General features: G+C 41.8%; 42 protein-coding genes. 20 read left to right on the forward strand and 22 right to left on the reverse strand.

The features are described from left to right. Positions 1-336: 336 nt before the first annotated feature. The 7 genes from KDU71_RS19350 to KDU71_RS19380 all read right to left on the reverse strand — a co-directional run bounded on the left by KDU71_RS19350 (position 337) and on the right by KDU71_RS19380 (position 10,441). The gene (locus KDU71_RS19350) at positions 337-1,041 is read right to left on the reverse strand and encodes a DNA-binding domain-containing protein (RefSeq protein WP_212192762.1); all 705 of its coding nucleotides are present in this window, start codon (positions 1,039-1,041) and stop codon (positions 337-339) included. 329 nt (positions 1,042-1,370) lie between these two features. Beyond that, complete coding sequence (locus KDU71_RS19355; protein ID WP_212192763.1) at positions 1,371-1,688, reverse strand: rhodanese-like domain-containing protein; 318 nt, start codon at positions 1,686-1,688, stop codon at positions 1,371-1,373. A gap of 437 nt (positions 1,689-2,125) precedes the next feature. Beyond that, positions 2,126-4,129, reverse strand: a complete 2,004-nt coding sequence (locus KDU71_RS19360) for an FAD-dependent oxidoreductase (protein WP_212192764.1) — start codon at positions 4,127-4,129, stop codon at positions 2,126-2,128. 282 nt (positions 4,130-4,411) lie between these two features. After that, positions 4,412-5,053 carry a Crp/Fnr family transcriptional regulator gene (locus tag KDU71_RS19365; protein WP_212192765.1) on the reverse strand — a complete coding sequence of 214 codons (642 nt, stop codon included), beginning with the start codon at positions 5,051-5,053 and terminating at the stop codon, positions 4,412-4,414. 59 nt (positions 5,054-5,112) lie between these two features. Then, positions 5,113-8,823: a metallophosphoesterase gene (locus tag KDU71_RS19370; RefSeq protein ID WP_212192766.1), complete on the reverse strand. Its 3,711-nt coding sequence runs from the start codon at positions 8,821-8,823 to the stop codon at positions 5,113-5,115. Further along, positions 8,823-9,692, reverse strand: a complete 870-nt coding sequence (locus KDU71_RS19375; RefSeq protein WP_212192767.1) for an SdiA-regulated domain-containing protein — start codon at positions 9,690-9,692, stop codon at positions 8,823-8,825. The genes KDU71_RS19370 and KDU71_RS19375 overlap by 1 nt, the downstream gene beginning before the upstream one ends. Positions 9,693-9,763: 71 nt before the next feature. Beyond that, complete coding sequence (locus KDU71_RS19380; RefSeq protein WP_212192768.1) at positions 9,764-10,441, reverse strand: hypothetical protein; 678 nt, start codon at positions 10,439-10,441, stop codon at positions 9,764-9,766. 145 nt (positions 10,442-10,586) lie between these two features. On the opposite strand from KDU71_RS19380, the gene KDU71_RS19385 reads away from it, so the two are divergent. The 9 genes from KDU71_RS19385 to KDU71_RS19425 all read left to right on the forward strand — a co-directional run bounded on the left by KDU71_RS19385 (position 10,587) and on the right by KDU71_RS19425 (position 22,232). Beyond that, on the forward strand, positions 10,587-11,825 hold the full coding sequence (locus KDU71_RS19385; protein WP_212192769.1) for a threonine/serine exporter family protein: 1,239 nt from the start codon (positions 10,587-10,589) through the stop codon (positions 11,823-11,825). A gap of 171 nt (positions 11,826-11,996) precedes the next feature. After that, on the forward strand, positions 11,997-13,172 hold the full coding sequence (locus KDU71_RS19390) for a THUMP domain-containing class I SAM-dependent RNA methyltransferase (RefSeq protein ID WP_212192770.1): 1,176 nt from the start codon (positions 11,997-11,999) through the stop codon (positions 13,170-13,172). A 35-nt stretch (positions 13,173-13,207) separates the two neighbouring features. After that, complete coding sequence (locus KDU71_RS19395; RefSeq protein ID WP_212192771.1) at positions 13,208-14,164, forward strand: NAD(P)H-dependent flavin oxidoreductase; 957 nt, start codon at positions 13,208-13,210, stop codon at positions 14,162-14,164. Further along, positions 14,164-15,402, forward strand: coding sequence for a M16 family metallopeptidase (locus KDU71_RS19400; protein WP_212192772.1), 1,239 nt, complete (start codon positions 14,164-14,166; stop codon positions 15,400-15,402). Before KDU71_RS19395 ends, KDU71_RS19400 begins: the two co-directional genes overlap by 1 nt. A 1-nt stretch (position 15,403) precedes the next feature. After that, positions 15,404-16,681 carry a M16 family metallopeptidase gene (locus tag KDU71_RS19405; RefSeq protein WP_212192773.1) on the forward strand — a complete coding sequence of 426 codons (1,278 nt, stop codon included), beginning with the start codon at positions 15,404-15,406 and terminating at the stop codon, positions 16,679-16,681. 134 nt (positions 16,682-16,815) lie between these two features. Continuing rightward, on the forward strand, positions 16,816-19,044 hold the full coding sequence (locus KDU71_RS19410; protein WP_212192774.1) for a RelA/SpoT family protein: 2,229 nt from the start codon (positions 16,816-16,818) through the stop codon (positions 19,042-19,044). Between the two features lie 72 nt (positions 19,045-19,116). Further along, positions 19,117-19,578, forward strand: coding sequence for a Fur family transcriptional regulator (locus tag KDU71_RS19415; RefSeq protein ID WP_212192775.1), 462 nt, complete (start codon positions 19,117-19,119; stop codon positions 19,576-19,578). A 211-nt stretch (positions 19,579-19,789) separates the two neighbouring features. After that, positions 19,790-21,052: an adenylosuccinate synthase gene (locus tag KDU71_RS19420; protein WP_212192776.1), complete on the forward strand. Its 1,263-nt coding sequence runs from the start codon at positions 19,790-19,792 to the stop codon at positions 21,050-21,052. Positions 21,053-21,146: 94 nt separating this feature from the next. Beyond that, entirely contained in the window at positions 21,147-22,232 is a 1,086-nt protein-coding gene (locus KDU71_RS19425) for an alanine racemase (RefSeq protein ID WP_212192777.1), read from the forward strand. Here KDU71_RS19425 and KDU71_RS19430 read toward each other — a convergent pair. Further along, a complete protein-coding gene (locus tag KDU71_RS19430) occupies positions 22,229-22,900 on the reverse strand; it encodes a two pore domain potassium channel family protein (RefSeq protein WP_212192778.1) in 672 nt (223 codons plus the stop codon). The genes KDU71_RS19425 and KDU71_RS19430 overlap by 4 nt on opposite strands. 106 nt (positions 22,901-23,006) lie before the next feature. Here KDU71_RS19430 and KDU71_RS19435 point away from each other — a divergent pair, with 106 nt between their 5' ends. Together KDU71_RS19435 and KDU71_RS19440 are read left to right on the forward strand one after the other, a co-directional pair. Then, positions 23,007-24,392 carry a hypothetical protein gene (locus tag KDU71_RS19435; RefSeq protein ID WP_212192779.1) on the forward strand — a complete coding sequence of 462 codons (1,386 nt, stop codon included), beginning with the start codon at positions 23,007-23,009 and terminating at the stop codon, positions 24,390-24,392. Positions 24,393-24,405: 13 nt separating this feature from the next. Beyond that, positions 24,406-25,398, forward strand: coding sequence for an LPP20 family lipoprotein (locus KDU71_RS19440; RefSeq protein ID WP_212192780.1), 993 nt, complete (start codon positions 24,406-24,408; stop codon positions 25,396-25,398). 41 nt (positions 25,399-25,439) lie between these two features. On the opposite strand, the gene KDU71_RS19445 is transcribed toward KDU71_RS19440, so the two are convergent. The 7 genes from KDU71_RS19445 to KDU71_RS19475 all read right to left on the reverse strand — a co-directional run bounded on the left by KDU71_RS19445 (position 25,440) and on the right by KDU71_RS19475 (position 34,614). Then, positions 25,440-26,975, reverse strand: coding sequence for an AbgT family transporter (locus KDU71_RS19445; protein ID WP_212192781.1), 1,536 nt, complete (start codon positions 26,973-26,975; stop codon positions 25,440-25,442). 135 nt (positions 26,976-27,110) lie between these two features. After that, on the reverse strand, positions 27,111-27,890 hold the full coding sequence (locus KDU71_RS19450) for a LytR/AlgR family response regulator transcription factor (RefSeq protein WP_212192782.1): 780 nt from the start codon (positions 27,888-27,890) through the stop codon (positions 27,111-27,113). Between the two features lie 10 nt (positions 27,891-27,900). After that, positions 27,901-28,995: a histidine kinase gene (locus tag KDU71_RS19455; protein ID WP_212192783.1), complete on the reverse strand. Its 1,095-nt coding sequence runs from the start codon at positions 28,993-28,995 to the stop codon at positions 27,901-27,903. Beyond that, positions 28,995-30,074: a sensor histidine kinase gene (locus KDU71_RS19460; protein WP_212192784.1), complete on the reverse strand. Its 1,080-nt coding sequence runs from the start codon at positions 30,072-30,074 to the stop codon at positions 28,995-28,997. The genes KDU71_RS19455 and KDU71_RS19460 overlap by 1 nt, the downstream gene beginning before the upstream one ends. A 142-nt stretch (positions 30,075-30,216) precedes the next feature. Beyond that, the gene (locus tag KDU71_RS19465; RefSeq protein ID WP_212192785.1) at positions 30,217-32,082 is read right to left on the reverse strand and encodes a hypothetical protein; all 1,866 of its coding nucleotides are present in this window, start codon (positions 32,080-32,082) and stop codon (positions 30,217-30,219) included. A gap of 244 nt (positions 32,083-32,326) precedes the next feature. After that, positions 32,327-33,322: an L-glyceraldehyde 3-phosphate reductase gene (mgrA, locus tag KDU71_RS19470; protein ID WP_212192786.1), complete on the reverse strand. Its 996-nt coding sequence runs from the start codon at positions 33,320-33,322 to the stop codon at positions 32,327-32,329. Between the two features lie 11 nt (positions 33,323-33,333). Beyond that, complete coding sequence (locus KDU71_RS19475; protein ID WP_212192787.1) at positions 33,334-34,614, reverse strand: M64 family metallopeptidase; 1,281 nt, start codon at positions 34,612-34,614, stop codon at positions 33,334-33,336. Positions 34,615-34,786: 172 nt separating this feature from the next. Here KDU71_RS19475 and KDU71_RS19480 point away from each other — a divergent pair, with 172 nt between their 5' ends. Together KDU71_RS19480 and KDU71_RS19485 are read left to right on the forward strand one after the other, a co-directional pair. Further along, positions 34,787-36,082, forward strand: coding sequence for a mechanosensitive ion channel family protein (locus tag KDU71_RS19480; RefSeq protein WP_212192788.1), 1,296 nt, complete (start codon positions 34,787-34,789; stop codon positions 36,080-36,082). Between the two features lie 236 nt (positions 36,083-36,318). Then, entirely contained in the window at positions 36,319-36,783 is a 465-nt protein-coding gene (locus KDU71_RS19485; RefSeq protein ID WP_212192789.1) for an Lrp/AsnC ligand binding domain-containing protein, read from the forward strand. A gap of 48 nt (positions 36,784-36,831) precedes the next feature. On the opposite strand, the gene KDU71_RS19490 is transcribed toward KDU71_RS19485, so the two are convergent. The 6 genes from KDU71_RS19490 to agaR all read right to left on the reverse strand — a co-directional run bounded on the left by KDU71_RS19490 (position 36,832) and on the right by agaR (position 41,674). Beyond that, the gene (locus tag KDU71_RS19490) at positions 36,832-37,389 is read right to left on the reverse strand and encodes a hypothetical protein (protein ID WP_212192790.1); all 558 of its coding nucleotides are present in this window, start codon (positions 37,387-37,389) and stop codon (positions 36,832-36,834) included. After that, positions 37,382-38,296 (reverse strand): bifunctional metallophosphatase/5'-nucleotidase, encoded by a 915-nt coding sequence (locus KDU71_RS19495; RefSeq protein ID WP_212192791.1) that lies wholly within the window; start codon positions 38,294-38,296, stop codon positions 37,382-37,384. The genes KDU71_RS19490 and KDU71_RS19495 overlap by 8 nt, the downstream gene beginning before the upstream one ends. Continuing rightward, the gene (locus KDU71_RS19500) at positions 38,286-39,044 is read right to left on the reverse strand and encodes a 5'-nucleotidase C-terminal domain-containing protein (protein ID WP_212192792.1); all 759 of its coding nucleotides are present in this window, start codon (positions 39,042-39,044) and stop codon (positions 38,286-38,288) included. The genes KDU71_RS19495 and KDU71_RS19500 overlap by 11 nt, the downstream gene beginning before the upstream one ends. A 156-nt stretch (positions 39,045-39,200) precedes the next feature. After that, on the reverse strand, positions 39,201-39,914 hold the full coding sequence (locus KDU71_RS19505) for a hypothetical protein (RefSeq protein WP_212192793.1): 714 nt from the start codon (positions 39,912-39,914) through the stop codon (positions 39,201-39,203). Between the two features lie 97 nt (positions 39,915-40,011). Continuing rightward, entirely contained in the window at positions 40,012-40,788 is a 777-nt protein-coding gene (gene yaaA, locus KDU71_RS19510; RefSeq protein ID WP_212192794.1) for a peroxide stress protein YaaA, read from the reverse strand. Between the two features lie 103 nt (positions 40,789-40,891). Then, positions 40,892-41,674 carry a transcriptional repressor AgaR gene (gene agaR / locus KDU71_RS19515; RefSeq protein WP_212192795.1) on the reverse strand — a complete coding sequence of 261 codons (783 nt, stop codon included), beginning with the start codon at positions 41,672-41,674 and terminating at the stop codon, positions 40,892-40,894. A gap of 299 nt (positions 41,675-41,973) precedes the next feature. On the opposite strand from agaR, the gene KDU71_RS19520 reads away from it, so the two are divergent. The 6 genes from KDU71_RS19520 to KDU71_RS19545 all read left to right on the forward strand — a co-directional run bounded on the left by KDU71_RS19520 (position 41,974) and on the right by KDU71_RS19545 (position 47,749). Continuing rightward, on the forward strand, positions 41,974-43,008 hold the full coding sequence (locus tag KDU71_RS19520) for an amidohydrolase family protein (protein ID WP_212192796.1): 1,035 nt from the start codon (positions 41,974-41,976) through the stop codon (positions 43,006-43,008). Continuing rightward, the gene (locus KDU71_RS19525; RefSeq protein ID WP_212192797.1) at positions 42,968-43,945 is read left to right on the forward strand and encodes a tRNA-dihydrouridine synthase family protein; all 978 of its coding nucleotides are present in this window, start codon (positions 42,968-42,970) and stop codon (positions 43,943-43,945) included. Before KDU71_RS19520 ends, KDU71_RS19525 begins: the two co-directional genes overlap by 41 nt. A gap of 90 nt (positions 43,946-44,035) precedes the next feature. Next, positions 44,036-44,650, forward strand: coding sequence for an SIS domain-containing protein (locus KDU71_RS19530; RefSeq protein ID WP_212192798.1), 615 nt, complete (start codon positions 44,036-44,038; stop codon positions 44,648-44,650). A gap of 2 nt (positions 44,651-44,652) precedes the next feature. After that, a complete protein-coding gene (locus tag KDU71_RS19535) occupies positions 44,653-46,176 on the forward strand; it encodes a phosphohexomutase domain-containing protein (RefSeq protein ID WP_212192799.1) in 1,524 nt (507 codons plus the stop codon). A 1-nt stretch (position 46,177) separates the two neighbouring features. Then, entirely contained in the window at positions 46,178-46,720 is a 543-nt protein-coding gene (locus KDU71_RS19540) for a hydrolase (protein WP_212192800.1), read from the forward strand. Between the two features lie 78 nt (positions 46,721-46,798). After that, positions 46,799-47,749, forward strand: a complete 951-nt coding sequence (locus tag KDU71_RS19545) for a carbohydrate kinase family protein (RefSeq protein WP_212192801.1) — start codon at positions 46,799-46,801, stop codon at positions 47,747-47,749. Between the two features lie 28 nt (positions 47,750-47,777). Here KDU71_RS19545 and KDU71_RS19550 read toward each other — a convergent pair whose 3' ends face one another. Further along, positions 47,778-48,782 (reverse strand): substrate-binding domain-containing protein, encoded by a 1,005-nt coding sequence (locus KDU71_RS19550; RefSeq protein ID WP_212192802.1) that lies wholly within the window; start codon positions 48,780-48,782, stop codon positions 47,778-47,780. Between the two features lie 125 nt (positions 48,783-48,907). On the opposite strand from KDU71_RS19550, the gene KDU71_RS19555 reads away from it, so the two are divergent. Continuing rightward, on the forward strand, positions 48,908-50,668 hold the full coding sequence (locus tag KDU71_RS19555) for a methyl-accepting chemotaxis protein (RefSeq protein WP_212192803.1): 1,761 nt from the start codon (positions 48,908-48,910) through the stop codon (positions 50,666-50,668). Positions 50,669-50,863 lie beyond the last annotated feature (195 nt).

Below are 50,863 nucleotides of genomic sequence, written 5' to 3' on the forward strand. Positions count from 1 at the left end.
CAAAATAGCCCGCTATTCTTTCGTCAATATACACTTGAAACTCACTATTTGTAAGCGTTCTGAGTTCAAAATTTTACGTCGAACTCAGGTTAATAGAGTTACTAAGTAAAAACAATTGCAACAGCAAGAACTGTCTCGCTCAATGCATTACCACTCTGCGATGCTAAACTACGGGCACCACCATTCCCTAATGAAGAGAAGAGTATCATTGCTACTACATAGCTCGTGACCCAATTGGGTCAGATATCGCGACCCAGTTAGGTCAAGCACTATTACCCACTTAGGTCAAACAGTATGACCCACTTGGGTCAAGCACCTGGACCTAGGTGGGTCGTGCTACATCTCCTTAGCCACTAATGGTCTTTGTAAGCTACCAGTCCTGATGGTTTTAGCACGGTGCACTATGGCTCTCACCTCTAGCTTATAGTTGCCCTTTCTCAACTCATCAGGCATAATAAACATCAGTTCCGAAGGTTTATTAAGTATCAGAATCTCCACTTTTGTTTCGCTGCGATCCTCAGCTATCAGGTAGATGCCCTGTGCAGGATCCTGGGCATCGAATTTGAGCAAAGTACCCTTAATCCTTGCCGGCTGACCGGGTGTAAATGATGCATCGGTTGCATTGGTTGACAAATCGGTGAACTGCTTCAGAAAAGGTGCACGATGATTCAATATCTTTTTCTTTAGACGAATGCGCTGCCGGGCTTTTATAAGGCGTTCGCCTGCTTTAAAGTGCAATTTAACCTGATGCTTTTGCGAATCAAAACTATCCGTGATATTATCAAAATTACCTGCTATACCCGATGAGACGGTAAACAAATCGGTATGCACAATGGCTCCTTCACTCACCAGTTGCTCAACAGCCGAGTGGTACTCTTCAATAACAGCCAGTGCTTCGGCCTTGGTAACTGTTGATCCTTTTTGAATCATCATTTCAACAATACGCTCGGTGGTATAGGTTTCGTTTCCGCCGACCACAGCTATGTAGTTACCTCCCTTAGTAGATAGTGTGTTGGGCCTAAGGCCATACTTTAAAGGCATAGTGTTCAGGTATAATGGTTATCTCCTAAAACTAAGCATTTCTTATGTAAATATATGTGCTACCAACACAAAAAAGGTGATAGCCCAACAGACCACCACCTTTCAAACCCAACCCATTATCTAAATTTCCTTAAGCCATAAACTTGCTTTGCCTCTATGAGGACACAAAGAGCGAAAAGGATTTCTATACGCCCCGGAAAGTGATAAATAGGATAATCTCTTGATACCCCCATCGCCTTCGGCACTTCCCCAAGGGGAAGATGGCTTGCGCTAATACTTGCCCCTCGGAGAGAGAACCGCAGTAAGAGGCAGTACTTATCTCCAGTCTCCTAGCTATTTAACCAGCGATCGAGCTTATGCCAGCCACCGGCGTTATACACCTCTGCAATTCCATTTTGGATTAACATGCCTTTGGCCGAAGCACTACGCATACCCGAGGCACAACACACCACCAAGGGTGCATTGAGCTTCTTTAACTTTTTAATGGCTGAATCATTCAAGCGCTCCAGTGGAATATTCACCGAGCCATCGATATAGCCATATTTAAACTCCTGAGGCGTGCGCACATCAATAATACGTGCTCCTCGCTCAATGGCTTCCAGCACTTCCTGTTTTCTTTTTCCAAATAAAAAATCAAATAGACCCATGTTCTTATCGGTAATTTTATTGTTAATCGATATTTGATAAACCAGCTTTTACATTCAACCCTCTCCGGGGTTGTTTATTCCTCTATCTAAAGTCCCCGCGCTACGCACGAGGTTATTATTGTTAATGTCCTTCAGACATTTTTTAATCCCGAGGGGATTAAACTATAAGAACCATGGGGGCAATCCATGGAATATATAGCGATTAAACGAACCCCAGCGCAGATTCAACTATTCACATTATGCACTCACACTTTATAATAAATTGGCATAATGCACTCCATTAACCGCCCAAACTTCATAACTGAGACACCAGCATTGAATAAACACTGGTGGCCAGTTTTGGTTTTTGGTTAAAGGATTCAGATTACCTATCCCCCTCTCCCTTCGGGTTTCTCCCCAAGGGGGGAATTATCCATTACTAATCCTGTACCAATAGTTTAAGCATGTGACATCATGGCTGCGATACCACCACCGTTTTTTACGTTGGTATAACCACGTTGCTGCAATACCTGCATAGCATAAGCCGAGCGGGCTCCTGAAGCACAGTATACGATAATCTCGCGGTCAGTGCTACCCAGTTCACCTTTGCCCGACATGATATCGTCCAATGGAATATTGACTGCATTGGGGAAGGCGCCTGTCATAAACTCACCTGGTGTACGCACATCCACTACCAGGCGCTCCATCTCATCGCGACTCACGTTCTGGTTGCTTTCTACCTCTACTGCTTCGTCTTTGCTGTTAATGCTTTTCTTTTCGAGTGGCAACAAGGTCACATTGAAGTTTTCGAAGCCAACTGCAATAGCATGGCGCTGCAATGATATGTGTCCCCCCGAAATGTTATACACGTTGTCAAATCCGGCACCTTTCAGGGTACGCAAGGCCTGATGGCCTTTTTTGCCAATCTCATCGTAAACCAGAATGGTTACATCTTTTGGAATGGCCTGCAGGTTCTGTGAAAGCATTTCCAATGGCAGATGATGTGCTCCTTGTAGATTACTCTTGCGGAAAGCGAAGACATCACGCACATCCAGCACTACCAAGCGCTCTTCTTTCTCAATAAATGCATCCAACTCAGACACTAACAGGCTTGGGCTATAACCAGACAATTTGTTTTCGGCAGCATAAGCAGCCATATTCATGGCATCGTTAGCCGTTCCAATAGGCGGTGAATAAGCAAAATCCATATCGGCAATCTCACTCACCTTGATTTTGGCTGCTGCCGCTGTTGCCAACACATCCAAACGCTTATCAGCCCCTTTGTATCCGGCTGTTTGTCCACCCAGCACTACACCTGTCTGACGGTCATAAATCACCATCACACTCACGGTCTCAGCTCCAGGATAGTATGATGTATGGTGCTCTTTATGTACTACTACCGCATCGGCATCAATACCGGCTGCTTTGGCCTGTTTAAGCGACATACCGGTGATACCTGCCACCGCTTCGAACACACGCACTACCGATGTACCGATAGAACCTTTATAGGCATGTTGGCCACCCAGGGCATTTTCAGCAGCGATACGTCCCTGACGGTTAGCCGGTCCGGCCAGCGGGATACGTACTTTTTTACCGCTCACACGGTGTTCAATCTCCACCATGTCGCCACCGGCATAAATATCAGCATCGGATGTTTGCAGGTACTCATCTACCAGCAAACCTCCTGCTTCACCTATCTTCAGACCGGCATCAATGGCCAGCTGTAAGGTTGGACGCACACCAATGGATAGCAGCACCATGTCGGCCTCCAGCGTTTGTCCGTTATCCAGTTCTACCGAATCAGGGTTGATTTTCACGACCCCTGTTTCGGTATGCACACCAACTCCATATTCCTTTAGCTCACGTGTGATAAAACCAGCTGTTTCGGCATCCATCAGCGACATCACGTGTGGCATTTTCTCCACCACATGTACTTTTAAACCACGCTTAACGAGGGCTTCCACCATCTCCAGGCCAATAAACCCACCACCTACAACAACGGCTGTCTTAGGGTCTTCCTGCTTCAGGTGATTATCAATCTTATCCATGTCGGCCAGGGTCCACAGGCTGAACACATGGTCGTTGTCAGCCCCCGGCAGATCCGGTTGAATAGGACGGCCTCCCTGGGCCAGAATCAGTTTTGTATAGTCGTATTGCTTTTTGGTTCCGTCGCGTGTATCCAGCGTATGAACCAAGTGTGCTTCTTTATCAATAGATGTAACCAATGTATGAATGTGAACATCCACATTGTATTGTTCCTTAAAGCTCTCAGGACTTTGTAAGATCAATTTAGAACGGCTGTCAATATCGCCGGCGATATAATAAGGCAATCCACAGTTGGCAAATGACACATCGGGTCCGGCCTCAAGCATAGTGATTTGTGCATCTGGCGATAACCTTCTTGCTTTTGCGGCTGCCGTAGCGCCGGCAGCGACCCCTCCGATAATTACAATCTTTTCCATTTTGATGACTATTTATATTATTTTTTGTTTGCTCTGATTTTAACGGTGGCAAAACTAATGTCATCAAAAAAGATGCTTTGTGCCTATTGTCACATAAGGGAGGAAATTTAGGATTTTTAAGAAATATGGTGTAGTTATGGGTTTTGAGTTGAGGGTTGAGGGTTATTTATATTTGCTTCCTTTGTATTGAGATTCCAAAGGATTGCATCTTAATTTGAATGCTTTAAGTAAAGATGCAATCCATAATAATATTTTAGGATTTAACTTAAAACCCGAAACATATTAACTCAAATCAACTATCTCAATCTTATTCCTCGACAAACTTATTTTACCCAATTTCTCAAGCTGCTTCAACAGTCGTGAAATCACTTCGCGGGAGGTGTGCAAATCGTCGGCAATTTCCTGGTGTGTACCCAATAAGACAAGCGTATTGCGCTCTTCCGATAGCTGTATCAGGTACTCAATCAGGCGCTCATCCATCTTTTTAAAGGCAATGCTGTCGATGGTGTGCAGGAGCTCTTCAAAGCGCATGCGGTACGACTGCATGATGAAGCTGCGCCAGCCGGCATATTTCTTCATCCAGTCTTCCATACAATTGATGGGCACCATAATGGCCGTCACAGTTTCAATAACGGTGGCGCGCACCTCACTTTTAGCCCGCTCCATACAGCACGATAGTGTTGAAGCACAAGTATCTCCGCCGTTCAGATAATATAGTAGCAGCTCATTACCATCGCTATCCTCGCGCACTACCTTAATAACGCCTTTGGTTAAAAGGGGCATGGCCACCACATCGTCACCAATTTCAATAAAATTATTACCGGCTTCCAGTGTTTTGGTTGTGCAGTAACGTGCCATCTCATCCAGCAGCGCAGGTTCCATCAAAATGGGGAACTTTGATAGTATCGTATCTTTAATATTCATATCAGGACTTTAATACATGGTGAAAATAATGGATAAACGCGGACCGGCCAATTTAGCGCTTAAAAATTATATGCCATGTTAAAACTAAAGTAGTGCCCTTCTTTGGAGTAGGAGTAATAGGGCTGTAATATAATCTGCTCAAGTACATCCATCCATAAACCAGTGGTATGACTATGATGCCAATCGTTGGAATGCTCGCCATTGAGCCACACGCGCCCAATATCAAAACCTCCCAATATACCAATGTCCATCGGCAGGTATCGGTTATCCCAATTAAATAGCTGTATTCTCAAATCCAGGTTTTCGTACAAGGCCTTATTGCCCCGAAATCGATTATTGCGGAAGCCTCGCAGGTTGGTGCGGTTTCCCAGGTTGGGATACTGATAAAACTGTGCCTCGCCGCTGATTAGCTCATAGCCTACATTATTGGCTAACACTACCTGGGGATGATTAGCAATGGTTAAGTAGGTTTGCATATTGGTTCCGAACGTCCACAAAGTATTGGCATTGGTAACATCATCCTGGTAACTCAACGATGCATTGAACCGAATGCCGTTGGTTGGTTTTGATTCGCGATCGACATAATTGATACTGTACACCATTTTAGCACCAACAAAACTATGCCTGTCCAGTTCTTCATCGGTAAATCCCAGCTCCGGGTCCTGGGCGACACGGCCATTGGTATCTTCCAATCGGACCGATTCAAATGTGGGGCCAAATTTAAAGCTGATGAATGAATTACGACTACTTAAGCTGATGAGTGGCTCAATCTTATAAGCCCGTTTGCGCACCCAGTTATATTGTTTAGCCAAATCGTGGTTGACCGACTCATTACCATAACCAAAAAAGTTTTCTATACTCGGATAGTCGATATATAAAGAAGGATGAAAATCAACATTGGGTAATAGATTGAGGAAATGCCCTTCATACATTATGATGAAAGCATCCTGACTACCCGGTGCCACCAAAGCTGCTACCTTCTGCTTTGATTTATAGGGCTCACGGCGCCAGCCATATCGGGTCCAGTTGTGTGTTAAGCCAAGCCAGACACCATCGTCCAGTGTATAGCCACCCCTCAGAAAAGGCAGATTGGTATTGTATTTAAATCCGTAACGGTCGTAATCATTAATATCAACATGGTTCGAGGTTCTATCCTTGATATTAGAACCAATCAGCTCAATGCCTTCAATGTTATCGTAGGCATAAACTCCTTTAGCGGCAGATTGATTGATAACTGTATCCTCATCTTCACCACCAACGATTCGCACTTTAATGGCGTTGTTTGATGCACCTGTAATCATAAACTCATCATCGCCCCTAAGTCCATATAAGCGCACCTCGCGGGTTTCATCAGGATGAAACGTGCGCGAATACTTTAACAAATCGCCTTTTGATTTTCGCTTCACATAGTATTTCACGTTTAGCTGACCATCGTCAAAGCGTGTTATTTCAAAGCGGTCATCATCATCGGTTGCGGTCACCTCCACCTCAGTACTAATGTAGTCGTATAGTTTGCGGCTAATTGTAAGCAAATGCTCCCGACGCTCTTTTAACAGGGCAAGCACTTCTTTGTTTTGCTCCCTTACTTCGGGCGGCAAGCCCAATAATGCCGAGTCAATTACCTCATCTGTCATATTAGCCTGCAATTCCCTGGTAATCTGCTCCCATTGCGTCCATTCCAGCTCATTCAAAAAATAGCGGTCGAAATACCTGGCGTTAAATGCGAGGTGCCTCACATCCCGCACATCGCCTTTCATGGTTTTAAACTTCTTCATTAAAAAAGTGGAGACGTATACTGGAATTACCCCTTCAAACTTATAAAAGGCCTGATCACGATCACGTGGAATGGGCCGATAGATGGTGCGCTCATCCTCTTCAAAACTTGCCCAGCGCCACTGGTCGTCGTGCCTGTCCCAGTCATGAATAAACAAATCGAACAGGCGTGACTTAAGCACCCACTCCTGATCGACAAAATGCGTTTTCTTTTCGCGCAGATTTTCTAGTAAGTCGGTGTAGCCAATGATATCCTTTGAATTGCCAAAATAATCGGCATTGCTCCAATCACCTGACGGACGTTGCTCCAATAAATATACTTCCTCTGGAAAAAAGGCATTATAATTACCCAAACCACGCTGGTGCTTCATATAAACCAACTCAGGCTGGGTTGAATAAACTCCAGCCGCTGAGGATAAGGAAGGGATCATTAGCGCACCATATGGATGACTGGCCGAATTTTGATCCTTCATAATATTTAATGCCTTTAGGTTAGCAAACTTCTCATCCACCAGCCTGGTATAATCCTTATTGATTGAGCGTAAAATATATTGCTGCTCATCAGCTTTTTCCAAACGCAGGGAGTTCGATGACATGCCCCCTCCTTTTTTGATGGGTGCTAATCCCCCATGCTTCGTTTCCAGATCAATGAGCTGTACTTTCACATCAGTAGCCCACATGCTGCGGTATTGCTCTCCCAGGAAAAACTTCATTGTTTTACTCCCTTCAAAAATCTTGTTGGCAGCTACAATTGTGTCGGTTCCGCTTAATGGGGCATACTGCTTGTCCGTTTTTCTACTCCCGGCTTTAGGTGCGCGTATTTGCCGGCGATATTCCAACACTGGTTCGACATTAAAGCCATTGACTGTGTAAAACTCAATCCAGGCTTCGGAATTGCTATAGAAATCTATTTTTGCGTAACCACGTGCTTCACTGGCATAATCGGCTTCACCACCAGCCGCGGCATAGGTCACTTTACTGCCCGACCCGCTTATGACTTGTTTAATTTCATCATCATCGAAATACTGCAGGTTGTGCTCATGGCCCGAAACAAAGGTCACATTCACATCCCACAATTTGGCTGCCCGAACTATTCCTTCCACAAAATCCTGGTACAGGTGATGGCTGAGATCCTGCACCGAACCGGTGGTTTGCCTGTAAATTGGATAAACAGAGCCAATACCTGGCAATGGCACCCATAGCTGATGATTCAGTTCAAGTAATGGAAACAAGTGATGCTGGAAAGAAAAGTACCCGCCATGCTTACCATTACTCTCAATAGGGTGATGCATAAACACAATCACCTCATCGTTTTTATAGCTCATGAAGATTTCTTCCATTCGCACCAGGAAATCACCCCTTGTGTGAATGTCACAACCCTTGTTCATCTTTTTCTCCTCTTCCCAATTATGCAGCCACCATTGCGAATCGACAAACACATACACCAAATCCTTGCTTACCTTAACCACTTTTGGTTCGCCACAGCCGCCTCCCGGATAAAATTTCACTTTCGAATCAGTTGTTGGTTCATAGGCCTCCACAAATTTCTCCTGTCGCTTTATGCGTTTCAATCCTCCCTTTTTTCCTTTCTTCCAATCGTGGTTACCAGGAATAAAATAGGTGGTGCCACTTACTTGATTGGCCAGTAACAGCTGCGACTCAAGTATTAGTTCACTCAAAGCCCGGCATTCATGGTCTTTTGATGGCATGCCCAGCGGATAGATATTATCGCCAAGAAACACCAGGTCACTTGGTGAGCCAGTTCGCATTAAGTGTTGCTTAACAGCCGACAACACATAGTTGGTACCATTCACTTCGTCATCCAACTGACCGGCATCACCAACCAAGAATATGGTACGCACAGCATCATTTGACTGCATCTGGTTTTGTGACTGCCAGTTACTGGCCTCTGCACTATAATAGGGGGCTTTTACGCTTGAGCATCCAGCGAGCAGAAATGGTATTATGAGCAGGTATGATACGTATCTTCTCATCATCAATTAGGCGTAAATTTCATGAGTTTACCTCTCCCTGCTTTTCCTTCGGAAGCGATGTAAAGATTCAATTCTTCATCAAAAGCGATCCCCTCGGGCTGGGGTAACTTTTGCATATCCAGAAAAACAACGTAATCAAGTGAATGCTTTGCATCAAACACCATTAGCATGCTGCCACGCGCCGACAAAAGGAATATTTGCCCACTCTCAGGATGAATAGCAACACCTGAAGGAGCAAAACGGTTTAAGCGCCACAGCTGCTCAGCATTAAGCTCATTTTCTGCATTCTGCTTTAGTTGTTCCACATTAATCAAGAGCACAGGATCGGCATCCAACTGTTTGGTATCTAATCGAAAGCGATAAATGGCTTTTTCATGCCTATTTTCACTTAATGGCAAGCCTTTACAGGCAATTAACAGGCTATTGAAGCTCTGCTCATAATACAATCCTTCGGCATCATTAATTGCTGACAGGCCCGTATCATACACCTTTGTTTTATCCTTATCAGTATTGTAACGGTATAACTTACCATTGCTTTTTAAGACGAAAATAAATTTACCAGCTCGTGCGAGGCCTTCGTAATCACCACTTTTATGGAACTCATAGAGCTCATCTGCCTTTCCGCTTTGCCTGTCTATCTCATAAATAATTCCTTTTTCATCGTTGATAGCCAACAAGCGCTGGCTTTTCACATCATATTCCAAACCTGAAACCTCTTGCAAGGAATTATCAAGTTCGAGAAATGTATCTGCCAATGGAAAGTTATAAGTAGTACTCACCCCATCTTTTACTTTCCAAACCTGACTACCGGTACTAGTGCAGGAAGCAAGTAATAGAACTATTGATAATAATTTGAAGCTTATACATCTCACACGTGAAGGATTTTTAGAAGCTCAATTTACCAATTTTAAAGGATTATCGGTACATACCTCTTTTTAATTGATTACAATTGTCCGTATATCAAAATCCCGATACTAATAAAGAATGCAATCAGAAATAGATTATAAGACCACTGCAACAACTGGTACTTGCATAAGGTGTAATGGTTAAGCATAAAACTGGCGCGTACCTGGTTACCCACCTGTAAATCCTGATTGCGCACCACGGCATCCATCGATTTCTCATACTCATCAAGATCTACGCGTCTCATCATCATAAAACTGTTGTGCTTAAAGTCAGGGTATTTCTCCTTCATTTCGCGATGATACTTGAATAAGCGATGGACATATGCCCCAATAGGACTGGCTGTTAGCAGAGATAATACCAGTGACATTCCACTGCCAATCAATAAAACAATAACAATAGCATTCCCGTTATCGACATACACGTCCATTTTTTGATTAAACACAATGAGTAAGGAAATAATTGTGGTATTGATGCGCACCATAATCATGGCCTTACGGTCGGCCATTGTCATGCGGTTCACCAGCATTTTAAAATGATTCCGGAAGAAGGTACTCAGCGCTTTACGTGGCTCCTGTTTGGTATCATACAGCTTCTTCTTTTTTTTCTTTTTAGCAACAACACTATTTTCATCATCCCTTGAAGAGATTGGCTCAATAAGCTGTTCATTGACTAATAACTCTTGTGCCTCATGTGCTAAATTAGCCTCTAAACTCATATTATTAAATTTTATATATCTATATATCTAGATGCAAATATATATAAAATGCTATTAATACCAAATATTCTGTTTTTTGGCGACATATATCAGCAAACTTATCTACTTTTGCAACATCTAATCATTAGCATAACACACTCATTCAATGCAAATTCCACAACAATATAAGTTCATCGTGCAGCTTGGCAAGGCTTTGCACATTTATGGTGTTCCATCCTATAAATCACAGATATACCTCACCGAGATATCTGAAAAGAAAGATATTAAAGGTAGCTTTATGGATACACCAACATGGATTAACTATGTATTTTATGAGGAAGATGAACACACCTACAACCATGTGGAATGCGTCCCCCCGGGAGAGTTAAATCTGGGGGCTTTATCTCAGGTGGTTGAGATTACCAACAATGTGATTACCAATGAGCTCAACTTTGCTGAAGCCAAAGAGCAAATTATAGAACTTCAGAATAAGCCCAATAGCTACAATAAGTTAGTTGAGCTACTTTCTTTCATGTTCTCGGCCGGCTCCTTCTGTGTTTTACTCAACACCAACTGGCTGTCTGTTATTGTAGCCACCTTTATTGGCGCATTGGTCTATGGCATCACGCTCATGGCCCGTCATTCGAGCTATTTGCGCAGCACACTGGAGTCAATGGTTGCCTTTGGTGCCACCATCACTACTGGCTTACTGTCAACAGTTCTGCCCGAATTAAATATCTCCATGACCATACTCGCCTCCATCATTGTGTTTATACCCGGGCTATCGCTCACCACGGCACTTGAGGAAATTACCTCGCGTAGTCTGGTATCGGGTACCGCCAAGCTTTTTGATGCCCTGGTTTCCTTATTTAAGCAGTTTTTTGGTGTGGTGTTAGGTTTGGCACTGTTGCCGCTTTTTATAGAGATTAAACCGCATGTTGTGATTGATGACATTCCGCAATGGGTTGATTTCGCAGCTATTCTGATCCTATCGTTAAGCCTGATGCCTGTTTTTAAGGTACGCCCAAAAGACATACCGCTGGGTATGGTAACGGGTTTTGTCTGCTTTTACACCACCCTGTTACTTGGTTTCACAGGCATTCTGGTGAGTATTTTTTTCGGTACAATAGTAGCGGTAGCCATTAGCAAACTGTTCACTCATCTCACCAAGGTTCCGCGACTGGTTTACCTTATCCCCGGTATCATTATGCTGGTGCCGGGAAGTAAAGCATTCATTGGTCTGAGCACCTTATTCTTAGACGCACAGGTAAGTAACAGCAACATGGGCGAACAGGTTCTGTACATCTTTATGGGTATTATAGGCGGATTAATTTTCTCAGGCACCTTTATGGACAGGCGACTGGGCAAAAACCTGAATCAGACAGACCAGCTGTTTAAACGTTAAGAATTGTAAAAATAACTCCTGATAAAGAAGTTTAAAATCAATTGTTCGTATTAAGTTTCGTACCTTTGCGCCCTCTTTTTTATACAACAAGGGAAGAAACAAGCTGTTAGTTACAACAATCTGCTAATTAATGAATAGCAGATTTTAAGATTTACTGAAAAAAGCGTTCGCATGAAATTATTAGTAAAAACCTTTCATGGTTTAGAGGAAGTATTGGCTGATGAGTTAAGGGAAATAGGAGCCAATGATGTAACGCCCATCAAAAGGGCCGTAACCTGCACAGGCGACAAAGAAGTGCTGTATAAAGCCAACCTTCATTTGCGAACCGCTTTACGTGTATTAGTGCCAGTTCTGAAATTCAAGGCAAAAACTGAGGACGAACTGTATCAGAACATCTACAAATATGACTGGTCGGCGCACATCACCGAGAAAAATACATTTGCCATCGATGCAGTAGCTTTCTCTGATTTTTTTAAGCACACCAAGTATCTGGCATTAAAAACCAAAGATGCAATTGCAGACCAATTCAGAGATAAAAATGGCCAGCGTCCTTCGGTTAACATCGAAAAGCCAGATCTTCAGATAAATGTACATGTATCGCACGATCAGTTTACCGTATCGCTGGACAGTTCGGTTGAATCATTACACCGCAGAGGCTACCGCAACCCCCATCATAAAGCACCGCTTAATGAAGTATTGGCAGCAGGTATGCTGAAAATTGCCAAATGGCACAAAGACATTCCACTGATTGACCCAATGTGCGGAACCGGCACCATCCTGATGGAAGCCGCAATGATGGCTTGCGACATGGCTCCCGGATTTAAGCGCAAGCACTTTGGTTTTATGAGCTGGGCTGATTACGACAAGGCCTTGTGGGAAAAGATTCATACCGAGGCAGAGAATAAGATCCGCTATCCGAAAGTAAATATTGTAGGTGGCGATAATAATCCACAAGCGGTAGATATGGCCAAAACGGCTTCACTGGATTTCCGCCTGAACCGTCAGATTCGTATTGTACGTTCAAATATGGAAGACCACATGCCACCTGCTCCACGTGGTATGATGATTACCAATCCACCGTATGGCGAGCGCCTGACGAAGGATAACATCAATGAGTTCTACAAAAAGATTGGTTCGCACCTGAAAAAAAACTATACCGACTGGCAGGCATGGATCATTACTTCCAACACAGAAGCGCTTAAGCATGTCGGACTTCGCCCAGACTCTAAGTACACTTTATTCAACGGCCCGCTTGAGTGTAAGTTTGTGGCCTACGATATGTTCGAGGGTGAAATGAAAGAGTTTAAAAAGAAAATCAACCGAACCAAAAGACGAATTGATAGTTAATAATGGAAGTCAGATAATGATTTCAATAAATAACTATGCAAAACAGAATTACAGAGCTTTTTAATATACAGTACCCAATTATTCAGGGTGGAATGGTTTGGTGCAGTGGCTGGCGACTTGCTTCAGCTGTTAGTAACAATGGCGGCTTGGGTTTACTCGGCGCCGGCTCCATGTACCCTGAGGTGCTGCGTGAGCACATTCAAAAAATGAAGAAAGCCACCGACAAGCCATGGGGTGTGAATGTGCCATTATTGTATCCCAGCATTGATGAACTGATGCAAATCATCGTTGAGGAAGGGGTCAAAATTGTGTTTACTTCGGCTGGTAATCCGGCCAAATGGACAGGTTTCCTCAAAGAAAAAGGCATTACTGTTGTGCATGTTATAGCCAATGGCCGCTTCGCTAAAAAATGTGAAGAAGCCGGTGTAGATGCCATTGTAGCTGAAGGCTTTGAGGCGGGTGGACACAACGGCCGTGAAGAAACCACCACATTAACCTTGATTCCGTCTATCCGTCAGCAAACCACTCTGCCACTGATTGCAGCTGGTGGAATAGGTACCGGCAAAGGCATATTTGCTGCCATGGCACTAGGCGCCGATGGTGTGCAGATTGGTTCACGTTTTGCCATCACTGAAGAATCATCGGCTCACAAAGCATTTAAACAACTGGTGGTTGAAACGGGAGAAGGTGGCACCTTACTATCGCTTAAAAAGCTGGCACCTGTGCGATTAATGAAGAATGCATTTTTCGAACAGGTACATGAAGCAGAAAAAGCCGGGGCTTCTACATTAGACCTCCAAAAACTATTGGGAAAAGGGCGCGCTAAAAAAGGCATCTTTGAAGGTGATTTAGTAGAAGGAGAGCTGGAAATCGGACAGGTTGCCTCGTTAATTAATGACATTAAACCTGTTAGTGTAGTGTTTGAAGAACTATTATCAGAATACCGCCAGGTAAAAGAAGAAGCGGCCACAAACCCTCGATTTAATTTTTAATGATAAACATACAGAAGCATACGCTTAGCAACGGATTAAGAGTAGTTGTACATGTTGACAAAAGTACGCCGCTGGCTGCTGTTAACGTATTGTACAATGTGGGATCAAAGAATGAGCAACCTGACAAAACCGGCTTTGCTCACTTATTTGAACACCTGATGTTTGGAGGTAGTAAAAACATACCTTCGTATGATGCTCCATTGCAGATGGTGGGAGGTGATAACAATGCCTGGACCAACTGCGACATCACCAACTACTACCTGACCTTGCCGGCAGCTAACCTGGAAACAGGATTCTGGCTTGAATCGGATCGTATGCTGGAACTGGACTTTTCGGAGCAGAGCCTTGAAGTGCAGCGAAAGGTAGTTATTGAGGAGTTTAAGCAGCGTTACCTCAATCAACCATATGGTGACATTCCACTGCTACTAAGTCCCCTGGCCTATAAAGTACACCCCTATCAGTGGCCTACCATTGGTAAGGAAATAGCACACATTGAAAATGCAACGCTCGATGATGTGCGACAATTCTTCTTTAGTCATTACGCACCCAATAATGCTGTTTTGTGTGTTAGTGGGAATGTAGACCCGGATAAAGTATTTGTTCTGGCACAAAAATGGTTTGGCGATATTCCATACCGGGAACTGGCCCAAAACAATATACCTGCAGAGCCCACACAAACTGAAGCACGCAAACTGGAGGTAGAGCGCAATGTGCCAGCTAATATGATTCAGAAGGTGTACCATATTGGCAGCCGAACTGATGATGACTTTTATACAGTTGATTTACTCTCCGATGTGCTGGCCAACGGCCCATCGGCGCGTCTGATGCAATCATTGGTTAAAGAGCAGCAGCTTTTTAGTGAAGTAAATGCCTACATATCGGGCGATCATGATCCGGGACTATTCACGGTGATGGGTCGTCTACTACCCAACACTACCTTGGAACAAGCCGAAAAGGCTATCCAGGCTGAATTGGATAAAATAAGTACGCAGGCCATAGGTGATTATGAGCTCCAAAAAGTAAAGAATAAGGTGGAATCATCTCTGGTATTTTCTGAAATCAGCTTCCTGAACAAGGCCATGAATCTGGCATCCTTCGAGCTGCTGGGTAAAGCTGAAGACATTAATGACGAGGTTAATAAGTATCAGGCTGTCACCAAAGAAGCCATTCTGAATACGGCACAAAACACCTTTAAACCCACCAACTGTTCAACTTTATATTATCGCTCAAGCCAATAAAATGAGTATAGACAGACGCATTGCCCCGAAATTTAAAACAACCGATACATTTGAGCTACTCCCCATTGAAACCTTTCAACTGGATAATGGTATTCAGGTACACCTGATGCAGGCCGGCTCACAGGAAGTGGCCAAGCTCGACTTTTTATTCCCGGCAGGTTCTATACAGGCCAATAAACCCCTGTTGTCATCCATCACCTGCAAAGGTCTTTCTGAAGGAACCCAACACCTCACCGGTGCTGAAATCTCGGAGAAGATTGATTTTTATGGCGCTTACATTGGTCAACAGGCACAGTTTCATCATTCTATTGTAACGCTGGTAACACTTTCACATTTTTTACCACAAACACTTGAACTGCTCGAAAACATTATTAAGCACCCAACCTTTGAGCAAAAAGAGATTAATACGCTACTCAACAAGCGCAAACAAGAGTATCTTATTGAAAGCGATAAGGTAAAAACCCTTGCTACCAGGGCATTCACTCAAAACCTATATGGGAAAGAGCATCCATATGGCAATTACCTGACACTGGATGATTTTGAACAGATTACACGTGAGGATGTCATTGACTTTCATAAAAAAGCATACATACCTAAAGGAACACATATCATTGTGTCGGGTCAGCCTGGTTCGCAGCTAAAGCAGCTTTTAAACAAGCACTTTGGACAAGAATGGCATAGCACATCGCCCCTGCCCGATTTACTACCTCCAACAGATATTATTCCAGAGAAAGACCGGTTTGTCCCTAAAGAAGGGGCACTCCAATCTGCTATTAAAATGGGGGTTCCTCTTTTTAATAAGCAGCACTCCGACTTTCATGGCATGCAAATATTAAATACCGTGCTTGGCGGTTACTTTGGCTCGCGCCTGATGACGAATATTCGCGAAGAGAAAGGACTCACCTATGGTATCTCATCATTTATAATGACTTATAAGCATGCCGGCTTTCTGATTATCAGCTCCGACGTAAAGGCAGAGAACAGGGAACTGGCACTAAAAGAAATCAATAACGAACTACAAAAACTGAGAGACGAGCCCATTAGTGAGGAGGAGCTTCAGTTGGTTAAGAATTTTCTTATTGGCGACATGATTCGCAACTTTGACGGACCGTTTGCCACATCTGACAATTACAGGGGATTGATTGATTTGAACCTGACACCAGATTATTTTAATGAGTTCTTTAATGTACTCATTCACATCACATCGGGTGAATTGCAGCAGCTGGCACAGAAATATTTCAAAGAAGAAGCTCTAATAACGGTTGTTGCCGGCAAGTAGAGATGCTCAAAACTATGGCGTAGCAACATATACAGAATATTCAAATTCAACTTAATGAGGCTAAACAACTCGTTTAAAACCTTTGTTACAATCAAAGGAAATAAGTATTTTAGTTCGCTTTAACGAGTACGTGCATGACGAAAGCTGATTGGGAAGAAGAAGATAAAATGATACGTGAGCAATTTAATGCGCTCATAGATGCCTGTCCACGCTGCCAGACACCAGAAAACAAAAAACTGGTTACCAAAGCATTTGAGTTAGCTCATGAAGCTCATATGGGCATGCGTCGTAAATCAGGTGAACCATACATTTTACATCCGATTGAGGTGGCCCGCATTGCAGCTGAAGAAATTGGTTTAGGAACCAAAGGCGTTATTGCGGCGATTTTGCACGATGTGGTAGAAGATACCGACTACACGGTGGAAGACCTGCAGAATATCTTTGGCGAGAAAATCGCCTCGATTGTGGCTGGCCTTACCAAGTTGGAAGGTGTCTTTGATCAGTCCTCTTCCATTCAGGCCGAAAACTTCCGTAAGCTTTTGCTGACCATGGTTGAAGACGTGCGTGTTATACTTATCAAACTGGCAGACAGGCTGCACAATATGCGCACGCTTAACTCAATGCCCGAGCACAAGCGCTTAAAAATTGCCGGTGAAACACTTTACTTTTATGCACCTCTTGCCCACCGCCTCGGCCTCTATGCCATTAAAACAGAACTGGAGGATCTGAGTCTGAAATATGAATTGCCACAGGTATTCAATAACCTGAGTCAAAAGGTAAAAGACAGCGAAGAACAACATGTAGAATTCATCAATAACTTCAAAGCACCCATTGAAGAACGTCTGAAAGCAGAAGGCTATGAGTTTGATGTGGTTGGTCGACATAAATCAGTTTATTCCATTTGGAGCAAGATGCAGAAGAAAGATCTGCCGTTTGAAGAAATATATGATGTACTGGCCATCAGGGTGGTATTTAAGCCCAAAAGCCACTTGCCCGAAAAAACGCAATGCTGGGCCATCTATTCAATGATAACCGACATCTACAAGCCCAAACCAGACCGTTTGCGCGACTGGGTGTCAACCCCTAAAGCCAACGGTTACGAAGCGCTTCACAGCACAGTAATGGGGCCTGATGGCAAATGGGTGGAAATTCAGATCCGTACCACCCGAATGGATGAAATTGCAGAAAGAGGGTTTGCGGCACACTGGAAGTACAAAGGGCAGAAGGAGAAAGAATCGGAGCTGGACAAATGGCTGGAGATGATTAAAGAGCTGCTGGATAATCCCGATGCCGATTCACTGGAGTTCTTGGATGATTTTAAACTGAATCTGTTTGCTTCCGAAATCATGATTTTCACCCCCAAAGGCGATGTAAAAGTGATGCCCAAGGGAGCTACAGCACTCGATTTTGCATTTGATATCCACACCGACATTGGCTATAAATGCATCGGTGCCAAGGTTAACTTTAAACTGGTGCCACTCAGTCATCAGCTAAAAAGCGGTGATCAGGTTGAAATTATTACCTCTGAAAAACAACAACCCAAATACGAATGGTTGAGTTTTGTAACAACAGCCAAAGCTAAAACCCGCATTAAGAATGCCTTTAAGGAAGAGCGAAAATCCATTATAGCTAAAGGTGAAAGAATACTGGAACAAGAGCTTCACAAGAAGAAGCTAACCATCAACTCACGAATACTGAAGAAGATTCTTGATTTCCATAAAATTTCCAAGCGTGATGAGCTATATTTTAAAATTGGCAAAGGCAGCATCAAGCTGGATGACCTGCATAAGATACTAAGCACCAAATCGCGCAACAAATGGATTCGTTACTGGAAGCTAAACTTTGGAATGTCGACCAGTAAGCCGGAGGAGGTAAAACCCGAACCAAGCAAAAAGAAAACACAGGTTGTTTTATCGGATAATGACGAACAGGATCAGTTTACCATAGCCGACTGCTGTAATCCCATTCCCGGTGACGACATTCTGGCTTTCATGGATGAAAGCGACCAGATTATATTACACAGCCGCAAATGTCCGGTAGCCCTCAAGCTGATGTCAAGTCAGGGAAATCGCATTGTTTCGGCCCAATGGGAGTCACATAAAATACTATCATACCTGGCACTTATTAACCTGTCGGGCATCGACCAGATGGGTATTGTAAGTAAAATAACAAAAGTGATTTCTGAAGACCAGAATGTGAACATGCGCTCCATTAATATCGAAAGTCACGATGGCATATTTGAAGGCAACATCTATTTATACATTCACAACACCGAGGACTTAAACAACCTCATTCTTAATATCATGAAGATTAAAGGTGTACATAATGTTAACCGGCAAGACCGCATCAAAGCTGATTTATAATAATTCTAAACAAGTATTTTTTAATCTGACGATTTTACTTATTTTTAGGCTCTATTTTAATTGAGACTACATATGAATAAGGTAGATGCCAAAGATGTGGTAAAACAGCTATTCACTGAATACCTTCAGCGCAACGGACACAGGAAAACACCTGAACGTTATGCTATTTTAGATGAGATATATAGTCGCGAGGGACACTTCGATATTGAGTCGCTCTATATATTTATGAAAAACAAAAACTACCGCGTAAGTAGGGCTACTCTTTATAACACCATCGATCTGTTACTGGACTGTAAACTGGTCATCAAGCATCAGTTTGGCAAAAACATTGCTCAGTTTGAAAAAGCATTTGAGTCGAAGCAGCATGATCACCTTATCTGCACTAATTGTGGTTCGGTGATTGAATTCTGCGACCCGGGCATACAGACAGTGCTAAACAATGCTGCTGCTTTCAACGAGTTTAAGGTTTCTCACCACTCACTGTATGTATACGGAACATGTAAAGACTGTGCTGCTGAAGAAACTAAAGAATAAGATTATTCGATAAAAAAATCAGAGCTACACAATAGCTTTTAAACGGATAATGTGTACTTTTACAAATCGGAATTCTGAGGCAATCGGAAGTCCGATTTTTCGTGTTAAGACACTGTCTTTTCAGCGCTTAACAATTTATTAAACCAAGCTTACAGGCTGGGTTTAGTTAAGTAACCACAAGCTTTAGGGCATAATATTAAAACAAAAAAGAATGAAGGTTGATGTTTTACTAGGACTCCAATGGGGGGACGAAGGCAAAGGAAAAGTTGTTGACGTACTGACACCGCAATATGATGTCATTACCCGCTTTCAGGGAGGACCCAATGCAGGTCACACACTTGAATTTGATAATTTCAAGCATGTTCTTCACAATATTCCATCAGGAATTTTCCATGCTGATAAAGTCAACATTATTGGCAATGGCGTTGTTCTGGATCCCATCACTTTCAAAAAAGAGATTGACTCGCTGAAAGATAAAGGCTTTGACATCACCAAGAACCTTTATATTTCAAAAAAGGCACACCTGATCTTACCAACTCACCGCATATTGGATGCCGCTTCTGAAGCGTCTAAAGGAAAAACTAAAATTGGTTCAACCCTGAAGGGAATTGGTCCTACCTACATGGATAAGACTGGCCGAAATGGTTTACGCGTAGGCGACATCCTGCATGACTTTGAAGCAAAATATGCCGCTCTTAAAGAAAAGCATGTGAAAATGCTGGAGATGTATGATTTTGAATACAACATCGAAGAGTTTGAGCAAGGACTGCAGGAAGGTATTGAAACACTGAAGAGCTGCATCATCATTGATAGTGAACACGAAATCAATAAATACCTGAAAAACGGCAAAAGTATATTGGCTGAGGGTGCTCAGGGTACTTTGTTAGACATTGACTTTGGCTCCTACCCGTTTGTAACTTCATCCAATACCATTTGTGCAGGAGCTTGTACAGGTATGGGTGTTGCGCCTAATAAAATTGGCGAAGTATATGGTATTTTTAAAGCTTATTGTACGCGTGTTGGTAGTGGGCCATTCCCTACCGAGCTGTTTGACGAAACAGGCGAAGAGTTGCGCAAAGCAGGTCATGAATTTGGTGCTACAACCGGACGCCCTCGTCGTTGCGGTTGGATTGACCTTGTAGCTTTAAAATACTCAGTAATGATTAATGGTGTTACACAGTTAATCATGACTAAAGGGGATGTGTTAAGTGGTTTTGAAACCATCAAAGCAGCTACTGCATACAAGCTGAATGACGGAACAGTAACTGAAGAATTTCCATTTGAACTGACAGATGATGTAGAACCTATCTACACTGAAATAAAAGGATGGAAGGAAGATTTAACGGGTGTAAAATCAGAAGATGAATTCCCTCAGGAACTGAAGGATTACATTGCCTACCTGGAAAAAGAGCTGGAAGTACCAATCAAAATTGTTTCGGTTGGTCCGGATCGTGAGCAAACGATTGTTCGATAATTGATAAACTCAATAATACTTCAAACCGGTTCAAGTTGAGCCGGTTTTTTTATGTCACTCAAGTCCTGATTATATTTGCTAAAAACTGATAACGATGCTGACACAACCTACACTATTGCTCGACAAAGCCAAATGCCTGTCTAATATTGAGCGTATGGCACAAAAGGCTCTAAAGGCCAACGTAACGTTTCGCCCGCATTTTAAAACGCACCAGTCGGCAGAGGTAGGCAGCTGGTTCCGTGCCTATGGTGTCGACTGCATTACCGTTTCATCAGTAAAAATGGCGCTGTACTTTGCCAACAATGGCTGGACAGATATTACCATTGCCTTTCCTGCTAATATTTTAGAGTGGTCGACCATTAATGAGCTGGCCGCCAAAATCAACCTCAACATAGTAGTGGAGTCTGCAGAAACAATTCATTATCTGGAAAAGCAACTCACCAACCCCGTTGGCACTTACATCAAAACAGATACCGGTTATGGCCGCACTGGTGTTGCCGCAGAAGATTACGGCACCATGCAACAGCTGCTTAAAGAGTTAAAATCATGCAAAAACCTCATTTTTATTGGTTTTTTGTGTCATGCCGGACACACCTACAATACACAATCGCGCGATGAAATCTTAACAATTATGGAATCATCTCGCCAGCAATTATTGGCCTTAAAAACCTTTATGTCCAACGATTTCCCCTTGATACAACTATCATATGGCGACACACCATCTTGTTCGGTATCTGACAATTTTGAGGGCTTTGATGAGATACGACCCGGCAACTGTGTGTTTTATGATGATATGCAAACACGCATTGGCTCCTGCCATCAGGATGATATTGCCGTTGCACTGGCATGCCCGGTGGTAGCTAAGCACCCCGAACGTCTGGAGGTCATTGTCCATGGTGGTGCCGTCCACCTGTCAAAAGATGTGATGAGCATTAACAACCAGCCGCATTTTGGAACAGTTCTGCCTCTTATGGAAAATAAGTGGCTAGTGAACCAACCTTTAGGGTACGTCGCTAAGCTCTCACAGGAGCATGGCATTATTAAAATGCCTCAGCAAGCATTTGATAAGGTGAAGATAGGCGATATGTTGGCCGTATTGCCGGTGCACTCATGCCTGACAGCCAACCTGATGAAAGCGTACCAAAGCACCGATGGCTCTGTTATTTCAATGATGGTTTAATTTTTTTCAGCACTTGCCAGCAGGCGCCCTACCAGTAATGCCATGATAATAACCAGGTAGAACTGACCGCATAAGGTGATTAGCAAGGCCAATGACTTGGCTATTGGCGTAAGCGGTAATAAATCGCCATAGCCAAGGGTAGTCATGGAAACAAAGGTATAATAGAATGAATCATAAACTTGGTGTACTGATTTATCAACCATAAAGTTGAAGGCGCCTGTGAACTCAGAGCTTATCATATCAACCAGTATGGCAAAGCCCACACCAATCAGTAGATAACCGTTTATTGCTTCAATAATCACCAGAATATTCACCTCCTCCTTTCGGGAGAGCTGCTTGATAAACTTAAACACCCTCAACAAAAAAAATACCACCAGCCATAATGAGGATAAATAATGTATCACTTTCATTTCGGCCAAATCGGTTATCCACACAGCTATTATGGCCACCAAGACCTGAACTATCACCTTGGGTTTGGCATCTTCGCTGGTGGCATAAGTTGAAATAACTACAATAAATGTGATGAAAATACCAAACAAATATATGTCGAAGAATACATTTATAATAGGCAAGCCAAAAATGGTAAAGACCAAAAGTACCAATAAGCCCCAATTACTCATTAACTGTTTAAAATTCTGCTTAGTATCAAATCCGCCTATTAATCCCATAGTGCTCTGTTTTGGTAGTCATTACTACAAATCTAAATTAATCTGCAGTAAATCGGAACACTTTTTGTTTATTCACGTTGAATACCTCAAATAACTCAGAATATTTATGAAACAACTATTACCAATTCTGTTAATCACAGTATTGTTTGCCGGATGTGCCAGCAAACGCAATTACAACAAAGCTCAGAAATTTGATGAAGCAGGACTATATACCGATGCTGCCGCATTATACTTCAAATCATTAAGTGCCAATAAAAATAACATCGATGCTAAACTGGGGCTGCAACGTACCGGGCAGCTTGTTTTGGAAGACAAAATTGATGCGTTCAAGGCCCAATACAATAATGGCAGTGCCAAAGAAGCTGTTTACGCATACAGGGAAGCCGAGAGTTATTTCAATCAGCTATCAGCCTTAGGAGTTAAGTTGATTATGTCGGAAGAGCAAAAGGAGTACTACCTGGAAGTAAGAGATCGTTACCTTGATATTCTCTATCAGAAAGCCATGAAGGCGCTTAGCCTTGAAGAATTTAGCAATGCCGAAGCCCATTTCAGCGAGATTCTTGGCATCGACAAAAACTTTAAGGATGCCCAAACACAATGGATTACCGCTAAATACGAACCTGTTTACCGCCACGGTAATCAACTGATGGAAACCCAGCAATACCGTAGCGCCTATGCTGATTTTAACCTGATCAATAAAGCAACCAAGGGCTATAAGAATAGTATTGACCTGCAAACGCAGTGCTTAAGCGAAGCCACGGTGACGATAGCCATCCTGCCTGTGAGCTATAAATACCGCAGCACAAGAAGCTATACCACACTGATGAAGGAAAAGATAGTGGCAGAACTATCTCAAATAAAATCACCATTTTATCAAGTTATCAGCGATGAGGCCATCACCTCTATCCCAGGCTGGAATGAAGCTAAAGATCAGACCCTGGCACTAAAATATGCTCGCCAGCAAGGCAAATACTTTGAGGCCAAAAGCATATTATCGGCACGCATTGACAAATATGCAAAATCAACCGGCCAGCTTAAGAAGTTTGAAAAACATGGTTACCTGAAGAACATGGTTGAAGTTGTTAATCCGGAAACAAAAACCATTGAATTAAAAGCCAAATACACGAAAGTGAAGTATTATGAGTATACGCAGGAAAACACAGCTGCCATTGCCTTGTACTACGAGCTGAACAGGGTGGACCGAGATGAAATTGCTTTTGCAGACAATTTCTCGGGTGAGAAAAAAGATAAAGTACATTACGCCAAATTTGATGGGGATTATAAAAAACTGGTAGCCGGCACCTGGAAATACATCGACAAAGACTCAGCTGAAGATCAGGTGTATGATTCAGAAGATTCAAACAAACGCCTGCACACCTTATTCAAAAACAAAAAAGAGTTACAATCGGCAGCCAAGCTGGAAAGTCAGTTGCTATGTGAGTGCATGCAACATGTTTCCAACAACATCATTAATTATCAACCTGAAAACTAAACCTCCGTTGAATATGAAATTACTGTCAACGATAATACTGGCGCTGACATTGCTATGCAGTTGTTCATCCAAGAAAAAAGAAGCTGAGCTGTTAGAGCTATCTAAACCCGAATGGCTGAAAAGCCGGCCTGTGTCATCGGCCTATTTCTATGGTATAGGTACCACACCAAAGGTAGGCGGCTCTGTATTTTATGAAGAAAAAGCCAAGGAGAAGGCATTGGCTGATTTGTCTAAACAAATCAGCACAAAAATCAGCAGCGAGCAAAATCTTTACAGGATGGAAGATAACAAGGGCGTGTATGAATACTACCAAAGCCGCGTGAGAGCCCGCTCTGAAGAATTTTTGGAAGGCTATGAGTATGTTGATAAATGGGAGGATTTAAGCAATTATTATACTTTTTACCGCCTATCTAAAAGTGAGTTTTATGCCCGCAAAGAACAACGCAAGAGAGAGGCACTTCAGCTGTCATTGGAGAAATACCAACAGGCACAAACGGCTAACAAGCAGGCTAATTATGTATTGGCTATGGAGCTATACGCTTCGTCCATTGATGCCATTAGCGATTATCTGAATGAACAAACATCAGTTGAAACCACCAATGGCAACCTGGACATTTATGAAGCCAGCAAAGATGCCCTTAGTCAGCTCATCAACTCATTGACGATTGAATTTCAACCCAAAGAGCTATACGCTTCTTCAAACACCAAAATAAAAGAAGGAGCAGCTTTGCTGGCGGTACAGTGCCAGAATCAGCAGGCACACAATATGCCTGTTCAGTTTAACTACAGCGGTGGCTTTTTAATTACCGACCGGTTCAAAAGCAATGCCATGGGACAGGTTAAATCTCCCGCTTTAGAATATGCCAACAAGTCTGAAGAAACGCTTAAAGCCAGTATTGACCTTAAGTCACTGGGTCGCCAAATAACAAGAAACCTGATTGTAAGGCAAATAGTTGAAAAACAAAAGCCAGCTACCTCAATTATATCGATTCAGCTGGCTCAATAATATGTTGGAACCCGGATTTTAGCAGAGTCCGGGTTGTTTTTTTACATGCTGTAATGTAGTACCCCTGTTGGACCTAATGGCAAACCACTTAGCAACCAAAGCGCCAGCAGTATCATCCACGAGAATAAAAACACCATTGAATAGGGCAACATCGTTGAAACAATCGTACCAATTCCTGCTTTCTCGTCATACTTCTGAAAATACACAATAATCAAAGCAAAGAAACTCATCATGGGTGATATGATATTGGTGGCGCTATCACCAATACGATAAACCACCTGGGTCAATTCGGGCGAGTAACCCAGCATCATAAACATGGGAACAAAAATAGGCGCTAACAAGGCCCACTTGGCCGAGGCACTGCCCATTACCAGGTTGATGAGTCCGCAAAATAATGCAAACAGCAGCATCAACGGAATAACGCTCAGGTTTAAACTCTGAATAAGATTGGCCCCGTTAACTGCCATCACCAAACCCAAATTACTCCAGTTAAAATATGCCACAAACTGCGCTGCAAAAAACACTAACACCAGGTAAGGGCCTAATGATTTGGCAGCCTCTCCCATGGCACCCATTATATCTTTATCGCTTTTAAACTTTCCTGTTATTTTACCATAAACAACACCGCAAGTACCGGCCCACACAAATAAGACAGCCACAACACCCTTCAGTAAAGGCGATGTAAGTAGGTGACCATCGGCACCACGCAGGAAACCACCCTCAGGCAGCAAGCCCCACAAAATAATACCAATAAAAGCCAGTGAAACCAAACCGACCCACAGCAGTCCCTTACGCTCAACGGCTGACAGCTTCTCCAGTTTAGTCTCTTCTTCCGATACTTCACCAGTATATTCACCAAATCGTGGAGCAATAATTTTTTCGGTTACCCAGGTACCTACCAAGGCCACCATAAAAGTTGATACGACCATGAAATAGTAGTTGCTCACCGGATTCACTGTATATGTTTTATCAACAATATGTGCAGCCTCTTCGGTTAATCCTGCCAAAAGCGGGTCGATAGTACCAATAATCAAATTGGCACTGAAACCACCTGATACCCCGGCAAAAGCAGCTGCCATCCCCACCAATGGATGGCGCTTAGCCACTAAAAAGATAACACCTCCGAGTGGCACTAACAGCACATAACCCACACTGGAAGCTACATTTGATATAACACCTGCCAAAATAATGACAAAAGTGAGCAAACCTTTGGGAGCAGCCAGCACCAGCTTTCGTATGAGAGCGCCTATCAGATCTGATTTTTCAGCCAGTCCGATACCCAACATCGCCACCACTACAATTCCCATTGGTGCAAAGCTGGTGAAGTTTTTTACCATCTCTGTTAAGATACGGTTTAAACCTTCTACCGATAATAAGTTGATGACATGAATGGCTTTTCCGGTAGTTGGGTGTGCAGCTGTTGCTCCCATCCAGGCAAAAAGACCTGATAGAATCAATACCACAACAGCGAAAATACCAAACAGCAAAGCCGGATGCGGCAAAATATTACCTACACGCTCAACTCCATTTAAAAACAGATCTACTAACGATTTTTTCTTCTTTACGGCGGTGCCCATACGATAAGAGTTTTACTATTACAAGGCGCCGAAAATATAAAATTTTTAGTAGCCGACCATTATAAATACAATTAACAGAGCCTGTTATATAACATAAAGACATTTGCAACCCGTGCAACCTGTTGTTAATTAGACCTAAATACCAGCTCCACTAAACCAGTTCTTAAAATGTGGCACTTTCTCCCTACTAACAACCACCTCGCGGTCAAACGGCTGTTCGAACTGAATTTTCAACCGGCTGTTGGAGTGCACCAATACATCTTGTATGTGATTGATGTTAACAATAAACGAGCGACTGATGCGGTAGAAAGTAGCCGGATTCAGCAACTCCTCCAGTTCTTCCAGCTTATAGTCAATAATGTAGCGATTACCTTTGGACGTCAGGATAAAAGCATTCCGCCCTTCAGCGTAAAACAGCACAATTTTATCGCTGGTAACAGACTTGATGCGCTCACCCAGTTTAACCAGGAAACGCTCCTTGTAGGTTTTCCGATAGTGCAAAAGAGCTTCGTTGAGCTCCTCCAGCTTGATACGCTGACTGGCCGATGATAAGTTTTCTCGCAAACTTTCCAGCTTCTCCATACTGCGAAACAGGTCATCATAATCGAGCGGCTTCAGCAAGTAATCGATGCTATTCACCTTAAAGGCCTGAATGGCATATTCATTATAGGCAGTGGTGAAAATAACCGGGAGGTTCAGTTGTGTTTTATTAAATATCTCGAAGCTCAGTCCATCAGAAAGATGAATATCCATAAACACCAGATCTGCCGTATTAAGCGGATTGGACAGCCACTCAACACTGGCAGCTACCGAATCAAGCACTTCAGCAACCTCAATACTGCTATCGTAGCGTTGCAACAGGTGAATCAGGTTTTTAACGGCAGGTTTTTCATCTTCGATAATAAGTACTCTCATAAGGTTTAGATTATTCTTCTTCTATTTCAAATAGAGGGATATTGATGTGTAATTGTTGATCTGTTTGGGTGATTTCAAGCTGCTTATTGTCATTAAAAAAAGCATAGGCATTATTAATGAGTGATAAATTCCATACCCCGTTGCCATTGAGTCCAATCTTTGGATTATGATTGCATACAAAATACAACTCATCATCCTTAGTTTCAAGTCGAATTTTAAGTGGCTGAAACTCGTTTATAATAGTGCGGTTAACCAATTCCTGGATAAGTGCTGATATGGTACAGGGAATTATTTGCCTGTGCAACCATTCGCTTGGCAGCCTAGCTTCAAAATCAATGCTATTACTGTACTTGATATTCAGCAGATACAGCAACGATTGGCTGAGTTCCAGCTCTCTTTTCAGGTCAACCAACTCCACATGCCTGTTATCTAAACTGTAGCGGTATATCTTTGACAACTGATTCACAAACTGCTCGGCCATGCGCGGTTTAGCATGAACAATGGAGATAAGATTTTCAAGTCCATCATACAGCAATTGTGGATTAATCTGCATCTTAAATTTATCCAAATCCGACTCCATGCCCCTGCGTAACTCCTGCTCCTGCTTATAGTGCAACTGCTTATGAACAGCCAAAAAAGAGGTGCTGACATGGATAACACTATAAAGAATAGCCACCACACCATACACACCATTGAAAACAATCAGTTCAGTATTGAAATCGCTGATGATTAATACAAAATAGAAATACACACTTACTAAAGGCGTAATAACAAGCACAGAAAGTAGCAGACTGACTAATGGCAAAAGTATAATTCTTGAAGAATGGGTCAAGCCCTTAAACTCATGCATTTCACCATTCTCCGGCTGTATATCTGTCACTAACGGGAAACGCTTATCCAGAGCATTTAGCAATAGCCTTAAAGTTTCCATCAGCACAAATGCCAGCAATACGGTCACCAGCACCTCCTGACTGAAGAAGTTGGCAGTGAATTGATTAAGCGTATCAAACACCAACAGTATTAAAACATAAACTACCATCCCGATAGGAAATGGTAGCAGAAACCTAAGCCACTTTTGCTGTTTACTAATAGTTGGTGCTTTCATTAGAAACTAATGATTTTATGTTTAAACAGTAATGGTAAAATTACCGAAAATGATTCATTTTTAGTTATCTCTATCTCTTTTGAAGTAAAATAGCCATATCGTTTCCTGATATTTTCAAGTCCCACCTTATGAGACACATGGTTCTCCGGCTTTTTTAATAATTGGTTATCGACCTCAATAAATCCAGGCTTGCGTTCAAAATTATTAACCACCTCTATCCCATGCTGTTCATCGGAGCGAATAACTATCTGCAACGGCTTATCCTCAGAGAAATGATTGTGTTTAACCGCATTCTCAACCAGTAACTGCAGGGTCATTGGCGGAATATAGCTATCCATACTCACCTTGTCGAGTTCGATGGTGAGCTGCAATGCCTTTTCAAACCTTATCTTCAGTAAGAAATAGTATGCATGTATAAAGTCCACCTCTTGCTTCACCGCCACCAACTCTTTTTGATGACTATTAAGAATATACGTAAATGTTTGTGCAAACTTTCGAATAAAGCCTTCGGTAGTGGCGGCATCGCGATGAATGAGTGATGCAATGGTATTGAGGGTATTAAACAAATAATGCGGGCTTAACTGGCTTTTTAATATCTCGTATTGCAGTTTAAGCCGCTCGCGCACCATTTGCTCACTTTCAATATTAGCCTGTATAAAACTGGTAAATGAATACTGATAAAGATCAACCATTATAAATACAAGGTTGGTGAGTAAGAAAATGATGAAGAACTTGATGGTTGCATCGCCCATGTCCTCCATGAACAGGCCAAAGGATATACCATCGTACTTAATAACAATCAGCAGTTTAATGCATATCCACAACATTAGCCCTGCCACAATGGTATTTATAACAAACTGAATAATAAACCTGGAGAACATGCCCTTTAACCATGGATAGAATTTATTGAGAGCACGGCCGACAAGTGTCAGCACCCCAAATATCAACCACGAACTAAGAGTGAAAAAGGACAAAGAATCAATGTGTTGGGTTAAAGGTGGTAAAAACCCATTCTCACTATAGAACAAATACAGGAAAGCCAGTACACCATAGAGTGTACTGACTAATATCTGTGTCATTAGTTTTTTCGACGAATATAATTGGGTGTTGGTTATCATGGTGTCACTAAGTTATGGCATTAATTAGTTTTTTCGCAATAGACTAGACTCCATATTTAAGACCTAATAGTCTTTTTTTAACACTAGTCCCGCTAATTTTAACCTAGTTTAATGTTTTCAACACCCTGTTTTTCTCGTATTCAGATTCCAGATCTTTGGTCATCGATTTAAAAATATATGCTGTTGATGAACTGCTATTGCTGATATATGGACTCAAACGAACCAATACCGCGGCACGTTCAACATCAACATCAATTTGCTGTGTACATTCAATGACCTTAGCAGCTATCTCATCATTCATCACCGGACTATCAATCACATAACGCAACAGCTCTTCAATAGTGCTATTCTGATCCATTCTGTTTATCAGGCGGAAGAACTGATTATAATTATTGGTTGACAATGGAAATTGTGCCACCACCTCGCGCATAACAGCTCCTGCTCCATGCTGGAAATCATCAACCAGGCGGTCAAGTGTTCTTAACAAACGGTACATAGCTGGCTCTTCCAGTTTATTCTTAGCCAATAAATCGAGCATCACATTGTACATCTCCATTTCACTATCCAAACCATTGAGTGCTTCGAAATATACATCCACCACTTCTTCATCATTAATGAATAGACGGTTAGCTTTTCGAAGTATGAGACCTTTTTGGCTATTAGAAGAAATACCTCTCGCCGTTTTCAGATAGTTGATTAACGAGGCTTTATCACTTTTTTGTGCACCTGAATCAAGCGCTGCATCAAGCAATGCGGTTGTTATCTCCCCTTTCAAAATGTAATAGCTATCGGACATATTGTCCAGTACATCTCTGAAAACCTCCATCACTTCTTCATCTTGTGGCATATATTTAATCAGATATAGCAGCAGGGCTCCCTTTTCGCGCTCCGATGAAAAATCATCAATGGTTTGCAGCATGCTAATCCAGCTGTCATTCGATAACTTAGTTACACGCACAAGATGCTTCAACACATTACCCTTCTCTGAGTTTATCTCCATGTCATCAATGATATCGAAATAACCCTTGCGAATGGCAAAATCATTGACATAAAACTTATTGAACATGCGCAGCGTTGAGCCACGTTCTGTGTTATAATCATGCGTAGCTGTTGCCTCCAACAGTACGGCCAGTTGTTCGGTGCTTAATTTATAATTTTCCAGGATATACCTGATAAGCGTGCCTTTGGTGCTGTTTGATCTGACTTCTTTAATTTCACTCAGCACAGGTATAATATCCTGACTCTTGAGTTCATTGTCGAACACCAGGGTTTTTAGAAATGTATTTTTAGATGCCGAACTTCCGGTTTTGTATGAGGACGATTTAATCGTAAATACATTCCACTCGCTTGTATAGGAGTAGGTGGTGCCCGATGGCAACTCTTCCAGAGCATCTAAAACATCTCTGATACCTTTTGTTCTGTACAAATGTCTAACACGCGACTCAACACCCAAATCGCTTCTCTTTACGATATCTGGCAGTATCTCACCTAGCCATTTTTTGCCTTCAGGATTAAAAGCGGTCTCGGTTTTACCAACATAGTACTCGTAGGTAATTGTACCTTTGTCGTCGGCATGTATAAATAGTCGGCGATTATTGCCAAAAGCCGTTTTATTGATTTCAACAAAACCATTCGCCGAAATTCCGGTAATCATTTTGCTATCATCCGATAAATCGATAATGCCTTTGTATTTTAGGTCAAATGGAAAATCTGATGCAACAGCTGAAATATCATACTTATCTGCAGTATAATGCTTCTTTAGCTCCATCATTTCTTCTCTGAGTTCATCACGCTGCTGGTATATTTCCTCACGCAACTTATCACGCTCTTCAATTATCTTCTTGCGGATCTTATCGCCATCATCACTCATTTCTCCAGCCATTGCCGAAGAAGTAACCGCCAGCATCATTGCTATTAATACAATAAAGTGGCCTATTTTCGTAAATCTGTGTGTAATATTGGTTCTCATAGGGATATTATTTAGTTGTTCATATACACTATTTGATATTACAATATTAAAACATGAGTTAGCCTGAAAAAAACAAAAAGTAGTGAGTTGTTGGAATAATGTAGTGAATTGTAGAGTCAATGAATTAAGGCTGGTTCAAATCCTTTTTTCTTAATAAGATTAGTGCGAATAATGCATAAAAAAAGCGTGTATTGAATACACGCCTTCTAATACATAGTCTAAATATCACTTGAACTTAGCTCTCTTAAATAACCGGTTGGCAGATAGTATCAATCTTGCTCAATTCTTCAGGTGAAAACTCAACATTATTCAATGCTCCCAAATTATTATCCAGTTGTTTGGTTGATGAAGCCCCAACCAAAACAGAAGTTACCGTTTTATTACTCAGGAGCCAGGCAATGGCCATCTGCGCCAACGACTGATGGCGTTGCTGAGCCAATTCATTCAACTCAACTATAGCCCTACGTTTGACATCGGTTAATGCCGATTCTTTCAAAAAATGTGCTTTGGCCATACGAGAGTCAGTCGGCACTTCTTTCAAATAGCGGTCGGTTAATAGGCCTTGTGCCAATGGTGAGAACGGAATACAGCCTATACCTCTCTTATCGAGTACAGTTGTCAAACCATCTTCCACCCACCGGTCGAATAAGTTGTAGCGCGGCTGATGAATCAAGCAAGGCGTTCCGAGTTCTCTCAAGATGTTTTCGGCCTTTTGTGTTTCTTCAGCTGAATAGTTTGATAAACCCACATACAGTGCCTTCCCCTGACGCACAATCAAATCAAGTGCAGCCATGGTCTCCTCCATAGGCGTTTCGGGATCGGGACGATGATGATAAAAGATATCCACATATTCAAGCCCCATGCGCTTAAGGCTTTGGTTAAGACTTGAAACGAGGTATTTCTTTGAACCCCACTCTCCATAGGGGCCTTCCCACATGTAATAGCCCGCCTTGGTAGATATCACTAACTCATCACGGTAAGCACTCATATCCTGCTTTAATACTTTGCCGAGCGTTTCTTCTGCTGAGCCGGGCACCGGACCATAGTTATTGGCCAGATCAAAATGAGTGACGCCATTATCAAAGGCATGTAATAGGATATTACGTGCATTGCTAAACACATCTTCGGAACCAAAGTTATGCCATAAACCCAATGAAATGGCAGGTAGTTGGAGGCCGCTGCGACCACAACGTCTGTATAACATGTTTGCGTATCTATTTTCTGAAGCCTGGTAATGCATAGTATAGTTATTTAATCTGTTACAAATTCAATCATCTTAACAATGGCCTCTTGACAAGCTGCACAAAAGCCTTCAGCCTCATTCGTTTTCATGCGGCAATTAACGGCCGGACGATAAACACCCTTCTCTACATATCCGCCACCTTCGAATACGCCCGTTTCATTGGTATACTGTTTTTCAAATGGTGTTGGAACCGGCACATCCTCCTTAATCAGGTGCTGCCATTTAGCCTTAAAGTTAACCAATGTGGTGATATTAGGCTGCCAAGGCTCTACCTTCAGGTCGAAGAAGTTTTGGTAGGCTACGTCAGATGTGTAATATTCATCGGCCAGACCACCAAAACCATGACCAATTTCATGTAGCATCACCTCTTTGGCCATTGGATGATCAGAAGTGCCAATTGAGAAATGGTTATAGATACCGCCACCACCGTATTTAGCCGATTTAACCAATACACAAATATGATCATATGGTGCACAAGCGGCAATATTGCGTATAGCTCTCACGTCACCTGTTTCAAGGTAGCGATCGACATAAAAGGTATTAAATGAAGAGCTAACAGCTGTATTCACCCACTTATTCTTCCTTGGGTTATCAGTACCGCCATCAATGGACGGCGAACAGACTGCCCAAAAGTTAAACTTATCGCGATGCGATTTGTAGGGTTCCTGTTCCAAAATATAGTCAGCCATCTGCTTTACGTCATCTATAAACTTATCCATCTCGTCAATTTGGTAACCTTCTGCTACAAAAGTAAAATCAACTTTATGTTTTGGTTCTCCGCTATCAATCACTTTAACCACCTTGTATTCGGGCAAAGCTTCTTTGCGAATATTAGGATCTTCAGGGTCAATTTCAAAGGTCATCAAGGTATTGTAAGTACCGTCCTTTCTGCGCTCTTCAAGCTTAAAAATCACTTTATCTTTTGGATAAGGAAAGGTAACTGTTTGAAAAAATGCTTTATTAATGAATTTAGCCTCCTCAGTCGTCCGCCACTCCTCAAACAAGGTGCAAAAGCCACGCGAATAAATTAGTTGGTTACCAGAAGCCTCACTTATGATGTATCGATACTCACCATAACCCAGTTCATCAATCAGGTTAAGCTGCGAGCCGCCCCAGTTAGGTTCCTCAATAATTTCGAGCAAGTAGGCTGATTGCGCAGATTTATTGCCCGCCAGCACTAAATCAATACGCATTGACTTAGAACTGAAATAGGTATCAAAAGCTGTTTGTGCGTGCACACAAGCTGAAAGCAATATGATACTAAACATACTAATAACAATTATCTTCATGTATTTCAATTTATTTATCGATGGCCAAATAAAACTTAGAAACAAAGTTCTCTGCCGTTCATTTTCTCCTGTTAGCTTAAATTACCACATCTTGTTTTACAGGCTTTAAAAACGGTTTACTATTTTCAGTAATTATAGTAGTTTTATACCCTTTCAATGATGCATATTAGATATGGAAACAACTGAACTTAATCAATTAAGCCAACTCGCTCACAATTACCTAAGCTCGTTAGGAATCGGTGATGAATATAGCAAATATTTAATTACCGGCCTTTGGATGATTTTCACCTTACTCACCATTTGGTTAACCAATAAACTAACTAAAAGCTACTTACTCCGGTTCATTGAAAAACTGGTTAGAAAAACCAAATCACAATATGACGATTTACTGATTAAGCGACATGTTCTGCGTCGCTTATCTAATGTAATCGCAGTCATATTGTTATACTACATGCTGCCTGTAATTTTTCAGCCTTTCACAGAAACCGAGATAATCGACCTTCTTCAAAAGATTGTCAGCAGCTCCATCCTTATTATCATTCTCTGGTCATTTTCGGCCTTACTGGGTGTGGTAAATGACATCTACAACACATTCTCTTACGCTAAAGATCGCCCGATACGCGGCATGATTCAAATAATAGAGATAGCTGCTTCGTTTATAACAGGGCTAGTTATTGTACATATTTTATTTGATATCGACATTACTAAAATAGTAACTGGTCTGGGAGCTACAGCCGCTGTCTTGCTGCTGGTTTTTAAAGACACAATACTGGGCTTTGTAGCCGGCATACAGCTTTCTGCCAATAAAATGGTTAGTGCCGGCGATTGGATTACAATGCCTTCATACAAGGCCGATGGTACGGTTCTGGACATTACGCTTAATACAGTTAAGGTACAAAACTGGGATAAAACAATCACGACCATTCCCACTTATAAACTGGTAGAAGATTCATTCATTAACTGGAAAGGAATGGAACATTCGGGTGGCCGGCGCATTAAACGTTCAATCAATATTGATGTGGCATCCGTCAAGTTTTGCTCGGCCGAGATGATTGAGCGCTTTAAAAAGATACGGCTGCTGCATAACTACATTTTAGAAAAGGAAGATGAATTGCTTAAGCACAACAAACAAAAAGAAGGTGAATCCATTTCGGAAAGCCTAGCCAATGGCCGCAGACTGACAAATATTGGTGTATTCAGAAAATATTTAGAGCAATACCTGCAAGAAAATCCGATGATTAATAAGGAAATGACTTACATGGTGCGGCAACTGCAACCTACTGAAAAAGGGCAACCTATCGAGATATATGCCTTTAGTAAAGTGCAGGAATGGATCAACTATGAATCGATACAAGCCGATATTTTTGATCACATCCTGGCAGTGGTTGGAGAGTTTGAGTTAAGAATCTATCAACTACCAAGTGGTGCTGATTTAAACTCTCATCACAACCTGAAAGCTACTTTATAATCGTTATAAATTGAAGTTACAATCGTTATCTTGAAAATATTTTTTTTTGTAACAATTTGTTAATTAGCACCTTTTAACCCAAACACTTTGCTTTGAAATTAAAAGGGTTAGCACCAACATGGTTCATTTACAAGGCAAATAGCGTTGGATATTTACTATTAATGTTTTATTTTCGTAGCAAACTATTAATAAAAGAGTATAATTAGTTACGATTCCTAACATTTATCATATACGATATGGAGAGCAGTTTACAAATCGATAGCCTTGATAAGAAAATCTTATCGCTTATCACCAAAAACGCCAGAATTCCCTTCCTGGAAGTTGCACGTGAATGTAAAGTTTCAGGAGCAGCCATACATCAACGCATACAGCGACTTATGAACATGGGCGTTATCAAAGGATCAGAGTTTATCATCAACCCGGCTAAAATTGGGTACCACACCTGTGCTTTTATGGGTATCTTCCTTAAAAAAGCAAGTCTGTTTGATAAGGTAGTAAAGATGCTCGAAGAAGTTCCTCAAATTGTTGAATGTCACTATACCACTGGTCAATATGCCATCTTCATTAAGATATATGCGAAGAGTAATGAGCATTTGAAGCGAATCTTGCACGACAAACTTCAGGCCATAGCAGGTATTTCAGCCACAGAAACAATCATCTCATTAGATGAGAGTTTTAAACGACAACTACCAATTGACTAATTTCGAATGATAAGATAAATAGTAAAGGCTCCGCACAGGAGCCTTTTTTTATAACTGATAAGTACCGTTAATGATGGACTGCAAGGGCTGGTTGAACTTTTCAAAGATCCTTTCCAGCAACTGGAATACCCCTGATTGCCTCAACTCTTGCGAATCGTATACATCTTGCGCTAATAAATGCTGCTCATATCGATCCGAACTTTGACCAAGCACTAAATGAGGTAAGGTATTACTAGTGGCCTCTATCCTAAATTCATCAGCAGAAATAATGCCTTGTTCAATCAATAAAGGATGTGCTTCGAAGAAATTGAATGTATTGTCGCCCAAATACAAATGAAACGTTAATCGCAAGCTTAAAGGAATCGAATAATAGAAATGAAACTTACGGCGCTCATCGGGTAAAGATATGACGATACCATTACCAGCACGGTTAACCGGCGAATATTTCACCCTCCAAACAAGCGCCCCGGCACCTTCTAATTCATCCTTAATAGCATTAATAAGCCTTATACGGGGCCATGCAATGCTCTGGAAATGTTCATCGTGGCTGAATGCGCTTTGTAATTCATCCAGCCCTGTTGTATTTAATTCAAATGTATCAGACATGACAAATAGAGTTGACCAAAGCTACTGATTTTTTATTTTGCAAAGTAAGCTCCAAATCAAGATGCCCCAAATAGATGCCTCCCCAACCTGCCTGATTAACGATCACTTCCTTTCCATTCAGGTTTTGCACCTTATCAGGTGCTTCCATAAATGTATGGGTATGTCCTCCTAAAATAATATCAATATGCTGCGAATTTGTGGCCAGCAACACATCCGATACTTTATCTGACTTATATTTATAACCTAAATGCGACAAGGCAATAATCAAATCACATCCCAGCTTTTCCCTGAGTACAAGAGCTGTTATGTTGGCAGCTTCAATAGGATCATTATAGCGGGTTTCCTTATAGGATTTAGGATTCACCAACCCGGCCAGTTCAATGCCCAAGCCTATGACTCCAACTTTTAACGGGCCTTTTTGAATAACCTTATAAGGCACTGTCAGATCGCTCAACACCGAATCACTTACATCATAGTTGGTACATACAAAAGGAAATTTGGCTCGTTGAATATTATTGGCCAGCGCTTCTATGCCATTATCAAACTCATGATTACCAATAGTAGCAGCATCGTAGCCCATTTTATTCATCAGTTCAATCTCCAGTTTCCCCTTGTAAATATTAAAATAAGGCGTGCCCTGGAAAATATCACCGCAATCAAACAACAGCACATGCTCCTGATCAGTCCGGATTTGATTGATTAATTGTGCCCGCCGGGCAAAACCTCCCTTATTAGCCCAACGCGCATCATTAGCGGGAAAAGGATCGATATGGCTATGTACATCATTGGTATGCAGGATAGTCAGCTTAACTGGCGACTGCATACAGCTTTGCATCAGCGGTGAAATACTTAAAGCTGCAGCTCCTGCAATAGTGTTCCTTAAAAACTTTCTTCGGCTACTCTGCATAGTATATACGTTTATCCAATTGACTATTAACTAATTTATTTTCGGCCGTCAGTCTTTCAATGTGCTGCAGAATAGCATCGCGTACCTTTAAACCTGCCTCTTCTCTTTTTATAGCAGAAAGAAAAATATTGAAATGATCGCCGCCGTCGGCCAGGTAATCGGATGTGGCAATAATATAATTTCTGGCTTCAAGCGCTTGCCCCCCTACTTTAATATCAACTGCCTTTTTGTTTTTAATTGCAAAAGAAGCACCACTCATTCCGTCACCACCCACTGATGCCATAAAATGAAACAGCTCTTTTACTTGCTGAGGTGTCAATGTCAGGTATACAATCTCATTTTCGAAAGGCATTAACTGGTAGACACTTTCAACGGTGATTGGGCCTTTATTAACAGGCACTCGAAGGCCTTTTATATTAACAATACTAATATCTACTTTAATCGATGGGTTTAACAATTCTGTTTCAACGAGCATCAGGTCTGTCACAAAATTTGAAAGGAGCCCTTCGGGCAGTCCGCCCGATAATTGCTGTTGCGAATGCCCAATAACCTTCTTCATTTCCAGGTTCAGGCTGTCACGATATGGTTTTATGTTGGCATCCATCGCCTCATCATACCCGACCAAACTGTCTATAAGATGATAACTTGCATCTGATTGCCTCAATTCAAACCTACCCGAATTACAGGAAGACAGGAATAATAAAAAAGCTACAAACAGACTGACTAATTGACTATTAATCTTAATCATTTATCTTATTTATATTGAATAACAATAATATAAGGCGCAAGAATACAAAAAGGTTTTCAGATTAATATTAAAATATTATGAAAATTTATAAAGCCCAAACTTTTTACTGATGGCATACATAGACACAAAAAAACCACCCGAAGGTGGTTCCACTCATTATTTGATTCGTTCCAGATACTTCTGCCTGACTCCCAGCAGGTATTCCCTATCGATATTAGGATTATAAATTCTAACCATATCAATAATTCCAAAGTTTTGATGAAAATGACCAATCGCCGCATCAAACTTACTGTAGTCCCAATTATTCTTCACCTTACCGGTAATATCCTCAAAATATTTCCAAGGCAGCTTCTGAGGTATCGTAAAGTAGCCATGATCTTTTTCATCTAGATCAAAATACACACCATCCTCAATCTCTTCTAAGGTAAAAAACTTCTTCAGCCTAATTATGGCGGAGCCTTGTAGATTTTTCGGTGCCTTTTTAAATTCAAATCCCTCATCAATATACCCAGCCTGAAGGTCAATTATCTGATCAAATGAGTCAAGATGCCTGACACGAATAACATGATATTCTTTATTGTACATGCTTACTACACCTGCCGCAGCATTAAAGTCAGCACTGAAGTATTTTTTGATATTCTGTGTAGCCCTGGTGATCTCTTCAAGTGTATACAATCTTTTTAATACCAAATAGATATACAAAGGCTTTGAATCAGATGGTATTTCACTGTAGTAGCCAAAATAACCCGGGAATGGCTCCGGAGCTTCTAACACAAAGGTATTCGGAAGAATTTTATCGTGCATGGTTACCAATGATTCCTCCTTTAGCAGGTTACCATACCTTTCTAAAATAATTTTTTTTGCGCCCATAGATGTGTGTTTAATTAATTTAACCTCCGTTCAGCGTTCATTTGCCATCAAAAAAGTTATTAAAAAAAACCTTGGGAATCAAACACAAGCCTGCAAATTAACCTTCATGGTCGCGAACAAACACTGGTGAGTCACTTTTCGACAACTCTGGCTTGTAATAATAGCCCCCTTCACTAAATGCAATCAGGTCTTCGGGCCTGGATATTTGGTTCTGAATAATAAAACGGGTCATCCATCCACGAGCTTTTTTAGCGAAGAAACTGATGACCTTATACTGACCGCCTTTCCAATCTTTAAAAACGGGCGTTACAATCCGCTTGCTAAAGGCTTTTTTATTGATCGCCTTAAAATACTCATTTGAAGCCAGATTCACCAATACCTCAGAGCCCTGCTCTTCCATATCAGCCTGCAGCAGCTGACTTATTTTATCACCCCAAAACTCATACAAGTGCTTTGTGTCCTTCACATTCAGCTTTGTGCCCATTTCCAACCTGTATGCCATAATATTATCAAGCGGCCTTAGCAAACCGTACAATCCTGAAAGAATGCGCAGCTTTTCATTCGCAAAATTGATTTCCTTCTCACTCAGCGAAATAGCATCAAGCCCAGTATATACATCGCCTTTAAATGCAAAAAGAGCTGCTTTTACCTCATCTGCATCAAACGGGTATTTCCACACCTGGTAGCGACCATAATTGAGCTGCGCCAGATCTGAACTAATCTTCATCAGGCTTTTTAAGTCATCTGGTTTAAGACCCTTTAAAGCCGTCACGATTTCTTTCGCTTCATCCGGGAAGCGAATTTCTGAATTATTTGTAGCAGGCGCCTTTGATTTAAAATCCAGTGATTTGGCGGGGGATATTATAATGTGCATAATGTCAGTTTTTTCTATTTAACAAGGTTATTTAGTCTTAGTTCATACCATCAAACAAAAAAAGGACCGCTAAAGCAGTCCTTCAATCTTATTACATATAGCCTTAATCGGTTATGATGACTTCTACACCCGCATTTAATAACTTCTCCTTATCTTCTTCGGTAATACCACGGTCTGTCACCAGAATATCAATGTCTTTAACTTGACCAATAACAGCCAGACTTCTCTTCTTGAACTTACTGGAATCAACAACCAAAATAACCTTTTTAGCCATTTTCAGCATGGTCCTGTTCAAAGCAGCTTCTTCAAGATGCGGGGTACTGAAACCCAAATTAACATCGATACCATCGGCACCAATAAACAGCTTGTCGCAGAAGAAGTTTTTAAAACTGTTTTGCGCAATTGAGCCAACCAATGACAACGATTTTTTGCGCATGACTCCACCAGGCATTATCACGTTTATTTGCTCCAGTTCAGCCAATGGCCCGGCAATATTCAGCGCATTAGTTATAACAGTTAAGTTCTTAAACTTACTCAGATGGTTCGAAACTTCTTTGGTAGTTGTTCCACTGTCAAGCACAATAGTATCTCCTTCTTCAACGAGGCGCGCAGCGCGTTTGCCTATCGCTTCCTTCTCTTTGGCATTTTTCACTTTTTTATCAGAAAGCTTCATATCCAAAGTCACCTTATCAGTCTTGATAGCACCTCCACGCGCCCTTATCAACAGGTTTTTATGTTCCAGCTGGGTAAGGTCATTACGGATGGTCACCTCACTTACATTAAACTGCTCACTTAATTCGTGCACGTTAACCTGGCCTTTAGCATCCAATAATTTCAGTATTAAACCTCTCCGGCCAACGGTTGTATTGGGATCAAAATCATTCATGATAATTGTATTTACTACCACAACTTTTATCAAGTATGGTTACATTCATTGCCATTTTTTCACAAAATAAGTAAATTTTCACTTCAATAAGCATTTGAAAGCAATTAAGTTACTAAACATTATTGTCCACTTACCAACAATAAGCCAGGCACCTTACTTATCATTACTAACTCAATTACTTCGAAAGCAACCACCATCAGAACCTCAATATTACGAAACATCAGTCTTTAAAAGTAGATATTACCTTGCCCCCAACTCTGATATTATTGCTTATTTTGCTCTCCTGTTAAGGGTTTGGTATGAAAAAGGGAAGCTACTATTCTATTGAGGATTTTTATTCAATCAACAAAATCGACAGTCATCTGCATTACTACAGTGCTAATGATGCCTTTCTCAGGCTTGCACAAAGCTGTAACATGAAGCTGGTTTCAATCAATGTAGATTTCCGGGAAACCGAATGGATGCCACTTGAAGAGCAAAAGCGGATTGCCCGACTGCACAGGCTTAATTTCCCAAACCACTACTTTTTTATTGGAGCCATCCCTCTGGGCGACCCAATTAGCACCACTATGATTAAAGCTGCCTGCCATCAGATAGATACAGAAAGAGAAAGCGGGGCCATTGGTGCTAAAATATGGAAGAATGTTGGGATGAAGCTACAATACAACAACGAACTTGTCATGATTGACAATCCGGTATTTCACCCTTTACTATACCATCTGAGTAAAGCAAAAACACCTTTACTTGGCCATTTTGGTGAGCCACTCAACTGTTGGTTACCAATTGATGAAATGACGGTTGAATCGGACAAACGCTACTATGCCGGCCACCCAGAGTTTCATATGTATTTGCAACCCCATATGCCTTCGCATGCACAGCACATTGCTGCCAGTGATCAGATGCTCAGCAATAACCAACAACTTAGTTTCGTAGGTGCACACCTTGGCAGCAGTGAATATAGCATTGATGAAATTTCAAAGCGATTGGACGCTTATCCCAATATGCAGATGGATTTAGCTGAACGAGTGTGTCATTTACAGCACCAGGCCGTCAAGGATCATGATAAAGTACGCAACTTTATGATTAAATATCAGGACAGGCTATTGTATGGCTCTGACATAGTATTTACAGACAATAAAAGCGAGCAGGAGCAGCTGGAAGAAGTCAAGCGGCGTTGGCTATCCCAATGGCGTTTCTTTACACAGGACGACGAACAAACCACCTGGCAGGTTAATGGTTCATTTAAAGGACTGAGCCTTCCGAAAGAGGTCATTGACAAGCTATACTACCACAATGCCTGCAACACTTACCCCCGCATTCAAACCAATGCTTGATGACGCGATGAAAATATACATGGCTCCTCTACAGAGCTATACTACTGGCTTTTACCGCCTTGCACATGCTCGCACATATGGTAAAATGGATAAGTATTTCACCCCGTTTTTTGAAGAAAACAAGGAGGGTACAAAAGGCCTTGATCTCTATCCCGAACTATCGGAAAAATACAATAAGGATTTACACTGTATTCCCCAGGTAGCCACCAACCAAGCTGACTTTTTAATCAATTTTGCCCGACAGGCAAAGGAAATTGACTACCAGGAAATAAACATCAACATGGGTTGCCCCTTCCCCATGCTGGTCAAACGTCAACGGGGAGGTGGTATACTTAAGCACCCCGAACTGATTCAAGAAATGCTCGAAAGCTACTTCACACAAGGCATTGATGTAAAGGTATCGGTTAAAATGCGAATGGGCACCGACTCGCCCGAACAAGGCAAAAGCATCGTAAAGATCTTAAATAATTACCCTCTGGAAGAACTAATCATCCACCCAAGACTGGTAACTCAAAAATACAATGGACAGCCAGACTGGCAAGCCTTTGGCGAATTGTGTGAACTAAGCCATCATAAAATAATTGCCAATGGCGACATTACTTCGAAAGACACTGCCAATACCATTATTGAAAATTTTCCAGGAATCAATGGCATCATGATTGGGCGCGGATTGCTAATACAACCAGAATTACCATTCGCAATCCGAGGAATACAATACGACCAGCCTATCCTGTTTGATTTTCACGATCACTACTTCAGGTTAATACTCCAGTACTACCAGGACTGGAACAGAAGTTTTAATTTCCTCCAGAACTTTTGGCACTATCCGCTGCAAACCAGCCAAAACTTAAAAAGACTGTACCGACAGCTCAAAAAGCACAATAAGCCAGACAGCTATCAACTGTGGCTAACAACAGTAAAAAAGAGCATTTTATAATAGACATACGGCACCGCTTTGGCATTGCATGATAAAGCTCAAACTAGTTTCTTGTAAAAATGGTACATTTGTATCTTAAAAATTACAACCATGGTTTTAGAAGAAATTAAAAATATATTACAACACGAAGCACAAGCCGTTAGTAATATTCCTGCTACCGAAGACTTTATCAATGCCGTTAATCTCATTCATGAATATGTACACCAAAAAGGTGGTAAATTAATCACTTCAGGAATGGGGAAAGCGGGTCAGATAGCCATTAACATGGCCACGACCTTCAGCTCAACAGGAACACCCTCATGCTTTTTACACCCGAGTGAAGCACAGCATGGCGACCTGGGAATTGTACAGGAAAATGATGTACTTCTGATGATATCCAACTCGGGCAAAACCAGGGAAATTATTGAATTAATTGATCTGGCCCGTGGCTTACGCCCCAACATCCCTATCGTGGTGATAACCAGCAATACCGAATCAGTACTTGCTAAAGAGGCCAATGTATGCATCAGCACCGGCAACCCTAAAGAAGTATGCATTTTAGGTCTAACCCCAACCACCTCCACCACTACAATGACAGTTATTGGAGACGTGCTGGTTGTGCTCTTGATGAAGAAAATCAATTTCTCAAATACCGACTATGCTAAACGCCATCACGGTGGCTACCTTGGACATAAATCACGCGAAGCTGCAGGATTAAACAAATAAATATGGATTTCAACTGGAAACAACTTCAAAACGGTTCTGACATAAGGGGCGTTGCCCTGACTGGCATTGCCGGTCAGGAAGTGAACCTGGACACAAATATAGTAGCCCAGCTTGGTAAAGCCTTTTACCACTGGATAAAACAAAAGAACAGTGATACAAAAACAATCAAAGTAGCCGTTGGGATGGATTCGCGCTTATCGGGTCCGGATTTAAAAGCCGCTTTTATAGAAGCCTTGGTTAACTCAGGGGCTGAAGTACTTGACTGTGACATGGCCTCAACACCTGCTATGTTTATGACAACGGTTACAGAGCCTTACCTGGCGCATGGAGCTGTTATGCTAACGGCCAGTCACCTGCCCTTTAACCGTAACGGCCTTAAATTCTTTACACCACAGGGTGGTTTAGAAAAGCAGGATATCGCTGACATTTTAGCCATTGCAGAAGTTGGTAACACAACGGATTCTGGCAAAAAAGGGACTTTAAGCGAAGTTGACTTTATCGATGTATATTCCAAGCTGTTGGTAGAGAAAATACGTAAAGAAGTCAACTCAAAAGAAAACTACGATAAGCCACTAACAGGATTTAAACTAACTGTTGATGCCGGAAACGGTGCAGGGGGGTTTTATGCACACAGGGTACTCGAAGTACTGGGAGCCAATGTGAGCAGCAGCCAGTTTCTGGAGCCTGATGGCCGCTTCCCTAATCATGTTCCCAATCCGGAAGATGGTATAGCCATGAAATCCATTTGCGATGCGGTAAAAGCTAACAATAGTGACCTGGGAATTATCTTTGATACAGATGTTGACCGGGCTGCAATAGTAGATGAAAAAGGTAATCCTATTAACCGTAACGAGCTGGTGGCCCTTTCGGCAGCCATTGTTAACGAAGAGCACCCGGGAGCCACAGTAGTTACCGATTCTATTACTTCCGATGGTTTGGCCTGGTTCATCAACGAAGAATTAAAAGCCAGACACCATCGCTTTAAACGTGGTTACAAAAATGTGATTAACGAAGCCATTCGTTTGAATGAGCAGGGAGAAGAGTCGTGGCTGGCCATTGAAACATCAGGCCATGCCGCATTGAAGGAAAATTACTTTTTAGATGATGGTGCCTACCTGGTAACCAAGTGCATTATTAAAATGGCGCAGCTAAAGACTGATGGCAAGTCATTAACATCATTAATTGAGAAGCTGCCTGTTCCGGCCGAAAGCAAGGAATTCAGGATTAACATCAAAGCGGCAGACTTTAAGGCCTACGGCGAAAAAGTAATTAGTGAACTGGGACATCTGGCCGCCTCCAGGAATGGCTGGGAACTGGCTCCCAACAACTACGAAGGAGTACGGGTTAGTATCAGTACCAACGGCACCAAAGGATGGTTCTTATTACGTTTGTCGTTACACGACCCGGTTATTCCTTTAAACATTGAGTCGGACAACGAAGGAGGTGTTGAACAGATTGCCTGCCAACTGCTTTCGTTTTTCGAGAATTTTAGCGAACTGGATTTACAATCATTAATAAACAGATAAGATGAGACTTTTAAAAGAAAATGCAATTGGTGTAGTTGTTGATATTCAAGAACGCTTGTTTCCCCATATTGATAAGCATGAACAATTGGAAGCCAACACTAAAATACTCATCCAGGGCATGAAAGCGCTAAATATCCCATTTCTGGTAACCGAACAGTACAAGAAGGGACTTGGCGAAACAATTGAGGGGATTAAAGCATTGGTGCAGGACGATCCACATTTTGAGAAAATGGCCTTTAGCTGTTGTGATGATCCTAAATTTATGGAAGCACTTGAAACCAGCTCTAAACGCACAGTGATATTGGCCGGCATGGAATCACACATTTGTATGCTGCAAACAGCCATTGATTTGCGAGAAAGGGGCTTTACGCCTGTTATCGTTGAAGATTGTGTTAGTTCACGTACACCCGAGAATAAGCGCATGGGCATTGAGCGCCTGAAGCAGGAAGGCGTTATCGTTACCAGCTACGAATCAATTCTATTTGAATTGTGCCGCGTTTCAGGTTCCGATGCATTTAAGACCATCAGCAAATTGGTGAAATAAAAGAATTTACATATTTTGCGAGCCACCTTAGGATTAAGGTGGCTTTTTTGTGACTAGTTGGAAAGTAGAGCAATGGGAATGAGACGAGTATTTGGTATTGGGGAAACAGTTTTGGACATCATCTTTAAAGATCTTCAACCAATAGCAGCCAAAGCAGGCGGTAGCGCATTAAACACACTGGTATCATTGGCACGGGTAGATGCACAGGTTAGTTTTATTACTGAAATCGGGTGCGATAAGGTGGGCGATAACATCATGCAGTTTTTAAACGACAACCAGCTGAACACCGAGTATGTCTGCCGTTTCACCAATGGCAAGTCAGCATTGGCTCTGGCCTATCTGAATGACAATAATGATGCAGAATACGAATTTTTCAAAGACTACCCGCAGCAGCGTCTACAAGGCATCATTCCGGATTTCAGCTCAGGCGACATTGTTATCTTCGGCTCCTATTTTGGCTTAAATCCGGCCATTCGCCCTCGCCTGCTTGAATATTTGCATGTAGCCAAACAACAAGGAGCCATCATTATTTATGATCCTAATTTCAGGCAGCACCATCTGAGCAACCGAGAACAGCTACTACCTGTTATCGAAGAGAACTTTCAGTTGGCTGATCTGGTAAGGGGTAGCGACGAAGACTTTCAGAACATTTATAAGACAACCAATCCAACAGAAGTATATGCCCGGGTTGCTGCGCATTGTTCCAACCTGGTGATAACAGCAGGTGCCAAAGGTGTGTATACCTTCAGTGCGGGTTTTCACAGACATTTTAAAGTGCCTATCATCAATCCGGTCAGCACCATTGGTGCGGGTGATAATTTCAATGCCGGCATCATTAAATCTATGCTCGACTTTGATATCAACAAGGTTGACACTTTAGTCATCTCCCCTCAGGACTGGCTGCACATTGCGGCTTATGGTATTGAGTTTTCGTCAGAAGTATGTATGCGCATCGATAATTACATCGACACGCATGTAAAAAGCTCCTTAGAGGCAAAAATTAAACAGCGAATTAATTCACCAAACTAATGCGGTTCACCTTTAGGTCAAATCCGGATTAATAAATCTGTTCTCTTGTGTAGAACTGAGCTTCTTCAATCAAAACCTTTTCAAGATTCCCCTTAGTTATGGATACGGATGGTATTTTAACCGTTGGCACATCGCGCTGCCCATTATTAACCATCGCATTGGCCATTTGCTTTGCTTTGCGTTCGTTTTTGACCAACTCAATCAGCAACTCAGCCGCTTTGGTAGCTGCATCTTTTAAAGGGTGAAAGGCAGTCATTTGCTGCTTGCCAGCTAACACGTTTTTAGCGCCTTCTATGGTTGCATCCTGCCCGGTTATAAAAACCGGCTTATCACTACCATACTTTTCCAGAACATCAATACAGCTATTGGCAATACCATCAAAACCTGCAAAAATCATATCGGGCACTTCACCTGTATAAGAGAGATATTGCTCAAGCTCAAAAGCAGCATTTTCACCACTCCAGTCTTCAATATAAGTCACATATTTCAACTCAATATTACCAGATTCAATATGTGGCTGCAGGTATTTCTTGATAGAGGCCATGAGCTCAACTGCATTTCGATCATATTTATCTCCACCTAAAATAACAGCATCACCCGACGGCTTCACTTTTATAATCTCGTCAACCATTATCTTACCAAGCACATCATTATCTCCCGACACAAAAAAATCGAGGTCGCTATTTTTAATTAATCGATTATAGGCCATTACCTTTACACCGCGCTCATTTCCTTCACGCACAATAGCAGCAGCAGTATTGGCATTAACTGCAATTATAGCCAGTCCATCAACACCCTTATCAAACAACTCAATGGCCTTTTGATATTGAATGGCAGCATCCCCATTACCATGCTCCACATACACCTTTACATTATGTTTTTCAGCATATTCTTTGAAGTAGCCAGCTTCTCTGACATAACGATCAGTTATGGGAGATGAATATATAAATCCAAGCTTAATTCCATTATCTGATTGGCAAGCTGATAACATCGTAACAACCAGCAGTCCAATTAACCATTTTATGTTGCGCATACTAATATTAAGTTTTTATCACAGGTTTGAACGATAAAAGTAACATTTTATCTAATTATTGTTTTCAAAACATGATTTTTTTCACATTTTTAAAGCCATATTTGCAACTAAAACAACCAACGTGTATGAAGTGGAAAGATCTTAAGATCCGCGCCAAGATAGGAAGCGGGTTTGCCTTGATAATGTCAATAGTTATCATTTTAAGCGTTGTAATGCTCTATAACCTAAGCAATGTAAACAACGGTATTCAGGAGCTTAAATCAACTTATATACCTATTGTCAGAGAAGCAGGCAAGCTCGATAGATACTGGCACGAGACCAGGGAGTTCGCCAGAAGCTATGACTTTACCGGCAATGCATATTTTAAGTCAAGAGCAGAAAAGAGCTTTTCGAAAATGACTTTAGCGCTTGATGAATTGCAGAATACGCTCAATAACGACCTTGCGATAATGACATCTGCAGGCGTTGATATTGAATTATTAGTGCAACAAACAAAGCTTTATGATCAAACCACTAAAGCCTACTACGATATCTTCATAAAAGCAAGTAAAGATAAAAGCAGTTACCTGAGTGCATTAGATGAGCTTAGGTCTGCAACAAGTTTTAATGCGAAATCCGCGCTTCATCAACTTTCTTCAATTGCACTGGAAATTTATCAGCAAGAATCTGTCCAGAATTACTTTAATATTAAAGATACTGAAGAAGACTTCAATACTATCAAGACGGAAATTACAAATAGAACCTATAGCAGTACTGACAAAGAAATAATTGATAATACCATCAATGCTTTGGATGCATACATGAGCTCTTTACGCCAGCTTAAAACTGCCGAGCTAAAGCAGTTTGAACTATCCAAGAGTATTATGTGGGAAGTTGGCGCAACAGCCGATGTAGGTTTGGATATGATGATGAAAATGGGAGATGAAAGTGCCGACATCATTTCGATACAAAGGCAAATCCTTTTTATTGCCATCATTGTCATCATTCTTTTATGGTTAAGTTTGGTATTATTCTTATCAAAAGCCATTGCCAAGCCTGTTGAGGACAGCATTATACTGGCCGAACAACTGGCCAAAGGGGATTTATCAGTTCAATTTAAAGCCAATAGCAAAGACGAAGTAGGTAAACTGGCTGCCGCCTTAAATTCAATGGTGACCAACCTGAAAGACATGGTTTCGCAAATAAGTGAGAGTGCTAAGCAAATTGTTAATGCCAGTGCACAACTTAACCTTGGAGCTACCGAGCTATCTGACGGAGCCACCCAACAAGCCTCCTCGGCCGAAGAGGTATCATCGTCTATGGAAGAAATGTTTGCAAATATTCAGCAAAACACCGATAACTCGAGAACCACTGAACAAATTGCCAGCGAAGCATCCAAAGGCATCACTGACAGTAACAAGGCCTCAAAAGTAGCCAGTGAGTACATTGAACAGATTGCAGAAAAAATCAATGTCATCAGTGACATTGCCATGCAAACAAATATCCTGTCGCTTAATGCCGCTGTTGAAGCAGCCAGGGCCGGCCAGGAAGGACGTGGATTTGCAGTAGTAGCCAGTGAGGTTCGTAAGTTGGCCGAACGCAGTCAGCAGGCAGCCAATGAAATAACCACAGCCTCTGCCGATACACTGGAATCGTCGCGTATTGCCACCCAAAAGCTGGATATCATCACTCCAGAAATTGAAAAAACAGCGGTACTTGTTAAAGAAATTTCTACCGCATCTATGGAGCAGCTAAGCGGTGTTGAGCAAATCAACAGCGCCCTGCAGCAACTCAACCAGATTACTCAGCGCAATGCTGCTAATGCTGATGAAATAAGCAGTGCAGCCCAGTCATTAGAGCAGCTATCGCACCAGCTTGAAGAGGCAGTTTCCGTTTTTAATCAGTAATTAATACGTAAAACATAGTGTAAGCCACCTGCGATTGCCGGTGGCTTTTTTTTTGTAAACTTTATAGGGTAATCAATAGAAACAAATTAATTCAACAGGCTATTAACCTGAGTTCGATTAAAATTACAAAGCTCAAAATTTCTTAAATAACTGATTTACAATGCGAATTTCAGAAGCGTAGCGAGCTACGGTGAT

The sequence above is a fragment of the Carboxylicivirga sediminis genome (genome assembly GCF_018156225.1).
Classification (GTDB): Bacteria; Bacteroidota; Bacteroidia; order Bacteroidales; family Marinilabiliaceae; genus Carboxylicivirga; species Carboxylicivirga sediminis.

What these genes read in the sequence shown, in the direction of transcription:
- KDU71_RS19495 (WP_212192791.1), bottom strand. Translation starts at nt 38,296, where the DNA reads ATGCAGAGTAGCCGAAGAAAGTTTTTAAGGAACACTATTGCAGGAGCT.
- KDU71_RS19545 (WP_212192801.1), top strand. Translation starts at nt 46,799, where the DNA reads ATGAGACGAGTATTTGGTATTGGGGAAACAGTTTTGGACATCATCTTT.
- KDU71_RS19360 (WP_212192764.1), bottom strand. Translation starts at nt 4,129, where the DNA reads ATGGAAAAGATTGTAATTATCGGAGGGGTCGCTGCCGGCGCTACGGCA.
- KDU71_RS19405 (WP_212192773.1), top strand. Translation starts at nt 15,404, where the DNA reads ATGAGTATAGACAGACGCATTGCCCCGAAATTTAAAACAACCGATACA.
- KDU71_RS19365 (WP_212192765.1), bottom strand. Translation starts at nt 5,053, where the DNA reads ATGAATATTAAAGATACGATACTATCAAAGTTCCCCATTTTGATGGAA.
- KDU71_RS19500 (WP_212192792.1), bottom strand. Translation starts at nt 39,044, where the DNA reads ATGATTAAGATTAATAGTCAATTAGTCAGTCTGTTTGTAGCTTTTTTA.
- KDU71_RS19380 (WP_212192768.1), bottom strand. Translation starts at nt 10,441, where the DNA reads ATGAGTTTAGAGGCTAATTTAGCACATGAGGCACAAGAGTTATTAGTC.
- KDU71_RS19390 (WP_212192770.1), top strand. Translation starts at nt 11,997, where the DNA reads ATGAAATTATTAGTAAAAACCTTTCATGGTTTAGAGGAAGTATTGGCT.
- KDU71_RS19415 (WP_212192775.1), top strand. Translation starts at nt 19,117, where the DNA reads ATGAATAAGGTAGATGCCAAAGATGTGGTAAAACAGCTATTCACTGAA.
- KDU71_RS19355 (WP_212192763.1), bottom strand. Translation starts at nt 1,688, where the DNA reads ATGGGTCTATTTGATTTTTTATTTGGAAAAAGAAAACAGGAAGTGCTG.
- mgrA (WP_212192786.1), bottom strand. Translation starts at nt 33,322, where the DNA reads ATGCATTACCAGGCTTCAGAAAATAGATACGCAAACATGTTATACAGA.
- KDU71_RS19490 (WP_212192790.1), bottom strand. Translation starts at nt 37,389, where the DNA reads ATGTCTGATACATTTGAATTAAATACAACAGGGCTGGATGAATTACAA.
- KDU71_RS19555 (WP_212192803.1), top strand. Translation starts at nt 48,908, where the DNA reads ATGAAGTGGAAAGATCTTAAGATCCGCGCCAAGATAGGAAGCGGGTTT.
- KDU71_RS19385 (WP_212192769.1), top strand. Translation starts at nt 10,587, where the DNA reads ATGCAAATTCCACAACAATATAAGTTCATCGTGCAGCTTGGCAAGGCT.
- KDU71_RS19420 (WP_212192776.1), top strand. Translation starts at nt 19,790, where the DNA reads ATGAAGGTTGATGTTTTACTAGGACTCCAATGGGGGGACGAAGGCAAA.
- KDU71_RS19550 (WP_212192802.1), bottom strand. Translation starts at nt 48,782, where the DNA reads ATGCGCAACATAAAATGGTTAATTGGACTGCTGGTTGTTACGATGTTA.
- KDU71_RS19525 (WP_212192797.1), top strand. Translation starts at nt 42,968, where the DNA reads ATGCCTGCAACACTTACCCCCGCATTCAAACCAATGCTTGATGACGCG.
- KDU71_RS19450 (WP_212192782.1), bottom strand. Translation starts at nt 27,890, where the DNA reads ATGAGAGTACTTATTATCGAAGATGAAAAACCTGCCGTTAAAAACCTG.
- KDU71_RS19395 (WP_212192771.1), top strand. Translation starts at nt 13,208, where the DNA reads ATGCAAAACAGAATTACAGAGCTTTTTAATATACAGTACCCAATTATT.
- KDU71_RS19520 (WP_212192796.1), top strand. Translation starts at nt 41,974, where the DNA reads ATGAAAAAGGGAAGCTACTATTCTATTGAGGATTTTTATTCAATCAAC.
- KDU71_RS19435 (WP_212192779.1), top strand. Translation starts at nt 23,007, where the DNA reads ATGAAACAACTATTACCAATTCTGTTAATCACAGTATTGTTTGCCGGA.
- KDU71_RS19485 (WP_212192789.1), top strand. Translation starts at nt 36,319, where the DNA reads ATGGAGAGCAGTTTACAAATCGATAGCCTTGATAAGAAAATCTTATCG.
- KDU71_RS19425 (WP_212192777.1), top strand. Translation starts at nt 21,147, where the DNA reads ATGCTGACACAACCTACACTATTGCTCGACAAAGCCAAATGCCTGTCT.
- KDU71_RS19505 (WP_212192793.1), bottom strand. Translation starts at nt 39,914, where the DNA reads ATGGGCGCAAAAAAAATTATTTTAGAAAGGTATGGTAACCTGCTAAAG.
- KDU71_RS19535 (WP_212192799.1), top strand. Translation starts at nt 44,653, where the DNA reads ATGGATTTCAACTGGAAACAACTTCAAAACGGTTCTGACATAAGGGGC.
- KDU71_RS19475 (WP_212192787.1), bottom strand. Translation starts at nt 34,614, where the DNA reads ATGAAGATAATTGTTATTAGTATGTTTAGTATCATATTGCTTTCAGCT.
- yaaA (WP_212192794.1), bottom strand. Translation starts at nt 40,788, where the DNA reads ATGCACATTATAATATCCCCCGCCAAATCACTGGATTTTAAATCAAAG.
- KDU71_RS19410 (WP_212192774.1), top strand. Translation starts at nt 16,816, where the DNA reads ATGACGAAAGCTGATTGGGAAGAAGAAGATAAAATGATACGTGAGCAA.
- agaR (WP_212192795.1), bottom strand. Translation starts at nt 41,674, where the DNA reads ATGAATGATTTTGATCCCAATACAACCGTTGGCCGGAGAGGTTTAATA.
- KDU71_RS19465 (WP_212192785.1), bottom strand. Translation starts at nt 32,082, where the DNA reads ATGAGAACCAATATTACACACAGATTTACGAAAATAGGCCACTTTATT.
- KDU71_RS19350 (WP_212192762.1), bottom strand. Translation starts at nt 1,041, where the DNA reads ATGCCTTTAAAGTATGGCCTTAGGCCCAACACACTATCTACTAAGGGA.
- KDU71_RS19480 (WP_212192788.1), top strand. Translation starts at nt 34,787, where the DNA reads ATGGAAACAACTGAACTTAATCAATTAAGCCAACTCGCTCACAATTAC.
- KDU71_RS19540 (WP_212192800.1), top strand. Translation starts at nt 46,178, where the DNA reads ATGAGACTTTTAAAAGAAAATGCAATTGGTGTAGTTGTTGATATTCAA.
- KDU71_RS19460 (WP_212192784.1), bottom strand. Translation starts at nt 30,074, where the DNA reads ATGACACAGATATTAGTCAGTACACTCTATGGTGTACTGGCTTTCCTG.
- KDU71_RS19400 (WP_212192772.1), top strand. Translation starts at nt 14,164, where the DNA reads ATGATAAACATACAGAAGCATACGCTTAGCAACGGATTAAGAGTAGTT.
- KDU71_RS19530 (WP_212192798.1), top strand. Translation starts at nt 44,036, where the DNA reads ATGGTTTTAGAAGAAATTAAAAATATATTACAACACGAAGCACAAGCC.
- KDU71_RS19455 (WP_212192783.1), bottom strand. Translation starts at nt 28,995, where the DNA reads ATGAAAGCACCAACTATTAGTAAACAGCAAAAGTGGCTTAGGTTTCTG.
- KDU71_RS19370 (WP_212192766.1), bottom strand. Translation starts at nt 8,823, where the DNA reads ATGATGAGAAGATACGTATCATACCTGCTCATAATACCATTTCTGCTC.
- KDU71_RS19430 (WP_212192778.1), bottom strand. Translation starts at nt 22,900, where the DNA reads ATGGGATTAATAGGCGGATTTGATACTAAGCAGAATTTTAAACAGTTA.
- KDU71_RS19445 (WP_212192781.1), bottom strand. Translation starts at nt 26,975, where the DNA reads ATGGGCACCGCCGTAAAGAAGAAAAAATCGTTAGTAGATCTGTTTTTA.
- KDU71_RS19440 (WP_212192780.1), top strand. Translation starts at nt 24,406, where the DNA reads ATGAAATTACTGTCAACGATAATACTGGCGCTGACATTGCTATGCAGT.